General features: G+C 71.8%; 46 protein-coding genes (2 of these 46 only partly in view). 30 read left to right on the top strand and 16 right to left on the bottom strand.

All coding sequences use genetic code 11. The features are described from left to right. The 3 genes in view from IF28_RS0113645 to IF28_RS0113635 are tightly spaced (at most 31 nt apart) and all read left to right on the top strand, a layout consistent with a single transcriptional unit that may run on beyond the window. Nucleotides 1-771, top strand: partial view of a carbohydrate ABC transporter permease gene (locus IF28_RS0113645; protein ID WP_030218684.1) — the 3' portion only. It extends 183 nt beyond the left edge of the window; only the last 771 of its 954 coding nucleotides appear in the window; its start codon lies beyond the left edge, outside the window; it ends in the stop codon at nucleotides 769-771. A 5-nt stretch (nucleotides 772-776) separates the two neighbouring features. Further along, complete coding sequence (locus IF28_RS0113640) at nucleotides 777-1,604, top strand: carbohydrate ABC transporter permease (protein WP_030218681.1); 828 nt, start codon at nucleotides 777-779, stop codon at nucleotides 1,602-1,604. Nucleotides 1,605-1,635: 31 nt separating this feature from the next. After that, nucleotides 1,636-3,015 carry a GH1 family beta-glucosidase gene (locus IF28_RS0113635; protein ID WP_030218678.1) on the top strand — a complete coding sequence of 460 codons (1,380 nt, stop codon included), beginning with the start codon at nucleotides 1,636-1,638 and terminating at the stop codon, nucleotides 3,013-3,015. On the opposite strand, the gene IF28_RS0113630 is transcribed toward IF28_RS0113635, so the two are convergent. The 4 genes from IF28_RS0113630 to IF28_RS0113615 form a co-directional block, all read right to left on the bottom strand. Continuing rightward, nucleotides 3,012-4,160, bottom strand: a complete 1,149-nt coding sequence (locus IF28_RS0113630; protein ID WP_030218675.1) for a PP2C family protein-serine/threonine phosphatase — start codon at nucleotides 4,158-4,160, stop codon at nucleotides 3,012-3,014. The two genes, IF28_RS0113635 and IF28_RS0113630, sit on opposite strands and share 4 nt — an antisense overlap. Nucleotides 4,161-4,261: 101 nt before the next feature. Further along, complete coding sequence (locus tag IF28_RS0113625; protein WP_030218671.1) at nucleotides 4,262-5,014, bottom strand: IclR family transcriptional regulator; 753 nt, start codon at nucleotides 5,012-5,014, stop codon at nucleotides 4,262-4,264. A gap of 88 nt (nucleotides 5,015-5,102) precedes the next feature. Next, a complete protein-coding gene (locus IF28_RS0113620) occupies nucleotides 5,103-9,407 on the bottom strand; it encodes a GH92 family glycosyl hydrolase (protein ID WP_030218669.1) in 4,305 nt (1,434 codons plus the stop codon). Nucleotides 9,408-9,588: 181 nt separating this feature from the next. After that, nucleotides 9,589-11,013 (bottom strand): cellulose binding domain-containing protein, encoded by a 1,425-nt coding sequence (locus IF28_RS0113615; protein ID WP_030218666.1) that lies wholly within the window; start codon nucleotides 11,011-11,013, stop codon nucleotides 9,589-9,591. Nucleotides 11,014-11,292: 279 nt separating this feature from the next. On the opposite strand from IF28_RS0113615, the gene IF28_RS0113610 reads away from it, so the two are divergent. Next, on the top strand, nucleotides 11,293-12,138 hold the full coding sequence (locus tag IF28_RS0113610) for a GntR family transcriptional regulator (RefSeq protein ID WP_030218662.1): 846 nt from the start codon (nucleotides 11,293-11,295) through the stop codon (nucleotides 12,136-12,138). A 108-nt stretch (nucleotides 12,139-12,246) separates the two neighbouring features. Further along, the gene (locus IF28_RS0113605; RefSeq protein ID WP_030218660.1) at nucleotides 12,247-13,452 is read left to right on the top strand and encodes a glycoside hydrolase family 64 protein; all 1,206 of its coding nucleotides are present in this window, start codon (nucleotides 12,247-12,249) and stop codon (nucleotides 13,450-13,452) included. Between the two features lie 60 nt (nucleotides 13,453-13,512). Here the strand turns inward: IF28_RS0113605 and IF28_RS0113600 are convergent, their stop codons facing one another. Continuing rightward, entirely contained in the window at nucleotides 13,513-16,128 is a 2,616-nt protein-coding gene (locus IF28_RS0113600; protein WP_030218659.1) for a SpoIIE family protein phosphatase, read from the bottom strand. A 121-nt stretch (nucleotides 16,129-16,249) separates the two neighbouring features. Between IF28_RS0113600 and IF28_RS0113595 the strand changes: the two genes are divergently transcribed. Genes IF28_RS0113595 through IF28_RS0113585 form a run of 3 tightly spaced genes read left to right on the top strand, consistent with a single transcriptional unit; the run spans nucleotide 16,250 to nucleotide 19,261 of the window. Continuing rightward, on the top strand, nucleotides 16,250-17,347 hold the full coding sequence (locus IF28_RS0113595; protein ID WP_030218657.1) for an AI-2E family transporter: 1,098 nt from the start codon (nucleotides 16,250-16,252) through the stop codon (nucleotides 17,345-17,347). Nucleotides 17,348-17,385: 38 nt separating this feature from the next. Further along, nucleotides 17,386-18,675, top strand: coding sequence for a cysteine desulfurase-like protein (locus IF28_RS0113590; RefSeq protein WP_030218655.1), 1,290 nt, complete (start codon nucleotides 17,386-17,388; stop codon nucleotides 18,673-18,675). Continuing rightward, nucleotides 18,668-19,261, top strand: a complete 594-nt coding sequence (locus IF28_RS0113585) for a DUF1990 family protein (RefSeq protein WP_051713740.1) — start codon at nucleotides 18,668-18,670, stop codon at nucleotides 19,259-19,261. The genes IF28_RS0113590 and IF28_RS0113585 overlap by 8 nt, the downstream gene beginning before the upstream one ends. Here IF28_RS0113585 and IF28_RS0113580 read toward each other — a convergent pair. Then, the gene (locus IF28_RS0113580; protein ID WP_030218650.1) at nucleotides 19,203-21,119 is read right to left on the bottom strand and encodes an AMP-dependent synthetase/ligase; all 1,917 of its coding nucleotides are present in this window, start codon (nucleotides 21,117-21,119) and stop codon (nucleotides 19,203-19,205) included. The genes IF28_RS0113585 and IF28_RS0113580 overlap by 59 nt on opposite strands. A gap of 74 nt (nucleotides 21,120-21,193) precedes the next feature. Then, a complete protein-coding gene (locus IF28_RS0113575) occupies nucleotides 21,194-22,762 on the bottom strand; it encodes a vWA domain-containing protein (protein ID WP_030218648.1) in 1,569 nt (522 codons plus the stop codon). A 344-nt stretch (nucleotides 22,763-23,106) separates the two neighbouring features. On the opposite strand from IF28_RS0113575, the gene IF28_RS0113570 reads away from it, so the two are divergent. The 4 genes from IF28_RS0113570 to IF28_RS0113555 all read left to right on the top strand — a co-directional run bounded on the left by IF28_RS0113570 (nucleotide 23,107) and on the right by IF28_RS0113555 (nucleotide 28,473). Further along, nucleotides 23,107-23,871 carry an ABC transporter ATP-binding protein gene (locus tag IF28_RS0113570; protein WP_030218647.1) on the top strand — a complete coding sequence of 255 codons (765 nt, stop codon included), beginning with the start codon at nucleotides 23,107-23,109 and terminating at the stop codon, nucleotides 23,869-23,871. Nucleotides 23,872-23,874: 3 nt separating this feature from the next. Beyond that, entirely contained in the window at nucleotides 23,875-26,397 is a 2,523-nt protein-coding gene (locus IF28_RS0113565) for an ABC transporter permease (RefSeq protein ID WP_030218645.1), read from the top strand. Between the two features lie 169 nt (nucleotides 26,398-26,566). Further along, nucleotides 26,567-27,826, top strand: coding sequence for a sensor histidine kinase (locus tag IF28_RS0113560; RefSeq protein ID WP_030218643.1), 1,260 nt, complete (start codon nucleotides 26,567-26,569; stop codon nucleotides 27,824-27,826). Then, complete coding sequence (locus tag IF28_RS0113555) at nucleotides 27,814-28,473, top strand: response regulator (RefSeq protein ID WP_030218640.1); 660 nt, start codon at nucleotides 27,814-27,816, stop codon at nucleotides 28,471-28,473. The genes IF28_RS0113560 and IF28_RS0113555 overlap by 13 nt, the downstream gene beginning before the upstream one ends. Before the next feature lie 42 nt (nucleotides 28,474-28,515). On the opposite strand, the gene IF28_RS0113550 is transcribed toward IF28_RS0113555, so the two are convergent. Further along, nucleotides 28,516-29,166 (bottom strand): FMN-dependent NADH-azoreductase, encoded by a 651-nt coding sequence (locus IF28_RS0113550; protein WP_030218638.1) that lies wholly within the window; start codon nucleotides 29,164-29,166, stop codon nucleotides 28,516-28,518. Between the two features lie 131 nt (nucleotides 29,167-29,297). Between IF28_RS0113550 and IF28_RS0113545 the strand changes: the two genes are divergently transcribed. Beyond that, nucleotides 29,298-29,669 carry a winged helix-turn-helix transcriptional regulator gene (locus IF28_RS0113545; protein ID WP_030218635.1) on the top strand — a complete coding sequence of 124 codons (372 nt, stop codon included), beginning with the start codon at nucleotides 29,298-29,300 and terminating at the stop codon, nucleotides 29,667-29,669. Between the two features lie 18 nt (nucleotides 29,670-29,687). Here IF28_RS0113545 and IF28_RS0113540 read toward each other — a convergent pair whose 3' ends face one another. Then, on the bottom strand, nucleotides 29,688-30,233 hold the full coding sequence (locus IF28_RS0113540) for a DoxX family protein (protein WP_030218634.1): 546 nt from the start codon (nucleotides 30,231-30,233) through the stop codon (nucleotides 29,688-29,690). A gap of 123 nt (nucleotides 30,234-30,356) precedes the next feature. Here IF28_RS0113540 and IF28_RS0113535 point away from each other — a divergent pair, with 123 nt between their 5' ends. Continuing rightward, complete coding sequence (locus IF28_RS0113535) at nucleotides 30,357-30,683, top strand: nuclear transport factor 2 family protein (protein WP_030218632.1); 327 nt, start codon at nucleotides 30,357-30,359, stop codon at nucleotides 30,681-30,683. Nucleotides 30,684-30,845: 162 nt separating this feature from the next. Here IF28_RS0113535 and IF28_RS0113530 read toward each other — a convergent pair whose 3' ends face one another. Then, nucleotides 30,846-31,238 carry a winged helix-turn-helix transcriptional regulator gene (locus IF28_RS0113530; RefSeq protein WP_030218630.1) on the bottom strand — a complete coding sequence of 131 codons (393 nt, stop codon included), beginning with the start codon at nucleotides 31,236-31,238 and terminating at the stop codon, nucleotides 30,846-30,848. 94 nt (nucleotides 31,239-31,332) lie between these two features. Between IF28_RS0113530 and IF28_RS0113525 the strand changes: the two genes are divergently transcribed. The 6 genes from IF28_RS0113525 (at nucleotide 31,333) to IF28_RS0113500 (ending at nucleotide 42,275) form a co-directional block, all read left to right on the top strand. Then, nucleotides 31,333-32,178: an SDR family oxidoreductase gene (locus IF28_RS0113525; RefSeq protein ID WP_030218629.1), complete on the top strand. Its 846-nt coding sequence runs from the start codon at nucleotides 31,333-31,335 to the stop codon at nucleotides 32,176-32,178. 294 nt (nucleotides 32,179-32,472) lie between these two features. Then, nucleotides 32,473-33,675: a S8 family peptidase gene (locus IF28_RS0113520; RefSeq protein WP_030218627.1), complete on the top strand. Its 1,203-nt coding sequence runs from the start codon at nucleotides 32,473-32,475 to the stop codon at nucleotides 33,673-33,675. Between the two features lie 161 nt (nucleotides 33,676-33,836). Continuing rightward, on the top strand, nucleotides 33,837-37,211 hold the full coding sequence (locus tag IF28_RS0113515) for a pyruvate carboxylase (protein ID WP_030218625.1): 3,375 nt from the start codon (nucleotides 33,837-33,839) through the stop codon (nucleotides 37,209-37,211). Nucleotides 37,212-37,471: 260 nt separating this feature from the next. Beyond that, nucleotides 37,472-38,284 carry an SAM-dependent methyltransferase gene (locus IF28_RS0113510; protein ID WP_030218623.1) on the top strand — a complete coding sequence of 271 codons (813 nt, stop codon included), beginning with the start codon at nucleotides 37,472-37,474 and terminating at the stop codon, nucleotides 38,282-38,284. Between the two features lie 45 nt (nucleotides 38,285-38,329). Then, complete coding sequence (locus IF28_RS0113505) at nucleotides 38,330-39,073, top strand: class I SAM-dependent methyltransferase (protein ID WP_030218621.1); 744 nt, start codon at nucleotides 38,330-38,332, stop codon at nucleotides 39,071-39,073. Nucleotides 39,074-39,263: 190 nt separating this feature from the next. Next, on the top strand, nucleotides 39,264-42,275 hold the full coding sequence (locus tag IF28_RS0113500) for a family 16 glycoside hydrolase (RefSeq protein ID WP_030218619.1): 3,012 nt from the start codon (nucleotides 39,264-39,266) through the stop codon (nucleotides 42,273-42,275). Here IF28_RS0113500 and IF28_RS0113495 read toward each other — a convergent pair. Next, the gene (locus tag IF28_RS0113495; RefSeq protein ID WP_078621125.1) at nucleotides 42,272-43,912 is read right to left on the bottom strand and encodes an MFS transporter; all 1,641 of its coding nucleotides are present in this window, start codon (nucleotides 43,910-43,912) and stop codon (nucleotides 42,272-42,274) included. The genes IF28_RS0113500 and IF28_RS0113495 overlap by 4 nt on opposite strands. Before the next feature lie 220 nt (nucleotides 43,913-44,132). After that, nucleotides 44,133-44,909, bottom strand: a complete 777-nt coding sequence (locus IF28_RS0113490; protein WP_030218613.1) for an IclR family transcriptional regulator — start codon at nucleotides 44,907-44,909, stop codon at nucleotides 44,133-44,135. A gap of 71 nt (nucleotides 44,910-44,980) precedes the next feature. Between IF28_RS0113490 and IF28_RS0113485 the strand changes: the two genes are divergently transcribed. The 8 genes from IF28_RS0113485 (at nucleotide 44,981) to IF28_RS0113450 (ending at nucleotide 52,126) form a co-directional block, all read left to right on the top strand. Next, the gene (locus IF28_RS0113485) at nucleotides 44,981-46,141 is read left to right on the top strand and encodes a cupin domain-containing protein (RefSeq protein WP_030218610.1); all 1,161 of its coding nucleotides are present in this window, start codon (nucleotides 44,981-44,983) and stop codon (nucleotides 46,139-46,141) included. A 1-nt stretch (nucleotide 46,142) separates the two neighbouring features. After that, nucleotides 46,143-46,970 carry a fumarylacetoacetate hydrolase family protein gene (locus IF28_RS0113480; protein WP_030218608.1) on the top strand — a complete coding sequence of 276 codons (828 nt, stop codon included), beginning with the start codon at nucleotides 46,143-46,145 and terminating at the stop codon, nucleotides 46,968-46,970. Beyond that, on the top strand, nucleotides 46,967-47,602 hold the full coding sequence (locus IF28_RS0113475) for a maleylpyruvate isomerase N-terminal domain-containing protein (protein WP_030218605.1): 636 nt from the start codon (nucleotides 46,967-46,969) through the stop codon (nucleotides 47,600-47,602). The genes IF28_RS0113480 and IF28_RS0113475 overlap by 4 nt, the downstream gene beginning before the upstream one ends. A gap of 28 nt (nucleotides 47,603-47,630) precedes the next feature. Beyond that, the gene (locus tag IF28_RS0113470; protein WP_030218600.1) at nucleotides 47,631-48,884 is read left to right on the top strand and encodes an FAD-dependent oxidoreductase; all 1,254 of its coding nucleotides are present in this window, start codon (nucleotides 47,631-47,633) and stop codon (nucleotides 48,882-48,884) included. Beyond that, on the top strand, nucleotides 48,881-50,074 hold the full coding sequence (locus IF28_RS0113465; protein ID WP_030218596.1) for a thiolase family protein: 1,194 nt from the start codon (nucleotides 48,881-48,883) through the stop codon (nucleotides 50,072-50,074). Before IF28_RS0113470 ends, IF28_RS0113465 begins: the two co-directional genes overlap by 4 nt. After that, nucleotides 50,071-50,763 (top strand): 3-oxoacid CoA-transferase subunit A, encoded by a 693-nt coding sequence (locus tag IF28_RS0113460; RefSeq protein WP_030218593.1) that lies wholly within the window; start codon nucleotides 50,071-50,073, stop codon nucleotides 50,761-50,763. The genes IF28_RS0113465 and IF28_RS0113460 overlap by 4 nt, the downstream gene beginning before the upstream one ends. Continuing rightward, the gene (locus tag IF28_RS0113455) at nucleotides 50,763-51,425 is read left to right on the top strand and encodes a 3-oxoacid CoA-transferase subunit B (protein ID WP_030218590.1); all 663 of its coding nucleotides are present in this window, start codon (nucleotides 50,763-50,765) and stop codon (nucleotides 51,423-51,425) included. Before IF28_RS0113460 ends, IF28_RS0113455 begins: the two co-directional genes overlap by 1 nt. Nucleotides 51,426-51,517: 92 nt before the next feature. Continuing rightward, entirely contained in the window at nucleotides 51,518-52,126 is a 609-nt protein-coding gene (locus IF28_RS0113450; protein ID WP_030218587.1) for a TetR/AcrR family transcriptional regulator, read from the top strand. Between the two features lie 10 nt (nucleotides 52,127-52,136). Here the strand turns inward: IF28_RS0113450 and IF28_RS0113445 are convergent, their stop codons facing one another. From IF28_RS0113445 to IF28_RS0113430, 4 genes are read right to left on the bottom strand one after another with little or no spacing between them, the layout of a single operon-like run. Then, entirely contained in the window at nucleotides 52,137-53,060 is a 924-nt protein-coding gene (locus tag IF28_RS0113445; RefSeq protein ID WP_030218585.1) for a LysR family transcriptional regulator, read from the bottom strand. Nucleotides 53,061-53,070: 10 nt separating this feature from the next. After that, on the bottom strand, nucleotides 53,071-54,210 hold the full coding sequence (locus tag IF28_RS0113440) for an NAD(P)/FAD-dependent oxidoreductase (RefSeq protein ID WP_030218581.1): 1,140 nt from the start codon (nucleotides 54,208-54,210) through the stop codon (nucleotides 53,071-53,073). Further along, entirely contained in the window at nucleotides 54,207-54,395 is a 189-nt protein-coding gene (locus IF28_RS0113435) for a ferredoxin (RefSeq protein WP_030218578.1), read from the bottom strand. Before IF28_RS0113435 ends, IF28_RS0113440 begins: the two co-directional genes overlap by 4 nt. Continuing rightward, complete coding sequence (locus IF28_RS0113430; protein WP_030218575.1) at nucleotides 54,392-55,564, bottom strand: cytochrome P450; 1,173 nt, start codon at nucleotides 55,562-55,564, stop codon at nucleotides 54,392-54,394. Before IF28_RS0113430 ends, IF28_RS0113435 begins: the two co-directional genes overlap by 4 nt. A 248-nt stretch (nucleotides 55,565-55,812) precedes the next feature. Between IF28_RS0113430 and IF28_RS0113425 the strand changes: the two genes are divergently transcribed. Together IF28_RS0113425 and IF28_RS0113420 are read left to right on the top strand one after the other, a co-directional pair. Further along, nucleotides 55,813-56,787: an aryldialkylphosphatase gene (locus tag IF28_RS0113425; protein WP_030218573.1), complete on the top strand. Its 975-nt coding sequence runs from the start codon at nucleotides 55,813-55,815 to the stop codon at nucleotides 56,785-56,787. Between the two features lie 49 nt (nucleotides 56,788-56,836). Beyond that, nucleotides 56,837-57,226 carry the start of a phosphotriesterase family protein gene (locus IF28_RS0113420; RefSeq protein WP_030218570.1) on the top strand. The gene runs 567 nt beyond the window's last position, so only the first 390 of its 957 coding nucleotides appear in the window; the start codon lies at nucleotides 56,837-56,839; its stop codon lies off the right edge, out of view.

Raw genomic sequence — 57,226 nt, 5'->3', positions numbered from 1 at the left:
CAGCACTACACGCCGAAGACGTTCTTCACCGGCGAGGCCCCCTTCAACGGTGCCGACAACTGGTCGTCCGTCTTCCAGGACGTCCTCTTCGGCCAGGCGCTGTGGCACACCCTCGTCTTCACCGCCGGCTCCCTGCTCGGCCAGTTCTGCGTCGGCCTCGCCCTCGCCGTCTTCTTCAACCGCAGGTTCCCCCTCGGCGGCGTCCTCAGGTCACTGATCCTGCTGCCCTGGCTGGTGCCCATGGTGGTGTCCGGCATCGTGTGGCGCCGCATCCTCGACCAGGACACCGGCGTACTCAACACCTTCCTCGACACCCTCGGCCTCGGCGGTCACACCCCCTGGCTGACCAGCCCCGACATGGCACTGCTCTCGGTGATCCTGGTCAACATCTGGATCGGCATCCCGTTCAACATGGTCATCCTGTACGGCGGCCTCCAGGAGATCCCCAGGGAGCTGTACGAGGCCGCCTCCCTGGACGGCGCCTCCGCCTGGCGGACCTTCCGGTCCATCACCCTGCCGATGCTCAAGCCCGTGATCACGGTCGTCCTGGTGCTGGGCTTCATGTCGACGGTCAAGATCCTCGACCTGATCCTCGCCCTCACCGACGGCGGGCCCGCCGACGCCACCCAGACCCTGGGCACCCTCACCTACCAGAACTCCTTCGTGGAACTGGACTTCGGCGCCGGCGCGGTCGTCGGCAACGTCCTCATTCTCATCTCCGCGGTGTTCGCGGTGTTCTACCTGCGGGCCAACCGCACCGAGGGGAAGTGACCGAGATGGCCGCTCACACTCCCACCGCGTCCCGGCGCCGCTGGGGCTCCACCGTCGCCGGTGTGCTGATCCTGGGCGTGATGCTGTTCCCGCTGTACTGGATGCTCAACACCGCGCTCCAGCCCGAGTCGGGCCTGCTCCAGGTCGACCCGGTGCCCTCCGGGGTGGACCTGTCCGGGTTCTCCAAGGCCCTCAGCGACCAGGGCGGTCATCTGCTGACCTCGCTGCTGGTCTCGTTCGGGGCCGTCGCCGTCTGCCTGGCGATCTCCGCACCGGCGGCCTACGGACTGGCCCGGTTCGGGCTGCGCGGCTCCCGCACCATCGTGTTCGGCACCCTGATCACCCAGATGGTGCCGGGCATCGTCATCGCCAACGCGCTCTACAACTCGTACGTCGACCTCGGCCTGGTGAACTCCTACTTCGGCCTGATGCTCGCGGACGCCTCCCTCGGCATCCCGTTCTCCATCGTCCTGATGCGCTCCTTCATGGTGTCCATCCCGGGCGAGGTCATCGAGGCCGCCGAGATCGACGGGGCCGGTCCGGTACGGGTGTTCCTGCGGGTGGTGCTGCCGATGAGCCGCAACTCGCTGATCACCTCCGGCCTGTTCGCGTTCCTGTTCTCGTGGAGCGACTTCATGTTCGCGCTCACCCTGAACACCACCGACGACGTCAAGCCGATCACGCTGGGCATCTACCAGTACATCGGCGCCCACGTCGGCGACTGGGGCTCCGTGATGGCCGCGTCCGTGCTCTCCGCCGTCCCGGCCGCGATCCTGCTCGTCCTCGCCCAGAAGTACATCGCCGCCGGCATCTCCGGCGGCTCCGTCAAGTGAACACCGCACGTCTCGATATGGACCGATACGCATGAGTGAGTTCCCCGGTTTCCCGCCCGGCTTCGTCTTCGGCGCCGCGACCGCCTCGTACCAGATCGAGGGCGCGGCGTACGAGGACGGCCGAGGCCCGTCGATCTGGGACACCTACAGCCACACGCCCGGACTGGTCGTGAACGGCGACACCGGCGACGTCGCCTGCGACCACTACCACCGCTACCCCGAGGACGTGGCACTGCTGCGCGACCTCGGCGTCGCCTCGTACCGCTTCTCCATCGCCTGGCCGCGCGTCGTGCCCGACGGCACGGGGCCGGTGAACCCCAAGGGTCTGGACTTCTACTCCCGGCTGGTCGACGAACTCCTCGCCGCCGGCATCGAGCCCGCCGCCACCCTCTACCACTGGGACCTCCCGCAGGCCCTCGAAGACCGCGGCGGCTGGCGGGTGCGCGAGACCGCCGAGCGGTTCGCCGAGTACACGGCCGTCGTCGCCGAGCACCTGGGCGACCGGGTGCCCCGCTGGATCACCCTCAACGAGCCGTGGTGCAGCGCCTTCCTCGGCTACTCCGTCGGCCGCCACGCGCCGGGCGCCCGCGAGGGCCGGGGCGCGCTGGCCGCAGCCCACCATCTCCTGGTCGGCCACGGACTGGCCGTCCGGGCACTCCGGTCCGCGGGCGTCCGCGAGGTCGGCATCACCCTCAACCTCGACCACCACCTGCCCGCCGCCGCCTCGGACGAGGACCGGCAGGCCGTCGTGCGCGCCGACACCCTGCACAACCTGGTGTGGACCGAGCCGATCCTCGCCGGGCGCTACCCGGACACCGAGGAGGACACCTGGGGCGAGCTGATCACCGCACAGGACTTCCGCCGCGACGGAGACCTGGAACTGATCTCGCAGCCGCTGGACTTCCTCGGCATCAACTACTACCGCCCGATCGTCGTCGCCGACGCCCCCTACCGCGAGAGCGACCCCGCGCTGCGCGTGGCGACCGACAACCGGTACGCCGAGGCGCCGATGCCCGGCGTCCGGCACACCGCGATGGGCTGGCCGGTCGCCCCGGACACCTTCACCGACCTCCTCGTGGAGCTGAAGGAGCAGTACGGCGACGCCCTGCCGCCCGTCCACATCACCGAGAACGGCTCGTCCGAGAACGACGAGGTGAGCCCGGACGGCGCCGTGCACGACACCGACCGGGTGACCTATCTGCGCGACCACCTCACCGCGCTGCGGGCCGCGATCGACGCCGGCGTGGACGTGCGCGGGTACTACGTGTGGTCGCTGCTCGACAACTTCGAGTGGGCCTTCGGCTACGACAAGCGCTTCGGCATCGTCCGCGTCGACTACGACACACAGAAACGCACCCCGAAGGACAGCTACCACTGGTACCGGCGCATGATCGCCGCCCAGCGGCTTTAGGCGGCATGCGGGGCGGGGACCGGATTGCGCAGCAGGAGGAGGGCCGCGTCGTCGTGCAGGCGGCCGCCCACGTGGTCGAGCAGGTCCTGGTGCAGGGCGGCGAGCGTGCGGGCCGGCTCGTCGCTCAGGTGCCGGGCCAGGCCGTCGGCCAGCGGATAGAAGGCACGGCCGGCGTCGCGGGCCTCCGTGACCCCGTCGGTGTAGAACAGCAGCTGGTCCCCCTCGGTGAAGGACACCACCTGGAGGCCGGGGGCCTCGCCCGACAGGTCCCCCAGCCCCAGCGGCGGCGCCGGGCGGACGGGGTCCACGGCCGTCACGTCGGTGCCGCGGATCAGCAGCGGGGGCGCGTGGCCGCAGTTGACCAGTTCCAGCCGGCCCGGCTCCGGGCAGCCGGCGACCACGGCGGTGACGAAGTCGTCGTCGCCGAGGTTGCGGGCCAGGCTCCGCTCGATACGGCGGACCACGTCCAGCAGATCCGGCTCGTCGTACGCGGCCTCACGGAAGACACCGAGCACCAGGGCGGCCGTCCCCACCGCCGGCAGCCCCTTGCCGCGTACATCGCCGACGATCACCCGGACCCCGTACGGCGTGGGGATGAGGGCGTAGAGGTCGCCGCCGATCCGGGCCTCCGCGGCGGCGGCGCTGTAGTGGACGGCCGCCTGGAACGGCCCGACGGTGTCCGGTACCGGCGTGAGCAGCGCGTGCTGCGCGGTCTCCGCGACCGAGCGTACGGCGGCGAGCACCCGCTCCCGGTGTCCGCGCAGGGCGCTGGCGAGCGCGCCGGCCAGGGCGACGGTCACCAGCGCGGCGAGGACGACGAACAGTGCCGACGCCGCCATCTCGTGGCGGACGCCGATACCCGCGCCGAGCAGCGCGGCGACGAGCCCGACCCCCAGGACACCGGACGGGCGGCTGGTGGCCGCCGCCAGCGCCGGCCCGGCGGCGAGCAGCGGCAGCCACACCTCGCCCGTCCCGCGGACGAGGTCGACGAACACGACGACGCAGACGACCAGTACGGAGAGGGCGGGGGTGCCGGCGGCCCAGTGGGCGACGGCCCGTGCCCGGGGCGACCAGGCGCGGCGGACCCCCCGCCTGTACTGCCGTACCGGCCAGTGGTCGCGTCCTTGCTGTCGGGCGTGACTCATGTGTCGTCCGGGGTCCTCACCTTTGCGCGGCATATGCGCGTCCGTAATGTCTGACTTATTCAGCAAAGATGATCGTCGTGGACGTCACAAGGCCGTGCTTTTCAGATAGTGAGCGACAGCCCCCGGGTCACCCGCCCGGCCGCCGGCAGCAGGCGCTCCCGCACCTCGTCGAGCCGGTGCGACCGGTCCTTCGGCATGGAGACGCCGAGCGAGCCCAGGGTGTCCCCGCTGTACACCGGCACCGCGACACAGACGATGCCCAGGGCGTACTCCTCCACGTCCGTGACGGCCGGGGCCAGCGTGCCGGTCTCCAGCCGGCGGATCAGCTCCGGGGCCGTGGTGATCGTCCGCGGGGTGAGATCGTGGAGCGGGTGCCGGGAGAGGTACTCCCTGCGGGCCTCCTCGTCGAGCTCCCGGAGCACCGACTTGCCGAGCGCGGTGGCGTGCCCGGCGTCCTCGAACCCCACCCACAGCTCGGCGCGCGGGCTGCGGGGGCCGTCCACGATCTCGGCGACACGGATCTCGCCGTCCTCGTAGAAGGTGAGGTAGGCGGCGCTGGACAGTTCGTCCCGCAGCGCGGCGAGAGCCGGCCGGACCCTGCTGAGCAGCGCCTGCCCGCTGCCCGCGGTGTGCAGGCCCTGGACCCGCTCGCCCAGGACGAAGCCGCCGTCGTCCAGCTTGCGCAGATAGCCGTCGTGCACCAGCGTGCGCAGCAGATGGTAGGCCGTGGCCAGGGGCAGACCCGTCTCCCGTGCCAGCTGTTTCGCCGGCGCGCCGTTGCGATGGGCGCTCGCCGCCTCCAGCAGCCGGAAGGCCCGCTGCACCGAGGTGATGAGCGTCGGGCTCGCACCCATGGGACCAGCCTGCGCCGCCCGCCCGCCACAGGCAAGCGAGACCCCCGTCCCGCGCGGGCGGAACGGGGGCCCGCCGTGCGGGCGGCGGTCAGCGACGGGCGGCCGGGGCCGGCGGCACGGGCACCCCGTCCTCGGTCACGTACTTCGTGCCGTCGTCGTACTTGGTGATGGTGAAGGAGTCCAGTACGTCGCCGGGCTCCTTGTCCGTGGTGGACCGGTCGTCCCACTTGGCGGCGACCACCGACTCGTAGCGGATCGTGTCCCCGGTGACCCTGATCCCCTGGAACGTGGAGGTGTGTCCCGCGCGCACCACCTGGGTCGCCCCGTTGCGGGTCCACACGTTGTCGTCCCCGGGAGCCTCCTCGTAGTACTTCGGCCCCGACACGGCGACCGTGTACACCGGGCCGGTGGTCACGCCGGGCGTGGCGGTGGCGTCGGAGTCGACGTATCCGCGGGCGTACACATGGTCGTGGCCCATCAGCACCAGGTCGATGTCGCCGCGCTGGAACACCGGCAGCCAGGCGTCACGCACCGCCTTCTCGTCGCGCCCCTCGGCCCCGGAGAACACCGGCTGGTGGAACACCGCGACCGCCCATCCGCCGGGATTGCTTTCGAGGACGTGGTCCAGCCAGCGGCCCTGCATGCCGAGCCAGAGCTTCTCCGGGTCCGGGCAGTTCTCGCCGCACTCCGGGAGGTCGTCCGGTGTCATCAGCGAACGGGCGTCACCCGTGCTCGCGTTGAGGGAGATGAACCGTACGCCCTGGTAGTCGGTGTAGTACGCCGTCTCGGCGAGCGCCCTCGCCATGTGCGCCTCGTACGCGGCACGTTGTCGCTCGGCGGGGGTGTCCCCGGCGGCCGGGGCGGCGCTCGGACCGTTGTCCGGGTACTCGAAGGTCGACTTCCACGTCTTGAGGAAGGTGTCCCCGGAGTACTCGTGGTTGCCGGGCGCGGCGATGACGTTGGTCGTCTGGCTGAAGCCGTCCATCGCCCCGAACCAGTCGCGCCACTCGCTGTCGTTGCCCGAGGAGTTGACCAGGTCACCGGCGTTGACGCTGCCTACGGCGTCGGGATAGCGCGCGTACGCCTGCTTCACCACCGGGGCCCACTTCGCCGACAGGTCGTTCTGCGCGTCGCCGAAGTAGAGGAAGGTGAACTCCTCACCGGCGGGCCGGGCGGTGGTGAACCGGTACACGGGACTGAACCGGTCACCGGTGCCCACCCGGTACTCGTACTCGGTGCCGGGGGAGAGGCGGTCGACGACCGCGGAGTGCGTGCGTGTCCGCTCACCGTCCGAGGTCAGCTCCTCGTTGGCGCGTGCGGCCACGGTCCGCCACTGCCCGGTGCCGGACTCGCGGACCCGCACCTCGCCGGAGGTGAACGCCGCCGCCGTACGCCAGGTGACCGCCTGGGACGTCCCGGGCTTCTCCGTCGGCGTCAGGACGATCCGCTCCGGGGCCGAACCGGGCACCTCCAGTTCCGGGTTGTCGGTGAGCGCCACGTCGAAGACATGCATGACGCCCCGGTCGGTGCCCTGCGGCAGGACGACGGCGGCCACCCGCTTCGCCGGGTCCAGCAGTTGCGGACGCGTGGCGAACACCTTGGTCTGCACGGTGTCGTTGCCGCCCGCCGCCCGGTTGCGTCCCGTGGTGGTCACCAACGGCTCGTTACCGAACTGGTAGTTCGTCCCCGGGGTCCAGTCGGTGAACCGCACCGGCACCGACTGCGTCGATCCGTCGGTGTACTCCACCACCGCCGTGCCCTGCGAGGGGCCGTTGGTGGCCAGGCCCAGGAAGGAGATCCCGGTCGCGGGCTTCCCGTCCATTCGGATGCGCTGGCCGTGCGGAATCCAGTTGTCGGGCTGACCCGGCCCGGTGTCCGGCCAGGTGAACTCGATTCCGGTGTCGCCCAGTTCGAGCCTCGCGCCCGGCGCCGCCCCGGCCTCGGCCAGCCGCTCCCGGGACAGGGAGTTGTCACTGAGGTCGAGGGAGCCGAGGTTCCCCCGGCCGTCGGGGGTGCTGCCGATGCTGTTCCGGGCGTCCGTGCCGTCCGTGTGCGACGGCGGCACGTCGCCCGCCCGCGTGCCCCATGTGCCGGGCCTCGCCGACATACGGAAACTCAGCTTGCCGCCCGTGCGGGTGAAGTCGGCGGGGAGCCAGGAGCGCGTGGTGGTACGGCCGTTCACCTTCAGCGAGCTCACGTACGGCGCCTCGCCGGCCCGCGGCGCGTCGAGGACGATCCGCCGCCGGCTGTCGGCGCTGTCCACCACGACCCGGTCGAACATCGGGCCGCTCACGACGAGATCGGCGGTGCCCGGAACGGCGGGGAACAGTCCGATGTTCGCCCACACGTACCAGCTGCTCAGCGAACCGAGGTCGTCGTTTCCGGGCAGCCCCGAGGGCGTGGTGTCGTACATCTCGTCCACGGCACGGCGCAGCACGTCCGCCGTACGGTGCGGCTGCCGCAGCCAGTTGTAGACGAACGGCATGGTGAAGCTGGGCTGGTTGCTCAGATACGCGCCCGAGGTGTTGTACACCCCGGCGTCGAGTTCACGGGTGTGGTCGTCGAGGGCCCTGGTGGTGGCCTCGGTACCGCCCCGCTTCTCGATGAGCGCGCCCACGTTGTGCGGGACCATCCAGCCGTACTGGTAGCCGGTGGCCTGCTCGAACTGGTCACCCCGTTGCCCGAGATCGAAGCCCCGGTCGAAGCCCGTACGGTCCCGCGGGCGGATGTGGTCACCGGCGTCGTCGAACACGTTCTGCCAGTTCTGCGCCCGCACCATGTAGCGGTCGTACGTCTCCTCGTCACCGAGACGCCGGGCGAGCTGCGCGATACCGAAGTCGTCCACGGCGTACTCGAGCGTCTTCGACGTCGCCGAGTCCCCCTTGCGGTTCTCGATGAAGCCCACCGTGGCGTACTGGTAGGCGTGCCGCCTCAGTGTGGAGTCGGCGGGCAGGTCCTGCGTCGACTTCATCGACTCCAGTGCGGCCCGGCGGTCGTAGTCCGTGCCGCCGAACGCGTCGATGGAGGCGACCACGGACTGCAGCGAGTCACCGCTCATCTTCTGCTGCGTCTGGTTCAGATGCGGCCAGTTGGGCCAGCTGCCGGTCTGCCGCACCATGTCGGTGATCGACTGGTTGATGTCGCTGCCGACCTCCGGGAACAGCAGCGCCACCAGCTGCGCCTGACTGCGGTACGTGTCCCAGCCCGCGTAGGTGACGTAATGGTGGCGGCCCTTGGCGACCCGGCGGACCTCACCGTCGTAGCCCCGGTACTCGCCGCTCACGTCGTCGAAGACGTTCGGGTGCAGCAGCGCGTGGTAGAGCGCGGTGTAGAACTTCACCCGTTCGTCCCGGCTGCCGCCGTCCGCGTCCACCGTGCCGAGCGCGTTGCGCCATACGCGGGCCGCCTGCGCGCGGACATCGTCGAAGCTCTGGCCGCGGGTCTCGGTCGCCGCGTTGCGTGCCGCGCCCGCGACGCTCACATAGCTGAGGCCGGTCTTCGCGGTGACCTCGGCGCCCCGTTCGAAGACGAGGTAGGCGCCCGCCCCGTGCTTGGTGCCGCCACCGGACGCCCCGGCCGAACCCGGCCGTACGTCGGAGCCCTGCCAGGTGCCGTGAGCCTTCACCGGCCGGTCGAACGTGGTCGAGAAGTAGGCGCGGTAGCGCCCGCCCTCGTCGCACACCGAGGCCGTCTCCACCCAGCCGCTGACCGTGTCGCCGTCGACCTCCACCTCGCTGCCGAAGACCCGGTTGTTCGAACCGGCCACATCGAACAGCAGCGTCGAGCCGCCGTCCGAGGGGAAGTCGAAGCGGCTCACGGCGGTGCGGGTGGTGGCGGTCAGCTCCGTCTCCACGCCGTTTGCGAGGTCCACCGAGTAGTAGCCGGGGTCGGCCTTCTCGTCGGCGTGGTCGAAGCCGACGTGGTAGTCGGTGACCTTCTCCGCCGGGCTGGACGGCAGGGCGCCGCCGCTGAGTTCGCCGGTGTAGGGCAGGACGGGGAAGTCGAAGCCGCTGAACCGGCCCTCGCAGCCGGTCCCGGAGAGCCGGGTCATGCCGAAGCCCCGGATCCTGTCCGCCGTGTACTCGTACCCGCCCTTCTGGTCCCCGTCCGAGGAGCGGTACGTGGTGGGGGAGGACTGCACCATGCCGAAGGGCACCGTGGCGCCCGGATAGGTGTTGCCGTACGCGCTGTTCCCCTTGTTCTGGGACGTGTCGAGGCGGGTGCCGATGAACGGGTCCACGGCGTCGAAGGCGGCGATGTCGCGGCCCTTCGCGGCGGCGCTCGTCACGGGCGTGAGTCCGGCGACCAGGGTGCCGAGGATCAGCGCGGCGGTGAGCAGTCTGCGCCGGCCCGGCGGAGGCGTCGGCGGACGGGGGGTGGTGGCGTTGCGCATGTCGGGGGCATCCCTGCTTCCGATGGGCGTGACAACGTTGTCCGGACATGGCCCGTGTGCGGGCCGCGCCCTACAGTTCAGCCCCTCGGGCTCGCCGGCGGAAGACCCCGGGAAAGATCGCGTGAACGCGGGGAGAAGTCCGGCCGCCGGAGCCCCGTGACAGGGCCCCGGCGGCAGTGGATCAGGACGCGGGCACCTCGTCCACGAAGGACGTGCCGGCCGACCTGTAGCCGTTGATCCTCGCGGTCACCTGGGCCGGGGTGAGCACCTGGTCCTTGACGTGCAGCACGTAGTCGACCTGCTGGTCGTAGGCGCGGGGTGTGGTCGACGTCAGGCCGTCGAGGTCGATCAGCCACTGGTTGAAGTTGATCGACATCGGACGCTCCGGCAGATACGCGGCGTCGTGCGTGCCGAAGTGCCGGCCGTCGACGTAGTAGGTGATGGCGCTGTCGTCGATCGTCACCACCAGGTCGTGCCAGCCGGCGAAGCTCTGCCGGCTCTCGCTGTGCTGGTTGACGGCCTGCCAGGGATCGGGGTTGTAGGTCTCCCAGGAGGTCGTGTACAGGATGTTGGCGGGCTCGCCCCAGCCCCCGTTGGGCAGGTACTCGAAGTCGTACTCGGCGTAGTCGTCGGCCATCGGGGCCTTGAGGTCGTTGATGGTGAAGAAGGTCTGGACGACGCGGTCGCCGTCGGGACCGTACTTCGGGGCGTCGGAGAACCGCACCCGGGCGGCGTAGGTGCCGTTCCTGAACTTCATGGACTTGGTGAGGACTTCGGTGTGGGTGGTGGAGGCGCCGGTGCCGGCGGTGGAGGTCTCCAGATTCATCACCGAGTTGCCGCCCGAGGAGCTGAACGTCACCTTGGACGGGTCCCAGGCCGCGCCCGGCACACCGGGGCCGCCGGAGTTGGACCGCACGTTCCAGCCGTGCGCGGAGATCGCCGGGTCGGTGTGCGAGGTGTAGGCGAAGTCGTCGAACAGGGTCTGACCGCCGCCCGGCGGGTCGGTCGGGTCCGTGGGATCGGTGGGGTCGTCACCCTCCGGCGCCGTGCCCCACACCGTGGCACCGGCGAGCCGGGCGGTGACCTTGTTCCAGTCGGCGTACGAGGTGCGGGTGCCGTCGAAGGAGTAGTCGTCGCTCTGTTTGAGCGTCTGCCAGCTGGACTGATGGAAGCGCAGCTGCATGTCCCCGGTGTCGGCGCCGGGTGCCAGCGAACCGGCGGACGCGGTGAACCCGATCTCCAGATAGCGGTCGGCGGTCGCGGTGGGGTGCGCGAGCGTGCCGAACGTGCCGGTGATGGCGGAACAGCCCCTGACCGCCCAGGAACAGGCGAAGCGGTACGTGGCGTTCGGGGCGTCCGCCTTGAAGTAGTAGCGGACCTTCACCTGGCTCAACTGCACCGACGTGGAACCGGTGTTGCGGACCTTGAGCCAGGGCTCGCTCTGGTCGGCGGTGGCACCGCTCGCGCTGGTGCGGTACTGCACGCTGACATCGCCGTCGGCGGCGACGGCGGTGGCGGGGAGGCCGGCCAGGGCGGCGCTGCCCAGCAGGGCGGTCAGCGCGAGTGCCGCGCGAGTGCGGCGGCCGGTGGGAGGACGAGTACGCATCCGTGTCCTTTCGCGGTGGGGGTGGCGCACGGTGGATCGTCGGTGCGGTGAGCCGCGAGGGCTCGGGGTGGCGGCCGGGCCCGTCGTCGGGTTGACCAGTTGCCGCCGGGGCCTTACCAGTCGACGTGGGGAGAAGGTGGCATAGACCAATGTGGGCGTCAACCCTCCTCGCGGATGTTCCGCGATGAACTCCCGTGTGCGGTGAACCAGTTAGGGTCTGGGGCATACCAGTGATCCGACGGCCCGCCGCATCGTCCCCGACCACGAACGGGAGTCCGTATGGAGATCGATCGCGCGGCCTCGGGTGCCGTGCTCAAACGTGAACGGGTCCGTGACGCGATCCTCGAACTCATCGAGGAGCGGCGCCCGGGCGACGCCATCCCCTCGGAACGCAGTCTGTGCGCCCGGCTCCACGTGTCCCGGCCCACCTTGCGCGCCGCGGTGGACGAACTCGTGCTCGCGGGACTGCTGGTGCGCGAGCACGGGCGCGGTATGTTCGTCGCCGCCGAGAAGATCACCCAGGAACTGGTCTCCGAACGGAGCTCCTTCGCCGTGCCCCCGGCCGCCGGTGTCTGGACCAGCAGGGTCCTGGAGTCCCGGACCCTGCCGGCCGGCGCCCGGGTCGGCCGCAGGCTGCGCGTGTCACCGGCCGCGCGCATCCGCTACGTGGCCCGCCTCCGGCTGGTCGACGGCTCGCCCATGGCGATCGAGCATCTGCACATCCCCGCCGGCCTGGTACCGGACCTGACCGGCGCCGAACTCGAACAGGGCGATCTGTACGAGCACTTCCGCGACCGGCACGGAGTGCGGGTCAGTGAGGCGGTGCAGTCCATCGAGCCCACCGTCGTGACCCGCGCGGAGGCGGAGCTGCTCGACGTGCCCGAACTGTCCCCGGCCCTGCTGTTCGAGCGCCTCACCACCGACACCGGCGACCGGCCCGTCGAGTACGTCCGCTCCCTCTACCGGGGCGACCGCTACCGCATCGTCTCCCGGCTCGCGCTCGGCCCGGCCCCGGTACGGCCGAAACCGCCCGAAGGCCATCACCCGGGCATTCCGCCGGGCGACCTCACCTCCGGTGCCCCCGTCACCTTCTCCACCCGGGGTGTCGTACAGAACGGAGGCTGACGGCCGTACCGGAACCGGGGACTCCCAACCGTTGACAGGTCCAGACCAGGGCGAGATTCTGAGAGCGCTCTCAGAACGATTCCCCCCACAGTCGAACGGAGAGGGAGCATGCTGCGCACACTCAAACGCCGGTTCACGGCGGCCGGGTTGAGCATCGCCACGGTCCTCGGCGGCTCACTGCTCGCCGCCGGAGTGCCGTCCACCGCTCACGCGGCGGTCCCGGACACCATCCCCCTCAAGATCACCAACAACTCGGGCCGCGGCGAGCAGGTGTACGTCTACAACCTCGGCACCCAGCTGTCGACCGGCAGACAGGGCTGGGCCGACGCGAGCGGCACCTTCCACCCCTGGCCCGCCGGCGGCAACCCGCCCACCCCCGCACCCGACGCCTCGATCACGGGCCCGGCCGCCGGACAGTCCACGACCATCCGCGTCCCCAAGTTCTCCGGCCGCATCTACTTCTCCTACGGCCAGAAACTGGTGTTCAAGCTGACCACCGGCGGACTGGTGCAGCCCGCCGTGCAGAACCCCTCGGACCCCAACCGGAACATCCTCTTCAACTGGTCCGAGTACACGCTCAACGACTCCGGCCTGTGGCTCAACAGCACCCAGGTCGACATGTTCTCCGCGCCCTACTCCGTGGGCGTGCGGCGAGCCGACGGCGGCACCACGAGCACCGGCAGGCTCAAGGCGGGCGGCTACAACGCCGTCCTCAACACGCTCAGGGGACGGTCCGGGGGCTGGGGCAACCTGATCCAGACCCGCTCCGACGGCACCGTGCTCCGCGCGCTGTCCCCGTTGTACGGACTGGAGACGGGTGCCCTGCCGGCGTCGGTCATGGACGACTACATCAACCGGGTCTGGCAGAAGTACTCCGGTTCCACCCTCACGGTCACGCCCTTCACCGACCAGCCGGGCGTCAAGTACTTCGGCCGGGTCTCGGGTGACGTCATGAACTTCACCAACGGCTCCGGCGCCGTCGTCACCAGCTTCCAGAAGCCGGACGCCTCCTCCGTCTTCGGCTGCCACCGAAAGCTCGACGCCCCGAACGACCAGGTGCGCGGCCCCATCTCACGCACCCTGTGCGCGGGCTTCAACCGCTCCACGCTCCTGACCAACCCCAACCAGCCGGACTCCGGCTCCGGCGGCTTCTACCAGGACTCCGTCACCAACCACTACGCGCGCGCCATCCACGCGCAGATGGCCGACGGCAAGGCGTACGCCTTCGCCTTCGACGACGTCGGCAACCACGAGTCGCTCGTCCACGACGGCAACCCGAGCGAGGCGTCCCTGACCCTCGACTCCTTCAACTGAGCGCACGGTGGCGGCGCGCGGAACCGTACGCGCCGCCACCGCACCACCCGCGGACGCCGGTCAGCGCCGCGGCACCGGCCGCAGCGCCAGTACGGCGATGTCGTCGTCGCCGTCGGCGCCCAGCCCGATGAGCAGCTCGTCGCAGAGCGTGTCGAGCGGCTCCCGGGCCAGCGCGCCGGCATGCCGGCGCAGCCGCTCCAGGGCGACGTCCAGATGCTCTCCCCGGCGCTCGATCAGCCCGTCCGTGTACAGCAGCACCGTCGAGTGTGCCGGGACCGCGTCCCGGCCCCGCGGACGGGTGGGGGCGGGGTCCACTCCCAGCATCAGCCCCGCGCCGCCCTCCAGATAGCGGGTGTCGCCGTCCGCCCCGATGAGCAGCGGCGGCGGATGTCCGGCCGACGAGTGCACCAGCTCCCAGGGGCCGTCCTCGGGGCCCTTCAGCAGTGCGTAGACACAGGTCGCGGTGGACTCGCGGTACAGACTGTGGTTCGCCAGGTCCAGTCGGCGCAGTACCGTCTCGGGCGGCTCCTGGCGGTCCACGGCGATGCCCCGCAGCATGCTGCGCAGCTGGCTCATGGCGATGGCCGCGTCCAGGTTGTGCCCGCTGACGTCACCGATGACCAGTGCGGTGTCCCCGTCGGGCAGGACGAAGGCGTCGTACCAGTCGCCGCCGACCTGCGCGGTCGCCGAGGACGCCGCGTACCGGGCGGCCAGCCGCAGATGCCCGATCTCGGGCAGCCTGGGCAGCAGCGAACGCTGCAGACGTTCGGCGATGTTGCGGGTCTCCTGGTGGAGGCGGAGGTTGTCCACGCCCAGCGCGAGGCTGCTCACCAGATCGTGGACCAGTGGCAGATCCCCTTCTCCGAACGGCGTGCCCCGTCCGCGGCGCGCCACCGTCAGGGCACCGATGATCTGCCGGCGGGCCCGCAGCGGGGCGACGACCGCGCTGTCCGCGCCCATCGTCCGCAACAGCCCCAGGTAGTGGGCGTCCAGGGCGCTGGCGAGCGGGCCGGCCGACGGCGGCTCGGCGAGCAGCAGGGGACCCGCCCCGCGCAGCGCGCGGGCCAGCGGGCCACGGGCGGCGTCGGACACCGGCGGAAGCCGGCCCTCGTACTCCTCGGGCCGGCGGCCCTGGGAGGGGCGATGGGTGATGGACACCCGCTCCACCTGCGCGTTCTCCGTGAACAGGTCCACCGCGCACCAGTCCGCGAGCCGTTCGGTGAGGATCCGGCCCACCTGCTCCAGACCCTCGCGCAGACCGGGGGCGTTGCTCAGCGCGGCCGCGGTGTCGGCCAGCAGCGAGAGCCGCTCCAGCGCGGACCGGTCCGCGTCCCGTTCCGGGTCACCCGTGGCCCGCGCGGGCGGCCGCTGCGGTTCCCGCTGTCGCAGGGACCGGGGGCGGCCGGACGGGAGCGTGGCCGAGCCGTGCACCGAGGCGCGGGGGGAGAGCTGGGCGACGAAGACGGTGCGGCCGTCGGCCGTCTCCTGCTGCTGGATGAACAGCCGGACCGGAATGAGCCGGCCGTCGTGATGCAGCGCGGGCAGCGGCACCGACCGGCCCAGGATCCGGGGCTGCCCACTGAGCAGCAGCGATGTGAACGCGATGACATGACGTCTGCGCAGATGGTCCGGAACCAGTGTGGTGAGGGGCCGTCCGACGAGGTCGTCCACGTGCCAGCCGAGCATGTCCGCGGCCGGCCCGTTCGCCGCGATGATCCGGTTCCGCTCGTCGGCGGCGATCGTCGGGACCCGGCTCGCCAGCACCTGCCCGGCGTCCCACGCCACCAGTTCCGACGGGCTGGTCCCCTGGTCCCCGGGGACCACCGTCCACGCCGTCGGGGGCGAACCGGCGAACTGCCCCACGATCTGGTCGAAGAGCCACTGGTGGAAGAGGCGCTGCCGGGGCAGGGCCGGCAGGGTCAGCAGCAGCTCCTCACGGGCGCCCTCCTCCGCCCGGTCGAGCACCGTGCGCAGCGTCCGCACGGCCGGCCCGGAGTCCGGCGGCAGCGACAGCGGCAGCGAGCGCAGGGCCTGCTCGGAGGGGCACAGCCGCAGCGCCGCCGTCACCGAGGCGGTCAGCAGATGACTCATGTCCAGGGCCACGGCGAGGTCCTCCGGGCCGACCCCGGGAACATGGCCGGCGCCGACCGCGAGAGCCAGCTCGTGCAGCAGGGTGTGCCGGTGCTGCTGAGCCGCCGCGTACAGGGCCGCCGGCACGTCGAGCAGTGTCACCGTCGCCCCGTCGGGAGCCACTACGGGGTCCCAGTCGGCCGGGCGGCGGGGCGGCCCTCCGGGCGCCAGCTCGAACCACACCGTCTTGTCCGCGTCCCCGGTCTCGACGCCCCGCCGGGACGACAGCTTCGCGACCAGTGACAGGCCCTGTCCCGTACCGGCGTACGGCGGGTAGGCGTGCGGCACGAGTCCGCGCTCCGGACGGCGGTCGCTCACCCGCACATGGACCGTGCCGTCGTCGACCCGGGCCGCCACCTCGACCTCGGTACGGGCGTGCAGCACCCCATTGGTCACCAGCTCACTGACCAGCAGCTGAGCCGTGTCGATCAGGTCCGGCGCGGCATCACCGAGGGCGGCCCGCACGAACCGCCGGGCCTGCGCCGCACTCTCCGGAGCCCGAGGGAACCGACGCGAGGATGCCCCGCGGGCATCGAGATCGCCCATGACCTCAGTCTGCCCTCACCGGGCCCGGACGGCCCGGCCGACACGGTCGCGCCGGACAGGACATCGCACCGACCCGGTCCCGGACGATCACCGGAACCGGCGGGCCCCATAAGGTGCCTCCATGTCTGCCACGTTGAACGCGGGGAGAACCCGCGCCGCGCTGCGCACGTCGGCGCGCGTCTCCGGTGAGCTGCTGCTGGTCCTGGTGGCCGCGGCGGTGGTGCTGTGGGCCCTCGGCCGTATGTGGTCGGTGGTCTGGCCGCTGATAGTCGGCCTGCTCCTCACCACGCTCACCTGGCCGCCCACCCGCTATCTGCGCCGGCGCGGTCTGCCGCCCGCGCTCGCCGCGGCCCTGGTGACCGTACTGTTCCTGCTGTTGGCAGCGGGCACCGTGGCGCTGATCGCGGTGCCGGTGGCGTCGGAGTCGGGCGAACTGGCCGACGGCGTGGTCGAGGGCGTCGACAGGCTGCGCGAATGGGCCGCCGGGCCGCCCCTGAACATCGACGACGCCCAGATCGCCGGCGCCTTCGACAGCGCGACCGCCCGCATCCAGGACAGCGCCGGCGCCATCGCCTCCACCGCCGTCACCGGTGTGAGCACCGTGGTCAGCGGGATCGTCACGGCCGTACTGGCACTGTTCCTGATGTTCTTCTTCCTCAAGGACGGCCCGCGCTTCCTGCCCTGGCTCGGCCGCCAGCTCCCCGGCCGGCTGGCCACCGACGTGCCGGCCGTGGCCGCGCGCTGCTGGAACGTGCTCGGCGCCTTCGTACGCTCGCAGGCCCTCGTCGGTCTCCTCGACGCCGTGTTCATCGGACTGGGGCTGTGGCTCCTCGACGTACCCCTGGTGCTGCCGCTCGCGGTCCTCACCTTCGTGTCCGCGTTCGTGCCCATCGTGGGCGCCCTGTTCGCCGGCTTCGTCGCGGTGCTGATCGCGCTGGTGTCCAACGGCCTGACGGACGCGCTGATCGTGCTCGCCATCATCGTCGCGGTGCAGCAGCTCGAGGGCAATGTCTTCCAGCCCATGATCCAGAGCCGGGGGCTCGGACTCCACGCGGCGGTCGTCCTGCTGGCGGTGACCCTCGGCGGCAGCCTGTCCGGCATCGTCGGCAGCCTGCTCGCCGTACCGGTCGCCGCCCTGATCGCGGTCGTCTGGAACTACCTGCGCGAGCAGCTCACCGACCCGCCGGGCGAACCGCGCCCCGAGGCCACACCCGCCTGACCGGTACGCCCGCCCACCGCACCCACGAGGAGGCCCTCATGACGTACGACGTCACCGCACTGCGCGCCCGGATTCCCGCGCTGTCCGCGGGCACCGCGCACTTCGACGGCCCCGGCGGCACCCAGATGCCGCTGCCCGTCATCGAGGCGATCGCCGCCGCACTCTCCCGGCCGCTCTCCATCCGGGGCGACGGACTGCCCGGCGAGCGCAACGCCGAGGCCCTCGTCGTCGGGGCCCGGCAGGCCATGGCGGACCTGCTGGCCGCCGACCCGGCCGGCGTCGTCTTCGGCCGCAGCGCCACCCAGCTCACCTACGACCTCTCCCGCACCCTCGCCGCGACCTGGTCACCCGGCGACGAGGTGGTGGTCACCCGGCTCGACCACGACGCCAACATCCGTCCCTGGGTGCAGGCGGCCGAGCGGGCCGGCTGCACCGTCCGCCGGGCCGACTTCGACCCGGCCACCGGTGAGCTGACCGCCGACCACATCCGCGCCGTGCTCTCCGACCGGACCCGGCTGGTGGCCGTCACCGCGGCCTCCAACCTGCTCGGCACGATCCCCCCGATCGAGGAGATCGCCCGCCTCACCCACGAGGCGGGCGCGCTCCTCCACGTCGACGGCGTGCACTACGCGGCACACGCCTCGGTCGACATCGGCGCGCTCGGCGCGGACTTCTTCGTCTGCTCCCCGTACAAGTTCCTCGGCCCCCACCTCGGCGTCCTGGCCGCAGCCCCCGACCTCCTGGCCACCCTCCACCCGGACAAACTCCTCCCGTCCACGGACCAAACCCCGGAACGCTTCGAACTGGGCACGCTCCCCTACGAGTTCCTGGCAGGCGCGACGGCAGCAGTGAACTTCCTGGCGACGATTCAGCCCCTCCGGCGTTCGCGGAGCGGGGGTCCGGGGGCGGAGCCCCCGGGGGACGGGAACGGGGAGGGGCGGCGAGGGCGAGAAAACCGCCGCGAACAACTCGTCGCGGCATTCGAGGCGATCGACCGACACGAGTCCACCCTCCGCACCCGCCTCGAGACAGAGCTGACGGCCCTCCCCGGCGTCACCCTCCACTCCCGAGCCCTCCACCGCACCCCCACCCTCCTTCTCACCCTCGACGGCCACAGCACCACGGACGCCTACCGCCACCTGGCCGACCGCAACATCCACGCCCCCAGCGGCAGCTTCTACGCGCTGGAGGCCTCCCGTCACCTCGGCCTCGGCGACACCGGCGGCCTCCGCATCGGCCTCGCCCCCTACACCGACGACGAGGACGTGGACCGCCTCCTCACAGGGCTGTCCGACTTCCTGAAGCGGAGACCGCACGCGCATGGATGAGAACGCCGGCCTCACCTACGCCCCCCGCGGCGCCACCGCCCCGCAGAACCCGGACTGGACCGCGTCCCCGCAGGGCTTCCGCCGGTTCGAGACAAGCGTGACGATCGGACGGGGAGAGGACGCCTGGAACTCCGCCAGGAAGGCGGTGCTGCGGTGGGAGGTCAAACGCCGCAGCGGCTTCACCGTCGCCCCGGCCGACGGAGGCGTGATCGACGCCCGCGAGCGCGGGCGCTACACGGTCACGGCGGGCCGAGGCCGGTGCGTCGTCCGTGAACCGGTCGAGGTCGTCGCCGTGGTCGAGACCGGGAACCGGTGCGGTTTCGCCTACGGCACCCGCCGGGGCCACCCCGTCAGCGGGGAGGAGGCCTTCATCGTGCACCGGGAGGACGACGGCCGGGTCCTGCTCACCCTGCGCTCCCTGACCCGGGCGGCGCCGGCCGGCCCCTGGCGCCCGCTCTTCCCCGTTCTCCTGCTGGCCCAGCTCCACGTCCGCCGCCGCTACCTCCGTGCCCTGCGGAACCCCGGGGTCAGGAGTACAGCGCCTCGATCTCCTTCGCGTACGCCTCCTGCGCCGCCCGCCGTTTGACCTTGAGCGACGGTGTCAGCAGGCCGTTCTCCTCGGTGAACTCGCCCTCGATCAGGGTGAAGGCACGGATGGACTCCGCGCGGGACACGGCCTCGTTGGCGTAGTCGACGGCCCTCTGGACATCGGCGCGCATCCGGGGGTCGCGCACGATCTCGGACACCGGCGTGCCGGCGGGCATCTTGCGCACCGCCAGCCAGTGGGCGACCGTCTCCGGATCGAGGGTGATCAGCGCGGCCACGAACGGCCGGTTGTCGCCGACGACCAGGCACTGCCCCACCGGCGGGCGGCTGCGCAGCCGGTCCTCCAGGACGGCGGGGGAGACGTTCTTGCCGCCGGAGGTGACGAGGATGTCCTTCTTGCGGCCGGTGATGGTCAGATAGCCGTCCTCGTCGAGGGATCCGAGGTCACCGGTGGCGAACCAGCCGTCGTCGAGCACCTCGCCGGTGGCGTCCGGGTCGTTCCAGTAGGAGCCGAAGACGATGCCGCCGCTGATCCGCACCTCGCCGTCGCCGGCGATCCGGACCGCCGTACCGGGGACCGGGAGACCGACCGTCCCCGGGCGGGGGCTCAGCGGCGGGACGAGGGTCGCGGCGGCGGTGGTCTCGGTCAGGCCGTACCCCTCGTAGATCATGATCCCGGCCGCGTAGAAGAAGAGGTTGAGGTCGCGCTCCAGCGGGGAGCCGCCGCTGATGGCGTACCGCGCCCGCCCGCCGAGTTCCTTGCGTACCCGCCGGTACACCAGCAGGTCGTACAGCGCCCAGGCCGCGTACAGACCGGGGCCCGGGCCCTTGCCGCGGCCCAGGGACCTGTCGAGGTGCGCCTCGCCGAAGCGGACCGCGACGCGGTGGGCCCGCTCGAAGGAGGCGCCCCGGCCGATCTTCTCGGCGGTGGCCCGGCCGGTGTCGTGGATCTTCTCGAAGAGATAGGGGACGCCGACGAGGAAGGTGGGGCGGAACGCCTTGAGCGCGGGCCGCAGTTCGGCGGGCTTGATGCTCGGGCAGTGGCCGATCTCGATACGGGCGAGCAGACAGGCGATCTGGATGGTGCGGCCGAGAATGTGGGCGAGCGGGAGGAAGAGCAGGGTCGAGGCGACCTGGTCGGTGACCTCCTCGAAGACCGGGTGCAGCAGTTCGACCGTGTTCGCGGCCTCGGCGTGCAGGTTGGCGTGGGTGAGGACGCAGCCCTTGGGGCGCCCGGTGGTGCCGGAGGTGTAGCAGAGGGTCGCCACGGTCTTCGGGGTCAGTGCCGTACGGCGCGCGGTGACCTCCTCGTCGGGTACGTCCCGGCCGAGCGCGGTGAGTTCGAAGAGGGCGTCCGCGTCCAGTTCCCACACGCGCGGCGGCCGGGGGTGGGCTGCGGTGCCGGTGGTGACGGTGGCGGTGTTCTGCGCGGTCTCCGTGACGATGTACCGGGCGCCGGAGTCACGGACGATCCACTCCACCTGTTCCGCCGAAGAGGTGGCGTAGACCGGCACGGTGACGCCGCCGGCCGACCAGATCGCGAAGTCCAGCACCGTCCACTCGTAGCGCGTACGGGACATCACGGCGACCCGGTCGCCCGGCTCGAGGCCGGCGGCGATCAGCCCCTTGGCCACGGCGGTGACCTCCCGGGCGAAGGCCGCCGCCGTCACCGGACGCCAGACGCCGCCCTCCTCGCGCCGCAGCACCACCGCGTCCGGGGCCTCGGCCGCGTTGGTGAACGGGATGTCGGCGGTACTGCCGGTGACCGTCCGCGCGGCGAGAGCCGCCGTACGGGCCTCACGCACGACGCCGTGTTCGTCCAGGACCGTCCCGACCCGGGTCCGGCCCGCCGGATCCGCGCGTCGCCTCGCCCGTTTCAGATCCCTGTGTACGCCCATGACGGCTCCCGGTCGCGACTGATGCTGTCGTACCCACTTACTTACTCGGGAGTCAACTTACCCGTGCGTAGGAATCAGTCAATGGTCCGCGACCGGTCCAGACGGTCCGCCTCGCGGATCGCCCCGGCCAGCCCACGGATGTCCTCGTCCTCCGTCCGGTCCGCCAAGTCGTCAGCCCGTGCGGAGAGTTCACCGAGCGCGGGGGCGCCCGGCAGCGCGCTGTGACGGTGGTCGTACGAGCGCAGGGCGTCGGCGAAGTAGGCGGCGGTCGCGGTCACCGTCAGACCGCGCGGCGCGCTCCACACGGAGTCGGCCAGGCCGCCCGTCTCCAGGTCGCCCGTCTCCTCGTGCGGAGCGCGGCTGTCGGGGTCCAGCCAGCGCACGGTGGCCGTCGCCAGATGACCTCCGGCACCGGAGCGGGTGCGCACCGCGTACAGGGCGGTCACGGTGTGGCCGGGGCCGACCTCGCCGCCGTCGACCCGGTCGTCCCTGAAGTCCTCGTCGGCCACCCGCCGGTTGTCGTAGCCGACGAGCCGGAACTCGGCCACCGTCTCCGGATCGAAGGCCACCTGCGCCTTGGCGTCACGGGCCGTCAGCTCGATGTTGCGCGGCAGCTGTTCGCAGAACACCTCACGGGCGTCCTCCTCGTCGGACACGTACACCGTGTGGCCGTCGCCCCGGTCGGCGAGCTGCTCCATGAGCGCGTCGCCGTAGTCACTGCCGACACCGACCCCGAACAGGGTCACACCGTGCTCGCGGCGGGCCTGTGCGATCCGTTCGAGAATCGTGTCGGCCTCCGTCGCACCGGTGTTGGCGAGCGCGTCCGAGACCAGCACGACCCGGTTGGTGGCGCCCTCGCGCAGTCCCTCGACGGCGGTCTCGTACCCGGTGTCCACACCGGCCTCGAGGTTGGTGGAGTCCGTCGGCTCCAGGCTGTCGATGGCGTCGTGGATCTCGCCGCGGCCGCCGTCCAGCCGGGTCATCGGCAGGACGGTCTCGGCCTCGTCGCTGAAGGTGACGATGGCCACCGAGTCGTCGTCGCGCAGTCGGTCCGTCATGGTGGCGAGGGAGTCCCGCGCGAGGTCGAGACGGCCCGGTTCCGCCATCGAGCCCGAGATGTCGACGACGAACGTCAGGGCGGCGGGCGGGCGTTCACCGTCCGGTTCGGCGGCCCGGGTCGCCAGACCCACCCGGACCAGCGACCAGTCCTCGTCCTCGGTGCGGGCGCCGTCCACGGTGACCGTGAAACCGTCGCCGCCGGGACGCTCGTAGTCCTGCCGGAAGCTGTTGACGAACTCCTCGGGACGCACGGTCGACGGGGCGGGCAGCCGGCCCTCGGAGAGGGTGCGGCGGGCATAGCCGTACGAGGCGGTGTCGACGTCCAGCGCGAACGTCGACAGATGGTCGGGTTCGGGGGCGACCTCACGGGATTCCTGCTCGCCCTCGCGCCGATCACCCTCGTACCGCCCTCCCGAGCCGCGGTCGGGGGCGGGCGGCGCACCGTCCGCCCCCCGGTCGTAGGAGGAGTCGCTCACCTTGGAGTCGCCGTCGACGCCCCCGCCGCATCCGGTGAGCAGCAGACCGCTCGCCGCCGTGAGGGCGAGCACCGCTCCGCCCAGCCGTCGTGTCCCGTACCGCTTCATCGTCCGTGTCCCCTCGCCTGGTCGACGCCGACCTCAGTGACTGTGACGGAGCGGGGGGCGGGAACGTGCGGTACGAAGCGTTGCGGGTGAGTCTCGAAGAGGGCACGGGAAGGGCCCGCCGAGACCGGTAGGTGATCTTCCGTTGACCTGCGGCCGCGCGCGTCCGCCGGCGAACCCGTGCGGGACCAGGGCGAACGGCGCGTGGCCGGCCGTGATGTACCGCCACCGGCGCGGGTAGTGCCTGCACCACCATGATCGGGGCCCTGGCTGGATGGGCCGCGGGCCGCGCCCTTCGTACCGTCGGGGTGGAACAGCAACGAGATCCGCCCGGAAGGCGCCCCACCATGTCACTGACCCCGGCCGACGTCGCCGTCGGCCTCGACCATGTACACAGGACCTACGGCGGTGACCCGCCGGTCGTGGCGCTGGACGATGTGAGCGCCGTGTTCATGCGCGGCACGGCGACCGCCGTGATGGGGCCCTCCGGTTCCGGCAAGAGCACCCTGCTGCACTGTGCGGCCGGACTGGACCGGCCGGACTCGGGGACGATACGGCTCGGAGGCACCGATCTGTCGTCGATGCCGGAGAAGCGGCTGACCGAACTGCGGCGCAGCCGCGTCGGGTTCGTCTTCCAGGCGTTCAACCTGGTGGGCGCGCTCAACGTGGAGCAGAACATCCTGCTGCCCTCCCGGCTGTCCGGCCGTCGGCCGGAACCGGACTGGGTGGCCGAGGTGATCGCACGGGTCGGACTCGGCGACCGGCTCCGGCACCGGCCCGCCCAGCTCTCCGGCGGCCAGCAGCAGCGCGTCGCCATCGCCCGGGCACTCGTCACCCGGCCCGAGGTGATCTTCTGCGACGAACCCACCGGGGCCCTGGACACCCGGACCGCCGCCGACGTCCTCGCCCTGCTGCGGTCCGCGGTCGACCAGTTCGGGCAGACCGTCGTCATGGTGACCCACGACCCCGTCGCCGCGTCGTACGCCGACCGTGTGCTGGTCCTCGCCGACGGGCGGATCGTACGGGACATGGCACAGCCCGGCGCCGAGCGGATCGCCGAGCACCTGGCACTGCTGGGCCGCCGGCATCCCGTCGCGAGCCGGGAGGGCTGAACCGTGCTCCGACTGGCCGCGCAGATGGTGCGCTTCCGCAAGGCCGGCTTCGCCGCCACGTTCGTCGCGCTCGCCGCCGGTGTCGCCGTTCTGATGACCTGCGCCCTCCTCGTGGAGTCCGGCCGGCACTACCACGGCGAGCCGGGACGCTTCGGTGCCACGGCCGCCGTTGTCGCCGATCGCGAACTGCGGGTGGCCGGACCGACGGTGTTCGGTGAGACCGAGTACACCACCGTGACGCTTCCCGAACGCGGAGCCGTCGACGCCGCGTTGGCTTCGAAGCTCGCCGAAGTGCCGGGTGTGGAACGGGCGGTGGGGGACCGCCTGATTGCGGTCACCCCGACGAGCGCCCCGGACCTGCCCGCCGCGGGGCATGGCTGGGCGAGCGCCGCTCTCGCCCCCTACCGGCTCGTGTCGGGCGAACCCCCGCGCGCGGATGGGGAGATCGCCGTCGACGCCCGGTTCGCCGACCACATGGGGCTCGCGCCCGGCGACCGCACGGACCTCATCACCGGAGGCGAGAGCCGGCCGTACCGGGTGTGCGGTGTCGTCGAGGCGGACGGCGCGACGGGGGAGCGGGCCGAGGTGTTCTTCACCGACGCGCGAGCGGCCCGGCTCGACCCCCACGCCGGCCGCTTCGACGCCATCGGCGTCCTCACCGAACCGGATGCCGACCGCTCCGCCGTCGTCGACGCGGTACGCCGGATGGCGGACGGTGCGGACTCCACCACGTACACCGGTGACGAGCGCGGGCTGGCCGCACAGCCCGAGGCCGCCGCCGCACGGGCGTTCACCCTCCAGGCCGGCGGCGCGTTCGCCGGGTACGCGGCGATGATCGTCGTCTTCGTCGTCGCCGGGACCGTCGGTCTGTCCGTACGGCACCGGCGGCGCGACCTCGCCCTGCTGCGGGCCGTCGCGGCCACTCCGGGCCAGCTGCGGGGGATGCTCCTCGCGGAAGTGGGCCTGCTCGCGTCGGCCGCCGCCGCGGTGGGCGTTCCGGTGGGGCTGTTCGCCACGGGACACATCCGCGACGAGCTGGTGTCCCGGGAGTTCGTGCCCGACGGGTTCGTCGTCCGGGGAGGGGTGTTGTCCGCGGCGGCCGTGCTGGGCGCCGTCGCCGTCGTCGCTCTCCTCTCCGTGTGGATCGCCTCCCTGCGCGTCACCCGGATCCGGCCCACCGAGGCGCTCGGGGAGGCCGCCGTCGAGCCCGGGCTCGGCAGCAGGGCGCGTGCCGTCACGGGTCTGGTGTGCCTCGCCTCGGCCGTGTCCCTCATCGGCCTCACCGGGGCCACCGACGGCCAGACCGCGATGGGCGCCGCCGTCGGCATGCTCTACCTCTTCGTGCTCGGGATCGCGCTGCTGGCGCCGTGGATCAACCAGGGCGCGGCCCGGCTGCTCGCGCCCGTGCTGCGGGGGGTCTGGGGCGACAGCGGGTACCTCGCCGCCGCGAATCTGCGGGCCAACGCACGCGGCATGGTCGCCGTCCTCACCGCGCTGGTCCTTTCCGTCGGTTTCGGCGGCACCGTCTGGTTCCTCCAGGACAACCTCCAGCGGCAGACCGTCGTCCAGAGCCGTGACGGCATCCTCGCCCAGCACGCCCTGACCGGCGCCGCGGGGCTGCCCGCCTCCGCCACGGCCGAGGCCCGCCGCATCCCCGGCGTGCTCGCCGCGACCGGGGTGCGCCGTACCTCCGTCGTCGTACCGGGCGAACTCGAGGCGCAGGCCGTGGTCGCGCAGGGCATCGACCCTGTGGGGGTGGAGCGGACGATGGACCTCGGGGTCCGGTCGGGCAGCCTCGTCGCACTGCGGCCGGACACGGTGGCCGTGTCCACCGCGCAGGCGGACGCCGCCGGGTGGCGGCTCGGGGACGAGGCAGAGCTGTGGCTCGGCGACGGCACGCCTGTCACTCTGCGGGTGGTCGCGCTGTATTCACGCGGGTGGGGTTTCGGGGATGTCACCCTGCACACCGGGACGTTGGCCGGTCACACGGTCACCGGACTCGACGATCAGGTGCTGATCCGTACCGCGCCGGGCGCGGACGGAGCCCTCGCGGATCTCGCGCGGCGGTATCCGGCCGCCGCCGTGGTGGACACCGAGACGCTCACCGGTGACATCGCGCGGGATCTGGCCGTCAGCGGCTGGCTCAACAGGCTGCTCGTCGCCGTCCTGGCCGGGTACGCGGTCCTGGCCGCCGCGAACACGCTCGTGATGGCGGCCCTGGCGCGGCGGCGGGAGCTGTCCCTGCTGCGGCTGGCCGGTGTCACCCGCCGTCAGGTGAGACGCATGGTGCACGCGGAACAGGCCGGTCTGCTGGGGGTGTCCCTGGCGATCGGCACCGCGATCGCGGCGGTCACCCTGACGACGATCGTCAACGCCGTCTCGGGCGCACGCGTCCCGTACGTCCCGGCCGCGGGCTGGGCGACGATCATCGCCGCCACGGCGGCCCTGTCGCTGACCGCCACGATCCTCCCCACGAACCACCTCCTGCGCACCCCGCCGGTCAAGGACATGTCGATCCGCGAGTGAACGCGCGCCGGCTCCGATGCCTGCGGCGCCACTGTCCGTCCGGTGGGGGCTCGGGCAGCGCCCATGGCCCTCCGCGATCCGCGGGCAGTCGTGCCGCTGGGGCGGCCCGGGTGGACGCGGGCGCGGGCCCGGGTGGCCTATTCTCCCCGCCTGGGAGGAGGTACGGACGATGATGACCCAAGACGAGACGTCCGGCAGTCGCGCGGGCACCGTTTCCGCTCGGGCCCGAGCCGCCCTGGACGCCCTGGAACACCTCCTCGCCGGCATGGGCACCGCCCTGCTCGCCCTGCTCGCCGCACTGTGGCTGGCCCTGACCACCGTCGCCTGCCTGGCCGGCGTAGGCCTCTTGCTGCTTCCCTCCGCCCTGCACGCGACCAGAGCCGTCGCCGACCGCGAGCGAACCCGTCTCTCCCGCTGGGGCCCGCAACTCATCAGCCCCCCGGATCCCCCGCCCGGACTGCGCGCCGCCCTCACCGACCGCGCCGTACGCCGCGAGATCCGCTGGGTCTGGGCCCACGCCCTGCTCGGTCTCCTCCTGGGCCTGATCGGCGCCACCCTCCCCCTCAACGCGGCACACGACATCACCTTCCCCCTGTACTGGCGTTTCCTCCCGGAGAGCGAGGCCACCGCCGCCCTGGGCTGGTGGACCGTACGCGACTGGCCCGGCGCCCTCGCCGTCACCCTGTTCGGCGTGCTCACCGTCGCCGCCATCGTGTTCTGCGCCCCCGCCCTCGCGCGGCTCCAGGCATGGCCCGGACGACGTCTGCTCGCCGCCGACCCGGGAACCGACCTCGTCCTGCGGGTCGCCGAACTCACCGCCACCCGCGCCGCCGCGCTCGACGCCCACGCCACCGAACTCCGTCGCGTCGAACGCGCGCTGCACGACGGCACACAGAACCGGATCGTCGCCGTCACCGTGCTGCTCGGCGCCGCCCGGCGCGCCCTCACCCGGAATCCCGGCGAGGCGGACGCCGTACTCGAGCGTGCCCAGGAGGCCGCCGAACAGGCCCTGGCCGAACTGCGGGCGGTCGTCCGCAGCATCCTTCCGCCGGTCCTCGCCGACCGCAGCCTGCCCGACGCCCTCACCGCCCTGGCCGCCGACTGTCCGGTGCCCTGCGGCATCGACACCGACGTGCCCGGCCGCTGCCCGGCGTCGGTGGAGGCGACGGCGTACTTCGTGGTCGCCGAGGCCCTCAGCAACATCGCCAAGCACAGCGGCGCCCGGGAGGCCGGTGTCGTCGTACGCCGCCTCGACGACCGGCTGTACGTGGAGATCCACGACGACGGCCACGGCGGAGCCGACGAACGGAACGGATCCGGGCTCACCGGCATCCGCCGCCGCACCGAGGCGCACGACGGAACACTGGAACTGGCCAGCCCGCCCGGCGGCCCCACCACCCTGAAGGTGACCCTGCCATGCGGATCGTGATCGCCGAGGACGACGCCCTGCTGCGCGAGGGGCTCGCCCTGCTGCTGCGCGCCGAGTCCCTGGACGTGGTGGCCACGGCCGAGGACGCCGACGCCTTCCTGGACGCCGTGGACGCGGAAGATCCGGACGTCGCCATCGTCGACGTCCGGATGCCGCCCACCCACACCGACGAGGGGATCACCGCCGCCGTGGAGGCCCGCCGGCGCCGGCCCGGCCTCGCCGTCCTGGTCCTGTCCGCCTACGTGGAGCAGGCGTTCGCCACCGAGTTGCTCGCCCAGGGCAGCGCCCGGCTCGGCTATCTGCTGAAGGAACGGGTCGGCCGGGTCGAGGAGTTCCTCGACGCCCTGCACCGGGTGGCGCGGGGCGGTACCGCCATCGATCCCGAGGTCGTCGCCCAGCTGCTCACCCGCAGCCGACCGGACGCCCGGCTGGGACGGCTCAGCCCGCGCGAACGGGACGTGCTGGCGCTGATGGCCGAGGGGCTGGGAAACGGGGCCATCGCCGAACGGCTCGTCGTCAGCGACGGTGCCGTCCACAAGCACATCCGCAGCATCTTCGCCAAGCTCGACCTGGCGCCCACCGACCGCACCGACCGCCGGGTCGCCGCGGTGCTGCACTACCTGGAGGACGCCCGGCACCGTGCCTGACCCGGCCCCGGGCGCGGCCGGGCGCGGCCGGGCGCGGCCGGGTTACGCCGCCAGCCGCTCGGCGAGGGTCTTGGCCTTGACGGTCGCGTCCTGGTGCGCGCGCTCGCGGGAGCTCTCGAAGAGCGGGACCAGCTCGGCCATCGCCGGAACCTGCGGGGCCATGGTCAGCTCCGGGACGATGAAGTCGGCCTCGAGACCGAGCATGTCCCCCAGCACCGCGCTCAGATAGTTCTGCACGTACTCGTAGCCCTCGCGCGGGGTGCCGGGCGCGTAGGAGCCGCCCCGGCTGGCGACCACGGTGACCGGGGTGCCCTTGACGGAGGGGCTGTCACCCGCGGTGCGGCCCACCAGGATCACGTTGTCCAGCCACGCCTTGAGCGTCGAGGGGATCGTGAAGTTGTACATCGGGGCGCCGATCAGCACGGCGTCCGCCGCCTCCAGCTCCTCGATCAGCTTCAGGCGCTCGGCGAAGACCGCGGCCTGTTCGGGAGTGTGGGCGGAAGGGTCCGCGAAGCCCGCCGTGTGGGCGTCGGCGGTGAGGTGCGGAACGGGGTCCGTGGCGAGGTCGCGGTAGATCACCGTGCCCTCGGGGTGCTGCTCCTCCCAGGCCTTGCGGAAGGTCTCCGCCACGGCGCGGGACGCGGAACCGGCCGCCGGGAAGACGGAGGAGTCGATGTGCAGAAGGGTGGCCATCTGGGGCTTTCTCCCATGGGTGAAGGGGCGGAGACGCCATCGCGCCGCCGCTAAGAATTCGTACTCGACTATGAATAACACAGGTGCTTACTTTTTTTCATCCCCTTGCACGGGGGTAGTACCCTGAGGGCATGGCGGTCGAGCAGGTGCACGAGGCAGAGGCATGCAAGCGCGTGGACGGTGGCATCACGCGTGTCTTCCAGCTGCTGGGAAAGCGCTGGACGGGGCCGATCGTGGCCGTGCTGGTGGAGCAGCCGGCGTACTTCGCCGATCTGCGCCGGGCCGTCCCGGGCATCAGTGAGCGCATGCTCTCCGACCGGCTCACCGAACTGGGCGCCGCCGGGCTCCTGGTCCGTGAGGTCGACGAGGGACCGCCGCTGCGCGTCTCCTACCGGCTGACCGAGTCGGGCGCGGCGCTGGGACCGGCACTCCAGGAACTCGGCAGGTGGGCCGAGACACACCTGCCCGACGGCGAGGCCTGCAAGGGCCAGACGGGCTGCTGAGCCCGACGGCGCGCCGCGCTACTCCTCGAACAACGCCTCCTGCTCGCCCTCCCTGGCCTTCCGCAGCCGCCTGACCCGCTCGCCGACCGCCATGGTCGTGGCCGCCGCGGCCGCCGCGAAGGCCACCGGGACCATCCAGCTCCGGTTGACCGCGTGGCCGAAGGCGTGGTCCAGGGAGAGCCGGCCGGGACCGGTGACGGCGAGCCCGGCGGCCGTCAGGCCGAGAGACGCGGCGTACTCGAAGCCGCCCTCCTGGTTGAAGAAGCCGTTGGGCGCGTGCACGGCGGACGCGCCCGCCATCGCACCGGCCGCCGCCGCGCCCGCCGCCGGGGTGGCGAGACCGAGCGCGAGCAGCACACCCCCGCCGGCCTCGGCGAGGCCCGCCGCCGTGGCACTGGCCCGGCCGGGCACATAGCCGAGGGACTCCATGAACTGGCCCGTGCCCTCGATGCCGCCACCGCCGAACCAGCCGAACAGCTTCTGCGCACCGTGCGCCGCGAGCACCCCGCCCGTCCCCAGGCGGAGCAGCAGCAGTCCCAGATCACGTCGGTCGTCACAGGTCACGTCGTCTCCCGGAGCGATGGCTTCGCCCCACCGTCCCACCCCCGGCACGGGCCCGGCGCGCCACCGGTTGCCGTTCGGGTGACGCGGGTGGCGCGGCCCGGCGGCCGGTACGACGCTGCAGACATGACGATTCAGAGCACCCGCCTCAGCGACCCCGCCGTCCGCGCCTTCGTCCTGGCCGTGAACAACCACGACCGGGAGGGCTTCCTGGCGCTTCTCACGCCGGACGCCACCATGGCGGACGACGGCTCCGAGCGTGACCTCGCCGACTGGATCGACCGGGAGATCTTCTCCTCCCACGGCCATATGGAGGTCGACAACGAGTCCGCCGCCGGCCGCCGCCTCCTCGCCCGCTACTCCAACGACACCTGGGGCGAGATGCGCACCCGCTGGAATTTCACCGTCGACGACGACGGCCGCATCTCCCACTTCGAAACGGGCCAGGCCTGAGCCGGCCGCCCCTCAGGTGTAGTGATCGCGAGCGTTGGCAACGCCGGTGGGGCTTGATCAGACAAAGGCCTCCGGTGTGGTGGAGGTGCCGAGTCTTCACCGCGCGGAGGTCCTCCTGTCCCACCGTGATGGCCGCGTGAACAACCCTGCGCGTCCGTACGCCTAGCGGGCGGGGTCCGTGTCGTAGACGTGCCGGGCCCGCTCGACCTTGCCCAGGTTGTCCGTCGCCCACTCGGAGAGGTGCGCGAAGAGCGGCGCGAGGCTGAGGCCCAGCTCGCTGATCTCGTACTCCACCCGGGGCGGTACCTCCGGGTGGTAGGTGCGCACGACCAGGCCGTCGCGCTCCAACTGCCGCAGCCGCTGCGTCAGCACCTTCGGGGTGACCCCGCCGATTCGCCGCTGCAGCTCGACGAAACGCTGCCGGCCGTAGGTGTGCAGCGACCACAGGATCGGGGTGGTCCACCGGCTGAACACGATGTCCACGACTGGGCTGATGGGGCACGCCGCTTCGGGGTGGGTCCCGGCGCCCGCCGTCCGTGTCCCGTTCCCTGCCATACGCACCCCTCCGGGATAGCCACTATCTCCTAGGTACCTACTATATCCAGGCTGTTAGCGTCCCCACCACACCGAATCAACAGGGGAGTTGTTCATGTTCGTGGTGACCGGAGCAACCGGGAACGCAGGCCGGGAACTCGTCCGTATCCTCGCGGCGGACGGTGAGCGGGTGACCGCCACCTCCAGGTCGATCTCGGCCGCCGACGTGCCGGAGGGGGTGCGCCACCGGCGTGCGGACCTCACCGACACCGACAGTCTGCGCGCGGTCTTCGACGGCGCCGGCGCGCTCTTCCTGCAGAACGGGGGAGCCAGTGCGCATCTGCTCGAGCCGCACGGCGTCCTCGATGCCGCCAAGGCCGCCGGTATCGCACGCGTCGTCCTGCTGTCCTCCCAGGGAGTCGTCACCCGGCCGCGATCGGCCTCGCACGGCCAGGTGGCACGGACCATCGAGGACGCCGTACGGCAGTCGGGCCTGGACTGGACGATCCTGCGCCCCGGCGGCTTCCACTCCAACGCCCTCGCCTGGGCCGAGCCGGTGCGCACCCGGCGGACGGTCGTCGCACCGTTCGGCGACGTGGGCCTGCCCACGATCGACCCGGCCGACATCGCCGCCGTCGCCGCCGTCACCCTGCGCGGCGCCGAGCACGGCGGCCACGCGTATGAGTTGACCGGCCCGGCCCGCACCACGCCCCGGCAGCGGGCCGAGGCCATCGGCCAGGCGCTGGGTGAACCCGTCCGCTTCATGGAGCAGACCCGCGACGAAGCCCGTGCGCAGATGCGGCAGTTCATGCCGGAGGAGGTGGTCGACACCACGCTCGACATCCTGGGAGCGCCCACCCCGGAGGAACTCCGGGCCGGCCTCGCCGTCGAGGACATCACCGGCCGGCCGCCGCGCACCTTCGCGGACTGGGCGCGGCGCCACGCCGCCCTCTTCCGCTAGGGCCCGGGGGGCGAGGGGCGGCAAACTCCCTCCCCGGTGAGGGTCGGGTGAGGGGATGGTCACCAATCCCGCCCAGCCGGCGGTTGGCGCTTCAAGCACCCCGTTCAGCTCGGCTTTTGCCCGTCGGTTGGCTCCGGCATGGGCGGACGTTGTGGAGATCCGCCGCCGCTGCGGACCGGACCCGGTGCACCACCCATTGATCTGACCGCGACAAGTGGCCACTCTTCTCGTCAGCCTCCCCGCGACCCCGCGCCGGAGGTCAACCCCCCACACCTGACGAGGAGATCCCTCTTCATGACACATCAGATGCGTACCGTCGCACTGAAGGTCACCGCCGCCGCGTGCGCGGTCTCGGCCGCCATGCTCGGAGCGTCGTCCGCCCACGCCGCCGAGCCCGCACAAGGCACCGTCCTCGGCCTGAACGCCGAAGGCGCCGTCGCCGGCAGCTACATCGTCCTGCTCGACGAGAAGACGCGGACGGCGTCCGCCGACAAGAAGGACCTGGCCGAGGAGTACGGCGGCACACTCAGCCGTTCCTACGACGCGGCCCTCGACGGCTTCGCCGCCACCGGCCTCTCCGCGGCCGAGGCGAAGCGCCTCGCCGCGGACCCGGCCGTCGGCGCCGTCGTCGCCAACCGCACCTTCCACACCACCGCCACCCAGGACGACCCCCCGTCCTGGGGCCTCGACCGCGTCGACCAGGAGGACACCGCCGGCGACGGCAAGTACACCTACCCGGACCAGGCCGGCGAGGGCGTCACCGCCTACGTCATCGACACCGGCGTACGCGTCACGCACCAGGACTTCGAGGGCCGGGCGAGCCACGGCTACGACGCCGTCGACGACGACGACACCGCGGACGACGGCAACGGCCACGGCACGCACGTCGCCGCCACCATCGCCGGCGCGGCGCACGGCATCGCCAAGAAGGCCGATGTCGTGGCCGTCAGAGTCCTGGACGACAACGGCTCCGGCACCACCGAGCAGGTCATCGCCGGCATCGACTGGGTCACCGAGAACCACAAGGGACCCTCCGTCGCCAACATGAGCCTGGGCGGCGGCGCCGACCCGGCCCTCGACGCGGCGGTCCAGAAGGCCATCGCCTCCGGGGTCACCTTCGCCGTCGCGGCCGGCAACGAGTCCGCCGACGCCGGACAGGGCTCACCGGCCCGCGTACCGGAGGCCATCACCGTCGCCTCCAGCACCAAGGACGACGCCCAGTCCGACTTCTCCAACTTCGGCACGGCCGTGGACCTGTACGCGCCCGGCTCCGACATCACCTCGGCCTGGAACGACAGCGACACGGGCACCAGGACCATATCCGGCACCTCCATGGCCTCCCCCCACGTGGCCGGCGCGGCCGCCGTGTACCTGGCCGGCCACCCCGATGCCGGTCCGGCGGCCGTGGCGACGGCACTGACCGGCGCGGCCACCGCCGACAGGATCGGCAACCCGGGCAGCGGCACCCCGAACAAGCTGCTGAGGGTCACCGAGTAGGACGCGGCCGGCACGCATGAGGGGCCACAGAGAGGAAACGTTCCTCCTGTGGCCCCTCACCACATGGCCGGGCCGACGGTGAGTGGCCCGGCTCACATGGCGTACCGGACCTGCCACCGACACGATGGTCTTTCGTCACCGGCAGGCTGAAGGGATCGAGAATGTTCCGCAAGGTGCTGGTCGCCAACCGCGGCGAGATCGCGATCAGGGCGTTCCGCGCGGGCTACGAACTGGGCGCCCGAACCGTCGCCGTCTTCCCGCACGAGGACCGCAACTCCCTCCACCGCCTGAAGGCCGACGAGGCGTACGAGATCGGCGAGGCGGGACATCCGGTGCGGGCCTACCTCTCCGTCGAGGAGATCGTCCGCGCCGCCCGCCGCGCCGGTGCCGACGCCGTCTACCCGGGCTACGGATTCCTGTCCGAGAACCCCGAGCTGGCCCGGGCGTGCGAGGAGGCCGGCATCACCTTCGTCGGACCCGGCGCCGACATCCTGGAGCTGACCGGCAACAAGGCGCGCGCCGTGGCCGCCGCCCGCGAGGCGGGCGTACCGGTGCTCGGCTCCTCGGCGCCCTCCACGGACGTCGACGAACTCGTGGCAGCCGCCGACGGCGTCGGCTTCCCCGTGTTCGTCAAGGCCGTCGCGGGCGGCGGCGGGCGCGGCATGCGCCGCGTCGAGGAGCCCGCCCAGCTCAGGGAGGCCATCGAGGCGGCGTCCCGGGAGGCGGCCTCCGCGTTCGGTGACCCCACCGTGTTCCTCGAGAAGGCCGTCGTCGAACCCCGCCACATCGAGGTGCAGATCCTCGCCGACGGACAGGGCGACGTCATTCACCTGTTCGAGCGGGACTGCTCGGTGCAGCGCCGCCACCAGAAGGTGATCGAACTCGCGCCCGCACCCAACCTCGACCCCGGACTGCGCGACCGCATCTGCGCCGACGCCGTGAACTTCGCCCGCCGGATCGGCTACCGCAACGCCGGCACGGTGGAGTTCCTCCTCGACCGGGACGGCAACCACGTCTTCATCGAGATGAACCCGCGCATCCAGGTCGAGCACACGGTCACCGAGGAGGTCACCGACGTCGACCTGGTGCAGGCACAGCTGCGCATCGCGTCCGGCGAGACCCTTGCCGACCTCGGCCTCTCCCAGGAGACGATCACCCTGCGCGGCGCCGCGCTCCAGTGCCGTATCACCACCGAGGACCCCGCCAACGGCTTCCGCCCGGACACCGGCCGGATCAGCGCCTACCGCTCGCCCGGCGGCTCCGGCATCCGCCTCGACGGCGGAACCACCCACGCCGGTACGGAGATCAGCGCCCACTTCGACTCCATGCTGGTGAAACTCACCTGCCGGGGCCGGGACTTCGGCGCCGCGGTCGGCCGGGCCCGGCGCGCGGTGGCCGAGTTCCGCATCCGCGGCGTCGCCACCAACATCCCCTTCCTGCAAGCGGTCCTGGACGACCCGGACTTCCAGGCCGGACACGTCACCACCTCGTTCATCGAGCGGCGCCCGGAACTGCTCACCGCCCGGCACTCCGCCGACCGCGGCACCAAGCTGCTCACCTACCTCGCCGACGTCACGGTGAACAAGCCGCACGGCGAACGGCCCCAGCTGATCGACCCGTTGACCAAGCTGCCCGCACCGCCCGACGGGGAACCGCCGGCCGGTTCCCGGCAGCGGCTCGCCGAGCTCGGTCCGGCCGGCTTCGCCGACTGGCTGCGCGCCTCGCCGACCATCGGCGTCACCGACACCACGTTCCGCGACGCGCACCAGTCGCTGCTCGCCACCCGGGTCCGCACCAAGGACCTCCTCGCCGTCGCCCCGGTCGTGGCGCGCACGCTGCCCGAGCTGCTCTCCCTGGAGTGCTGGGGCGGCGCCACGTACGACGTCGCGCTGCGCTTCCTCGCCGAGGACCCGTGGGAGCGCCTGGCGGCCCTGAGGGAGGCCGTGCCCAACATCTGCCTCCAGATGCTGCTGCGCGGCCGCAACACCGTCGGCTACACCCCGTACCCCACCGAGGTGACCGACGCCTTCGTCCAGGAGGCGGCGGCGACCGGGATCGACATCTTCCGCATCTTCGACGCCCTCAACGACGTCTCCCAGATGCGGCCCGCCATCGACGCCGTACGCGAGACCGGTACCGCCGTCGCCGAGGTGGCCCTGTGCTACACCGCCGACCTGTCCGACCCGGCCGAGCGGCTCTACACCCTGGACTACTACCTGCGCCTGGCCGAGCAGATCGTCGAGGCCGGCGCCCACGTCCTGGCCGTCAAGGACATGGCGGGCCTGCTGCGGGCGCCCGCGGCGGCGACGCTGGTGTCGGCGCTGCGCCGGGAGTTCGACCTGCCGGTCCACCTGCACACCCACGACACCGCGGGCGGCCAGCTGGCCACCTACCTCGCCGCGGTCCAGGCCGGCGCTGACGCGGTCGACGGGGCCGTCGCCTCCATGGCGGGCACCACCTCACAGCCGTCCCTGTCGGCGATCGTCGCCGCGACCGACCACTCCGAGCGCCCCACCGGCCTCGACCTCCAGGCCGTCGGCGACCTGGAGCCGTACTGGGAGAGCGTCCGCAAGGTCTACGCCCCCTTCGAGGCGGGCCTCGCCTCGCCGACCGGACGCGTCTACCACCACGAGATCCCCGGCGGACAGCTCTCCAACCTGCGGACCCAGGCCATCGCCCTCGGTCTCGGCGACCGCTTCGAGGACATCGAGGCGATGTACGCCGCCGCCGACCGGATGCTCGGGCATCTGGTGAAGGTGACCCCCTCGTCGAAGGTGGTCGGCGACCTCGCGCTGCACCTGGTGGGCGCGGGCGTGGCCCCGGAGGACTTCGAGCGGGAGCCGGACCGGTTCGACATCCCCGACTCCGTGATCGGCTTCCTGCGCGGCGAGCTGGGCACACCCCCCGGGGGCTGGCCCGAGCCCTTCCGCGGCAAGGCCCTGCGGGGGCGCGCCGAGCCCAAGCCCGTGCAGGAGCTGAGCGCCGAGGACCGGGCCGGACTGGCGAAGGACCGCCGGCCGACGCTCAACCGGCTGCTCTTCCCCGGTCCCACAAGGGAGTTCGACACACACCGCCAGTCCTTCGGTGACACCAGCGTCCTGGACAGCAAGGACTTCTTCTACGGGCTGCGGCCGGGCACCGAGTACGGCGTCGACCTCGACCCCGGTGTGCGGCTGCTCATCGAGCTGCAGGCGGTGGGGGAGGCGGACGAGCGGGGCATGCGGACGGTGATGTCCTCGCTGAACGGTCAGCTGCGGCCGATCCAGGTCCGTGACCGGTCGGCGGCGTCGGACGTGCCGGTCACGGAGAAGGCGGACCGCGGGAACGCCGGGCATGTCGCGGCGCCTTTCGCGGGCGTGGTGACGCTCGCTGTCGCCGAGGGGGACGAGGTGGCGGCGGGGGCGACGGTGGCGACGATCGAGGCGATGAAGATGGAGGCGGCGATCACGGCGCCGAAGTCCGGCACGGTCGCGCGACTCGCGATCAACAGGATCCAGCAGGTGGAGGGCGGCGACCTGCTGGTGGAACTCGCCTGAGAGTTCCGACCGGAGCGTTTCCCGCCCCACCGCCCCTCCCTTCCCGTCCCTGGGCGCTCCGAAGGGGCGCGGGGAACTGCGCGAACAACCCCCACCGGCCCGCGGGTCCGGGGTCGAAGGGGCAGCGCCCCTTGTGGACGGGAAGGGAAGGGGCGGCGGGGGCGGACACCTGTCCCCAGAACAAGCCTGCGCCGACGACCTGTGGGACCGTAGATTATGCGTTGGCCAGAACAGCCCACGATTGACTACGGACGGTAAAAATGACCGACCCTGCCGCGGCGCCCGGATCAGCGCAGCAGAAGATCGACACCTCGGTGCCGCACTCCGCCCGGATCTGGAACTACTGGCTGGGAGGGAAGGACAACTACCCCGTCGACGAGGAGGCCGGCGACGCCTACACCGCCGTCTTCCCCGGCATCGTCACCATCGCCCGCAGCAGCCGCGCCTTCCTGCGCCGCAACATCACCTTCCTGGCGGGCGAGGCCGGCATACGGCAGTTCCTTGACGTCGGCACCGGCCTGCCGACCGCCGACAACACCCACCAGGTCGCCCAGCGCCTCGCCCCCGACTCCCGGATCGTCTACGTCGACAACGACCCGATGGTCCTCGCCCACGCCCGCGCCCTGCTCTACTCCACCCCGGAGGGCGCGACCGCGTACATCGACGCCGACATCCTCGACCCGGACCGCATCCTCGAGGTCGCCGCGGAGACGCTGGACTTCAAGCGGCCCACGGCCCTGATCCTCAGCAACATCCTGGGACACATCTCCGACTACGACCAGGCGCGTTCCATCGCCACCCGGCTGATGGCCGCCCTGCCGTCCGGCAGCTATCTGTCCGTCAACGACGGCTCACGTGGCGTCGACCCCGTCTTCGAGCGGGCCCAGGACGCCTACAACGAAAGCGGCGCCGTCCCCTACAACCTGCGCACCGTCGACCAGATCACCGCGTACTTCGAGGGCCTGGAACTGCTCGAGCCCGGTGTCGTCCCGGTCCCGCTGTGGCGCCCGGACGGTGACACGTCCACCCCGGAGGTCATCGCCGAACACGGGGGACTCGCCCGCAAGCCGTAGGTTATTCGGTGGACAACGCCCGTGCGGGCGGCCAGCGTTGGCTCAATGGACCAAGAGGAGATCTGGGACGCCGACGCCGCACGGAGCTATGACACCCCCGGCACCGGAATGTTCGCCCCCGAGGTACTGGGACCGACCGTGGACCGCCTCGCCCTGCTCGCCCGGGGCGGGGCGGCGCTCGAGTTCGCCATCGGCACGGGCAGAGTGGCCGTCCCGCTCGCCGGACGCGGAGTCCCCGTCACCGGGATCGAGTTGTCCCGGCCGATGGTCGGGCAACTGCGCACCAAGGCCGACGAGACCACCATCCCCGTGATCATGGGTGACATGGCGACCACCGCCGCACCGGGGGAGTACACCCTCGTCTATCTCGTCTTCAACACCATCGCCAATCTGCTCACCCAGGCCGAGCAGGTCGCGTGCTTCCGCAACGCGGCCCGTCATCTCGGCCCCGGCGGGCGGTTCGTGATCGAACTGTGGGTGCCCGAACTGCGCAGGCTGCCACCGGGAGCGCCGGCCACGGTCGGCCTGTCCGAGCCCGGATACATCCTCCTCGACACCTACGACACCCTCGAACAGCACGTCGTCTCGCACCACTTCTACTTCGACGGCACCAAGCAGGCCGAACTCTTCCGTACCCCGCACCGCTACATCTGGCCGGCCGAACTCGACCTCATGGCCCAACTGGCCGGATTCGAGCTGGAATCCAGGCATGCCGACTGGGACGGTGCGGAGTTCACCGCCGAGTCGCCCTCCCACGTCTCGGTCTACCGCCTCCCGGTCTCGCCGTAACCGCACCGCCGTCCCGACGCCGCCTCATTACATCGATGAAGACTGCCCACCGGAAGGACTTTGAACTCATCGAGTACAAAGTCTGGACGTGTTGAGCAGAAGTCTCCTAGCGTGTCGCCGCAACCGTTGGCGTTTCGCCCATTCGGCACCGGAGTTATCCGGCCCTCCGGTCGACTCAGCAGGAGGAAGCATGGACGCACGGCTGTACCGGCGCGCCCGAAGATCTCTGACAGGACTGGTCGTCGGCGCGTTCGTCGCGGGCGGACTCTGGGGAGCCCCCCTGGCCACGGCCCGGCCGGCCTCCGCGGCCCAGGCGGACGTGCCGCCGCAGGAACCCGGTGTCACCCTGCGCGTCTTCGACGTCCAGGTCCCGCTCGAGAAGATCTGCACACTCAAGCCCGGACAGACCCCCAACGTCGACAAGCTGATGCCGGCCGTCGACTGGAGCACGACCGACGACTTCGGCGGCTTCAACGACAACTTCGTCACCCAGGTCACCGGCAACGTCCATGCGCCCGCGAACGGTTCGTACACCTTCCGGCTGTCCAGCGACGACGGCTCACGGCTGCTGATCGACGGCCAGGTGGTCATCGACCACGACGGGCTGCACGGTGCCGAGCCCAAGGACGGCACGGTCCAACTCACCGAGGGCATGCACTCGTTGCGCATCGACCACTTCGAGCGCGGCGGCGATCAGGTGCTCAACCTCGCCTGGCGGCCCCCGGGCGCCGAGGGGTTCGCGACGGTGCCGAACTCGGCGCTGAGCACCGACGCCGGCGTGGTCCGGGTCACCGCCCCGGGCCGCAAGGAGTGCGAGGGTTTTCGTGACTCGCCGGGCGACGGCCTCCCGCTGAACTCGGTCCGCCCCGACCTCACGCTCACCGACCTGCGCCCCGAGGGCTTCGAACCGCAGGTCACGGGCATGGACTGGCTGCCCGACGGCCGGCTGGTGGTGAGCACCTGGGGCGGCACCGACAACACCGCCGGCGAGGTCTACGTCATGGACGAGGTCACCGGCAGCACGGGCCCCGACAAGGTGAGGGCCACGAAGATCGCCGAGGGCCTCAAGGAACCGATGGGCCTCAAGGTCGTCGACGGCACCATCTTCGTCTCCCAGAAGCACGAGCTGACGGAGCTGGGCGACAGCGACGGCGACGGCGTCATGGACGAGTTCAGGACCATCGCCACCTGGCCGTACGGCGGCAACTTCCACGAGTTCGCCTTCGGACTGCTGTACAGCAAGGGCTACTTCTATCTGAACCTGTCCGTCGCCATCAACTACGGCGGCGCCACCACGGATCCGCAGCCCGCACCCGGCCGCGGCGCGACCATCAAGGTCAACAAGAAGACCGGCAAGGTGAGTTACCTCGCCGGCGGCCTGCGCACCCCGAACGGCATCGGCTGGGGCCCCGAGGGTGACATCTTCGCCACCGACAACCAGGGCGGCTGGCTCCCCTCGTCGAAGCTGGTCCACATCAAGCAGGACCGCTTCTTCAACCACTACACCAACCCCGCCGGCCCCTTCGACTCCGAGCCGGTGACCCAGCCGGTGCTCTGGCTCCCGCAGAACGAGATCGCCAACTCGCCCAGCACCCCCCTCTACCTGACCAAGGGCCGCTTCAAGGGGCAGATGCTGTTCGGTGACGTCACCTACGGCGGTCTGCAGCGCGCCTACCTGGAGAAGGTCAAGGGCCAGTACCAGGGCGCCGTCTTCCGCTACACCCAGGGCCTCGAAGCCGGCGTCAACCGGATCACCATGGGCCCCGACGGCGCCATCTACGCCGGCGGTCTGGGCGCGGACGGCAACTGGGGCCAGGAGGGCAAGCTCCGGTACGGCCTCCAGAAGCTGACGCCGAACGGCGGCGACACCTTCGACATCCAGGCCATGCGGGTGAAGAAGGGCGGCTTCGAGCTGGAGTACACCCAGCCGCTGTCCGAGGAGACCGCTGACAACCTTGTCAGCCACTACGAGGCCCAGCAGTGGCGTTACACACCGACCCAGGACTACGGCGGCCCCAAGATCGCCGAGGAGACCCTGAAGGTGACGTCGGCCAAGCTGTCGCGGGACCGCAAGAAGGTGACCCTGGCCGTCGAGGGCCTCAAGCCCGGCCGTGTCGTCCACCTCCGTTCCCCGCGCCCGTTCAGCTCGGCGTCCGGCGAGACCCTGTGGAGCACCGAAGCCTGGTACACGCTCAACGCCATGCCGGGCAAGCAGCCCGAACAGGGCCCGCTGTACGAGGCCGAGGAGGCGGCCCTCACCGGTGCGGCCGGCATCAACACCGATCACAGGGCCTACTCCGGCAGCGGCTTCGTCGCCCGGTACGGCACCCGGGGCGCCACGACGACCTTCGACGTCAAGGTGCGCAGGAGCGGGACGTACGACGTCGGGCTGCGCTACTCCAACGGCCCGAACCCCTTCCAGGGCACCAAGTCCCTCTCCCTCTACGTCAACGGCGAGAAGGTGAAGCAGGCCGAGTTCCGCAGCACCGGCGACTGGGACACGTGGTCGACACAGACGGAGGCACTGCGGCTGCGCGCCGGGCACAACAGCATCGCCTACCGGTACGACGAGGGCGACACCGGGCACGTCAACCTCGACCTCCTCAGCGTCGACCGGCACGGCGGCGCGGTCGAGCTGTTCGACGGTGACGGTACGGACCGGTGGCAGCACACCGACGGCCGGCCGGTGGAGTGGCCGGTCACCGACGGCGCCATGGAGGTCTGCTGCGGGGACATCCGTACCAAGAACAGCTACGACGACTTCAGACTGCACGTCGAGTACTGGCTGCCCCAGCTGCCGCCGGACGTCACCGGCCAGGACCGCGCCAACAGCGGCGTCTACCTCCAGGACCGCTACGAGCTCCAGATCCTCGACTCGTACGGCGACACCACGCCCGACACCAACGAGGCGGGAGCGATCTATCTCAAGAAGGCCCCTGACGTGAACGCCGCCAGGGCACCCGAGACGTGGCAGTCGTACGACATCGTCTTCCACGCGGCACGCTACGACGCCGAGGGCGAGAAGACGGCCGACGCCCGCGTCACCGTGGTGTGGAACGGCAAGAAGGTCCACGACGACGTGAGCATCAACAGCCCGACGGGCGGCGGAGCCGCCGAGGGCCCCGCAGCCGGAGCCATCCGGCTGCAGGACCACGGCAACAAGGTCCGCTACCGCAACATCCGTATCGAACCGCTGCGTTAGCCGGCGGTGACCGGATCGGGAGTCCTGCCGTCCGAGGAGGACGGCAGGACTCCCGATCCCTCGTCCTCCGTCGTGCCCGAGCCGCGGAGACCGATCATGCCGAACGCCGTCAGCACGGCGGCGACGACGGCCGCCGCACCGCACACCAGGTACGCGGTGCTGAAGCCGCTGCCCAGTGCCTCCAGCGCGACGCCGTGCGCGGCGGAGCCCGGGGCGCCGGGCGGCAGGCTGTTCACGGCGATCGGGCCGCCGGCGGAGGCGATCTCGCGTGCCGCGGCCGTCTGGCCGCCGTTCAGACCCGCGCCGGGCAGGTTCGCCATGAACGCCGAGCCGGCGCCGCTGAGGGCGACCGCGCTGACCACGACGGGACCGAGCGCGAAACCGAGGTCGCGGAGCATGTTGGTGGTGGCGCTCGCCATGCCCGCCAGATGCCGCGGCACGCTGTTCAGCGCCACGGCCGTCACGGAGCTGACGGTCAGGGCGAATCCGGTGCCGATCAGCAGGGAAGGCGCGATGAAGGCACCGAGTCCGGTGTCGGTGACGTCCATCCGGGAGAACAGCAGACAGCCGATCGCCATCAGGACGAATCCCGAGGTCAGCAGCCACGTCGCGGCGACCCGGTGCAAAAGGCGCGAGACGACCGGGATCAGCAGGAAGGCGGGCCCCTGGAGCAGCAGGAAGGGAACCGCGACGCGGATCGGGTCCTGGTGCTGTACCGGACCCAGCCACATGCTCGTGGCGAAGCAGGCGCCCAGGAAGGCGAGCATGCCGATGACCGCGACGACGGACGACACGGTGAAGGCCCGGTTGCGGAACAGCTTCAGGTCGAAGATGGGGGACTCGGCGCCCAGTTCCACCAGGACGAACGCGGCGAGGAAGCACGCGCCGATGCCGAAGGCGAGGATCACGGGCAGCGTGGTCCAGCCCGACTCGGGGCCCTCGACCGCGCCGTACAGGACCAGGACGAGGCCGATGGCGAAGGTGATCTGACCGGGCACGTCGAGTCTGCGGCCCTCGGGCGCCTTCGACTCCGTGGCCAGCGACGCGGTCAGCACCATACTGGCCAGGGCGAGTGCGACGAGCACCCAGAACGAACCGCGCCACGAGCCGACCTTGGCGAACATGCCGCCGAGCAGGGGGGACACGGCGGCACCGGCGGACAGGAAGCCGCTCCAGAGCGCCACCGCGTGGGCCCGTTCCCGCACGGTGCGGGTGACGGCACTGATCGCGGTGAGCGAGCCGGGGAACATGGCGCCGGCGCCGAGGCCGTTGAGGGCGGCGCCGACCCACAGCACCCTGACATCGGGCGCGAGCGCGGCCACGGTGCTGCCCGCGGCGATCAGTGCCGTACCGGCCACGACCAGCCTGCGTCGTCCGAAGAGGTCCCCGAGAACACCGAAGGTGAACTCGAAGCAGACCACGGCGATCATGAACGCGGCGGTGATCCAGGTGAGTTGGGAGCCGTGGGTGTTCAGGTCCTGCTGGAGGAGGCCGTTCAGCGAGGCCGGCAGCGCGTTGGCGACCTGGGCCACGAAGACCGCGCCGCAGGCGGCCGCGAGTGTCCCCGCGTAGCCCGGTTTGCGGGCGGTCCCCGCGGCTGGGCCCTGGGACGTCGGGGCCCCGTTGTTGAGCGTCATGGGTGGTTTCTCCCTGGCTGGGAAAGCGGACGGCCCGGATACGGGCGTCCTGAGAGCGTCGAGGCGCTCGGCTCCGCGGACGCGGTGGGGGAGGGGACACGTCGCGAGTCCGGCGTGGTGCCGTGGAGAATGACATCTCGCTTTACGTCGCGTCAATGAAATCTGCACAACTTAAGATGAGTGATCTATATGTACGACGAATGGCCGCCGGGGCCGCCGCTCAGGGCTGCTCCGAGAGGTCCGCCTCCAGGGCGCGTGCCGCGGCCTCCAGCGTGGAGACCAGCGGCTGGAGACGGTGCGGGTCGTAGCGCACACCCGGCATGGACACCGACAGGCCCGCCACGGCGGTGCCGTCCCGGTCGCGGACCGGTACCCCGACGGCCACCAGGCCGCGTTCGGAGCGCTCCTGGTTGACGGCGAACCCGTTGCGCCGCAGACGCGCCAGTTCGGTCCGCAGCCGGGCGGGGTCGGGGCGCTCGCCGGGGCGGTCCCGGTAGCGCTCGGGGGCGTACACCTCGTCCAGTTCCTCATCGGAGAGGTCGGCCAGCAGCAGCAGTCCCGCCGTGACGCGGTGGGCCGGGAACACCATGCCCTCGCGGGAACCGACCCGCAGCGCCCGCCGGCACTCGACGCTGGCGATGAACCGGGCCGTGTCCCCCGTGCGCACGATCAGGTTCGTGGTCTCGTCCAGCAGATCGACGACCCGGCGCAGATGGGGCAGGGCCGCCGCCCGCAGCCGCGACACCAGGGACTGCGAGTGCGCGGCGAGCTCCAGCACCGGCCCCGCCCGGTAGACCCGGTCCTCGCCCTGAACGGCGAAGTCGCGGTAGACGAGCATCGCCAGGATCCGGTGGGCGGTCGACCGGGCGACACCGAGCCGTTCCGCCAGCTGCGAGACGGTCGCGCCACCCTCCATCTGCAGGATCGCTGCGGCCCGCAGCGCGTGGTCCACGCTGGCGATGAGGTAGGGCGGCGGTGTCTTGAGCTGTTTGTCCATGACGCGACCTCCGGATTCTGCTCTCCAGAATCTACATGTTCTTCAGGGTGACACCATGCACGCTGAGCCACATGACTCAGTCGTCCATCGCCCAAGACACCACGACGGGTTCCCCGGTGCGTTTGCGGGCCGTGTCCGCCGAGGGGCAACCCGAGGTCACGCCGGCCCTCGAAGAGCTCTACCGGGGCTTCGAGCAGGAGCTGCTGGTCCCGCTGTGGACCGAGATCGGCGATCTGATGCCGGCCCGTCCGCGCTCCCGCGCCGTGCCGCACCTGTGGCGCTGGCAGAAGCTGCGGGAACTGGCGGACCGGGCCGGCGGCCTGGTCCCGGTCGGCCGGGGCGGCGAGCGCCGCGCCATCGCGCTGGCCAATCCCTCCCTCGGCGGCCGCCCCTTCGCCACCCCCACCCTGTGGGCGGCCATCCAGTACCTCATGCCCGGCGAGGACGCCCCCGAGCACCGCCACACCCAGCACGCCTTCCGCTTCGTCGTCGAGGGCTCGGGCGTGTGGACGGTCGTCGGCGGCGACCCGGTGCCGATGAACCGCGGCGACTTCCTCCCGCAGGCCGGCTGGAACTGGCACGCACACCACAACGCCACCGCCGAGCCGATGGCCTGGATCGACGGACTGGACATCCCCTTCCAGTACGTCACCGAGGCACAGTTCTTCGAGTTCGGCCGCGACGAGATCACCGACGCCGAGCGCATCACCCCGGAGCGCTCCCGCTCCGAGCGCCTGTGGGGCCACCCGGGCCTGCGCCCGCTGGCGGCCGTGCCCGCCACGCCGGGCAGCCCGCTGCTCTCGTACAAGTGGGAGTACACCGACGCGGCCCTGCGCGACCAGCTGCTGCTGGAGAAGGAGGGCTTCGGCGGCACCGTCGAGCCCGGCCACGCCGCGGTGCGCTACTCCAACCCGCACGACGGCTCCGACGTGCTGCCGACCCTCCGCGCCGAGTTCCACCGGGTCGCCCGGGGCGCCGAGACCGCGCCGGTGCGCGAGACCGGCTCGTCCGTCTACCAGGTGTTCGACGGATCGGGCGTCGTGACCGTCGGTGACACGTCCTGGACGGTGACCCGTGGCGACCTGTTCGCCGTCCCCTCCTGGGAGCCGTTCTCCGCCCGGTCCGAGGCCGGTACGACCGACTCCGACGAGGGCGCGCTCGACCTCTTCCGCTTCTCCGACGCGCCCGTCTTCGAGGCGCTCAAGCTCGACCGCACCCAGAAGGACGCCTGACATGAAGCTCGCCACCATCCGCACCGCCGACGGCACCCGCGCGGTCCGCCTCGACGGCGGCCTCCTCGTCGACCTCGGGTACGCCGACCTGGGCGAACTGTTCGCCGAGGCGGACTGGCAGGACCGGGCCGCCGCCGCCTCCGGCCCCGCCTACCCGGTCGAGGACGCGGACTTCGCCCCGGTCGTGCCGAACCCGTCCAAGGTCGTCTGCGTCGGCCACAACTACACCAACCACATCAAGGAGATGGGCCGGGACCTGCCCTCCCACCCGACCCTCTTCCCGAAGTTCGCCGACACCCTGCTGGGCGCGAACGACGACATCGTCAAGCCTGCCGAGACCGACGCGCTCGACTGGGAGGTCGAACTGGCCGTCGTCATCGGCAGGCAGGTGCGCCGCGCCGACGAGCAGCAGGCCGCCGACGCCATCGCCGGCTTCACCGTCATGAACGACATCTCGGTACGCGACTGGCAGTTCCGCACCATCGAGTGGACCCAGGGCAAGATCTGGGAGGCCACCACCCCGGTCGGACCCTACGTCGTCACCCCCGACGAGGTCGGCGGCGTCCGCCCCGCCCTCGAGGTGCGGACGGTCGTCGACGGGCAGGTCATGCAGCGGGACGACACCGGCACACTGCTGTTCGACCCGGTCTTCCTGGTCCAGTACATCTCCACCGTCATCACCCTGCGCCCGGGCGACATCATCGCCACCGGCACCCCGGCCGGGGTGGGCAACGCCCGCGAGCCCAAGGTTTTCCTGCTCCCCGGCCAGTCCGTGGTCACCGAGATCACCGGCCTGGGCACCTGCGCCAACAAGGTGGTCGGGGCATGACCGACGGCACGCGGACCCTCTCCGACGCACGCGCATGGGCCCGTACCGGCACCGAGCTGATGCTCGACGCCGTGGCCGGCCTCGACGAGTCCGGCCTCTCGGCCCCCGGCGCGCTGCCGGACTGGACCCGGAAACACCTCGTGGCGCACGTCGCCGCCAACGCCGACGCCCTGTGCAACCTGGTGCACTGGGCGGCCACCGGCGAGGAGCGGCCGATGTACGCCTCCGCCGAGGAACGCGCCGCCGGTATCGCCAAGGGCCCCACCCTCTCGGCCGGCGAACTCCGCTCCTGGCTCACCGGCTCCGCGCACAGGCTCGCGGCGGGACTGGACGGGCTCACCGACGAGCAGTGGCACCGCGAGGTCGTCACCGCCCAGGGCCGTACCGTCCCCGCCACCGAACTCCCGTGGATGCGCGCCCGCGAGGTGTGCGTCCACGCCGTCGACCTCGGCACCGGCGTCGTCACCTTCGCCGACCTCCCGATGGACTTCCTGACCGCCCTGGTCGCCGAGATCAGCGCCAAGCGCGGGCTGGCCGAGCTGCCCGACGGTCCGCTGCCCGAGGTCGCCGCCTGGCTGGCCGGCCGCCCCCACTCGCTCGCCGACGCTCCCGAGCTCGGCCCGTGGCTGTAGAGAGGTGAGTCCCGTGTCCCATCCTGATGTGATCGTGGCCGGCGGCGGCATCGGCGGCCTGGGCGTGGCGTTCTCCCTGACCCGCCGGGGCCAGAACGTCCGCCTGCTGGAGAGCGCCCCCGCCTTCGGCGAGGTCGGCGCCGGCATCCAGCTCGCCCCCAACTGCACCCGCATCCTCGACGACTACGGCCTCCTGGAGGAGGCCAAGAGCCTCGGTGTCGTCCCGGATGCGATGGTCATGCGCGACGCCGTCGACGGCGGCGAGCTGACCCGGCTCGACCTGCGCGACCTCGAGCGGCGCTACGGCTACCCGTACCTGGTCATCCACCGCAGCGACCTGCACGGCCTGCTGCTGCGTGCCTGCGAGCGCGCCGGCGTCGAGCTGGTCAACGACGCGCACGTGACGTCGTACGAGAACACCGACGGCGGCGCCCGCGTGACCGTCGCCTCCGGCGCGACCCACGAGGCCGGCGTGGTGATCGCGGCCGACGGCCTGCACTCGTCCGCCCGCGGGCTGTTCGTCGACGACCGGCCCGTCTCCTCCGCCTACGTCGCCTACCGCGGCACCGTCCCCGCCGAGCAGCCGCGGGTGAGGTCCGTCGACCTGAGCGAGGTCGTCGTGTACATCGGCCCCGGCTGCCACTTCGTCCACTACGGGCTGCGCGGCGGCGAGATGCTCAACCAGGTCGCCGTCTTCGAGTCGCCCAGGGCGCTGGCCGGCGAGGACGACTGGGGCACACCCGACGAGCTCGACGCCGCCTTCGCCCGGACCGGCGAGTTCGTCCGGGACGGGCTGCCCTTCATGTGGCGGGAGAAGTGGTGGCGGATGTTCGACCGCGACCCGATCATGACGTGGGTGCACGGCCGGATCGCGCTGCTCGGCGACTCCGCGCACCCGCCGCTCCAGTACATCGCGCAGGGCGCGATCATGGCCCTCGAGGACGGCTGGGTGCTGGGCGAGCACGTGGCCCGCAACCGTGCCGGGGACGGCACCGTCGACTGGAGCGCGGCGCTCGCCGCGTACGAGGCGGTCCGCCCCGAGCACTGCCGTCGCGTGCTGACCACGTCCCGCAAGTGGGGCGAGCTGTGGCACCTGGACGGTCTCGCCCGCGAGCAGCGCAACGTGCTGCTGCGCGCCCGCGACACCTACGACTACTCCTTCACCGACTGGCTGTACGGCCCGACGGCCCTCACTCCCGACCAGGAGCCGGAGATGTTCACGCCGATCCCGCTGGACTCGGCGCCCGTCGGGGAAGCACTGCCGGCGGGTGAGGCCGCATGAGCGAGGCCTTCCTCTACGCGGCGGCCCGTACCCCGTTCGGCCGGTTCAACGGCGCTCTCGCCGGAGTCCGCCCCGACGACCTCGCCGCCACCGCGCTGACCGGGCTGCTGGCCAAGGCGCCCGGCCTCGACCTCGCCGCGATCGGCGACGTGGTGTGGGGCAACGCCAACGGCGCCGGCGAGGACAACCGCAACGTCGGCCGGATGGCCGTACTGCTGGCCGGACTGCCGGTGAGCGTGCCCGCCACCACCGTCAACCGGCTGTGCGGCTCCAGCCTGGACGCGGCGATCATCGCCTCGCGCACCCTGGAGTCCGGCGACGCGGACATCGTCGTCGCCGGCGGCGCCGAGTCCATGACGCGAGCCCCCTGGGTGCTGCCCAAGCCGGACCGCGCCTTCCCCGCCCGCGACGTCACGGCCGTCTCCACCACCCTCGGCTGGCGCCTGGTCAACCCCGCCATGCCGAAGGAGTGGACGGTCTCGCTGGGGGAGAGCAACGAACTCCTCCAGGAGAGGTTCTCGATCTCCCGGGAACGGCAGGACGCGTTCGCCGCGCGCTCCCACAAGCTCGCCGACGCCGCCTGGGACGACGGCTTCTACGACGACCTGGTCCTGCCCACGGAGGGCCTTACGCGCGACGAGGGCATCCGCCCCGGCACCGACCCCGGGAAACTGGCGGCCCTCACACCGTCGTTCCGCCCGGACGGGACGATCACGGCCGGCAACGCCTCCCCGCTGAGCGACGGGGCGTCGGCCGTCCTGCTGGGCACCGGGGCGGCGGCCGGGCGGATCGGCCTGGAGCCCGTCGCCCGGATCGCCGGGCGCGGTGTGCACGCGGTCGAGCCGCAGCTGTTCGGTTTCGCCCCCGTGGAGGCGGCCGAAAAGGCGCTGCGCCGGGCCGGGATCGGCTGGGGCGACGTCGGCGCGGTCGAGCTGAACGAGGCGTTCGCGGTGCAGTCGCTCGCCTGCGTGGACGCCTGGGGCGTCGACCAGGAGATCGTCAACACCCGCGGCGGCGCCATCGCCCTCGGGCACCCGCTGGGCGCCTCCGGCGGCCGGCTGCTCGGCACCCTGGCGAAGGTGCTGCGCGAGCGGCGGCAGCGCTGGGGCGTCGCCGCCATCTGCATCGGCGTGGGCCAGGCCCTCGCGGTAGTCCTGGAGAACGTGACGGACGAGGTGAGCCGGGGATGACCACGACCATCGCCGCCACGACCGACGAGGCCGTCACGGGCATCGAGGACGGCTCGACGGTGCTGGTGGGCGGATTCGGTCTGGCCGGCATGCCGTTCGACCTCGTCGACGCCCTCATCCGGCAGGGCGCCACGGACCTCACCGTGGTGTCCAACAACGCCGGCAACGGAGACGTGGGCCTGGCCGCGCTGCTCAAGGCCGGCCGGGTGCGCAAGGTCATCTGCTCCTTCCCCCGGCAGAGCGACTCCTACGTCTTCGACGACCTGTACCGAGCGGGCCGCGTCGATCTCGAGGTGGTCCCGCAGGGCACCCTCGCCGAGCGGATGCGGGCCGCCGGAGCGGGCATCGGCGCCTTCTACAGCCCCGTCGGCGTCGGCACCCCGCTGGCCGAGGGCAAGGAGACACGGGAGATCGACGGCCGCGTCCACGTCCTGGAGTACCCGATCAGGGGCGACGTCGCCCTGATCTCCGCCCACCGCGCCGACACCATGGGCAACCTGGTCTACCGCAAGACCGCCCGGAACTTCGGCCCCGTCATGGCCACCGCCGCCACCACCGTCGTGGCCCAGGTCACCGACATCGTGCCCGCCGGGAAGATCGACCCGGAGACCGTGGTCACCCCCGGCATCCACATCGACCGCCTGGTACGGGCCGAGGCCCGCCGGCTCACCGTGCAAGGAGCCCGCTGATGACCACGACCGTGCCGGAGCGGACGGACCGGGGCCCGCTCACCACCGACGAACTCGCGGCCCGCATCGCCCGCGACATCCCGGCCGGCTCGTACGTCAACCTCGGCATCGGACAGCCGACCCGGATCGCCGAACACCTCTCGCCGGACGCGGGGATCGTGCTGCACACCGAGAACGGCATGCTCGGCATGGGCCCGGCCGCGACCGGTGACGAGGTCGACACCGACCTCACCAACGCCGGCAAGGTCCCGGTCACCGAACTGCCCGGAGCGGCGTACTTCCACCACGCCGACTCCTTCGCGATGATGCGCGGCGGCCACCTGGACGTGTGCGTCCTCGGGGCGTTCCAGGTCTCCCACCACGGTGACCTCGCCAACTGGCACACCGGCGACCCCGACGCCATCCCCGCGGTGGGCGGCGCGATGGACCTCGCCGTCGGAGCGCGCCGGGTCCTGGTGATGATGAAGCTGTTCACCCGGGACGGCGCCCCCAAGCTCGTCCCCGCGTGCACGTACCCGCTCACCGGGCCCGGCTGCGTGCACCGCGTCTACACCGATTACGGCGTCTTCGCCGTCGGTCCGGACGGCGTGCGGGTGCTGGAGACGTACGGCATCACGGTGGCGGAACTGGAGGAGCGGCTCTCTGTCGGGGTGCTCACATGACGCTGTACGGGCCGTAAGGATCCCGGGCTTCGCGTTGAGTCGAAGTCCGGTGGGTGCGTTCGCCGTACGGTGACGGCGTTAGGATCTCCGGCATGGCGAACCTTCGTGAGGCACAGAAGCAGATGACCCGCCGTCTGCTGCTGGAGTCGGGACTCGAACTGTTCAAGGCGAAGGGGTACGCCGCCACCACGGTCGACGACATCGCGACCGCCGCGGGCACCACACGCGTGACCTTCTACGCGTACTTCCCCTCCCGCAGCGAACTGATGAAGGCGCTCATCGACGAGCAGCTCAACGAGGCGCTGCAGCGCGTCCGGTCGCCCGAACACGGATCCACGGCACGTGACCTCGTCGCCACCGTCGCCGAGGGCACGCCCGAGGCGATCATGGCGTGGCTGCGGCGCACCTCGGACAACTGGCCCGCGATCCGGCCGATCATCCGGATCGGCCGCGATGCCTCGGTGATCGACCCGGACCTCCCCGACCTGGTCGAACGCTGGCTCGAGGAAGCCATCAGCGACATCGAGGACGGGCTCACCGCGGCCGGGCGCCTCGAACCCCACCAGCGCCACTTCCGGGGCGTGCTCGCCATGTCCCAGCTCGACTACGTCGCCCAGCACTGGGACCACGCCGACTGGAGACTCGACCGCGAGCAGATGCTCGAAGAGCTCGGCGCCAGCTGGGTGCGGCTGCTGACCTGACCGGCCGGCGTCAGACGGGCTTCGCCGCGTCGAACAGCAGCGCCCGGAGCCACTCGACGAAGTACTGGTCGCTCAGCCGGGGATTCCACACCATGTCGATCCCGAGGCCGGGCAGCGGGAACGGGAACTCCTCGATCCGCAGCTCGGCGAGCGTCCGCATGGTGGCGGCGACCCGGTGGCGCATCAGCGCGACGCCCCCTCCGCGTGCGACCAGGAACGGCACCAGCAGATAGTCGGAACTGAACTGACCGACCCGGTAGGGGATGCCCTTGTCCTCCAGCAGCGCATAGGGGAAGACCCGCCGTTCGGTGTCGACGACGACGTGCGGCCGGGTGGTCAGGAGGTCGAGCGCGCTCGCCTCCGGCGGCGCGTCCGCCGAGGCCACCACCACGCAGCGGTCGTCGTACAGCCGCTCGCGCGGGTGCGGCGAGAAGTGCCCCTCGGAGATCAGCACCACGTCGACGCCCTGGTCCGAGAAGGTGGCCTCGGTCGGCACCGCGATGGTGCGCAGCCGCAGGGTGGTGTGCGGGGCGCGCTCCGCGACCAGCCGCATCAGCCGGGGCCCGATGACGAACGCGGTGCTGTTGGTCATGGCGACCGTGATGACCCGCTGGTCCGTGGCGGGGTCGAAGGAGGGGAAGTTCACCACGCGTGCCGTCTGCCGAAGGGCGCTGCGCAGCGGCCCGAGCAACTCCAGCGCGCGGGGGGTGAGCGTGACGCCCGTTCCGTGCCGGACGACGAGCTCGTCCCCCAGCATCCGCCGCATCCTCGTCAGGGCGTGGCTCATCGCCGGCTGGGAGAGACCGACCCGCTCGGCGGCCCGGGTCACCGAACGTTCCTCCAGCAGGGCGAGAAGGGGCACCAGCAGGTTCAGGTTGACCGACGCCAGCCGGTCGAGATCCGAACCCGTGGTGCCCTCCGCCTCTGCGCCCATGCGGCGAACCCTACGTGGCCGCCCGGGTCATCCGGCGCAGCCGTGGGACGGGGATGCGGTGGTTGAGCGCCACGGCCCGGGCGGTGCCGTCCCGGTCCTGCCAGCGCATCAGCGCCGGACCGCCGCCCGGCTCCCCGTCGACGTACTCCGGTGCGCCCTGGACGGGAAGGTGCCCCACCGCCTTCAGTCTCAGCCCGAACTGCTCGGTCCAGAAGTACGGGCGGAAGTCGAGCGGGGGTGCCTCCTCACCGAGCACCAGAGCCCTCGCGGCGGCCTTCGCCTGCTCGATCGCGCTGCTCCACAGGGGGACACGGCGCACGCCCTGGGGGGTGGGGAACGCCGCGAGGTCACCGACGGCCGCCACATCGGGGCGCACGAGGCCCCGGCTGTCGACCGGAACGGCCCCCCTCGCGGTGAGGCCCGAGCCGGCGAGCCACTCCGTGTTGGGAATGTCGCCGGCGGCGGTGATGATCACCTCCGCCTCCAGGACCGGGCCCTCCGAGAGGACGACCCGGGCGTTCCCGCCGTGCCCCTCGATCCGCGCGGCCCCGGTCTCGACGACGGTGACGCCCTGCTCCCGCGCCGCCCCGACGAAGACACCGGCGAGGTACGGGCCGAGCTGGAGGACCAGCGGCACGCCCTGGGAGACGACCGTGACCTCGCAGCCCGCGGCCAGACAGCCCGAGGCGATCTCCATGCCGAGCGGGCCGCCGCCGATCACGACGACCGACGGCCTGCCGGCCAGCCGGGCGCGCAACGACAGCGCGTCGTCGAGTCCGCGCAGGGTGAGCTCCTCGGGCAGGCCGGACAGCCGTCTCGCCCGGGAGCCGGTGGCCAGCACGACACGGTCGTACGCCAGCGCCGTACCGTCGTCGAGCGTCACCCGCCGGCGGTCCGGGTCGAGCCCGGTCGCCCGCACACCGAGCAGCTCCGTCGCCCCGTGGCCGGCCGGCGGCAGCTCGTGCGCGGTCATGTCGTCGCCGTCGAGCAGCAGCGCCTTGGACAGGGCCGGGCGGCTGTACGCGGCGTGCGGTTCGTCGCCGACGACGGTCAGCTCACCGTCGAAGCCGGCCTCACGGAGCGTGTCCGCGGCGGTGAGGCCGGCGATCCCGTTGCCGACGACGACCACGCGCTCCGGGGGGCCGCTCATTCGACCCTCAGTGCCGCGACCGGGCACACACGGGCGGCGGCGGCCGCCAGGGATGCGTCGGCGCCGTCGACCTCCTCCTTGTCCAGCACCAGTTCGCCCTCGTCGTCGAGGTGCATGAGCTGCGGTGCGGCCTCCTCGCACAGGCCGTGGCCCTCGCAGCGGGGGCGGTCGAGAACGATCCTCACGCGGGGATCACCTCCAGGACGGGGAGCGCTTCGATGCTCCGGGTGGTGTTGCCGGGAACGCGGACCTCGGGTCCGGCGACGAGACGTTCGACGCGCCGGGAGAGCGCCTCGATCACGGCGTGCGCCTCCAGGCGGGCGAGTCCCTGGCCGGCACAGCCGTGCGGCCCGTACCCGAACCCCAGGTGGTCGACCGGGTTGCGCTCGACGAGGAAGGTGTCCGGGTCGTCGTAGTGCCGCGGGTCGCGGTTGCCGGCGCCGAGCAGCACGGCGACCTGGGCGCCCGCCGGGATGACGGTCCCGCCGACCTCGACGTCCTTCGTGGCGAGCCGGCCCCAGGTGTTGATGGGCGCCCAGTAGCGCAGCACCTCGTTGAACGCCGCGGGCACCAGCGTGGGGTCGGCGCGGACCAGGGCGAGCTGGTCCGGGTGCTCGGCGAAGAGGGCGACGATGTTGCCGATCGCCGCGATGGTGCTGTCGACACCGGCGCCGAGGTACTGGTGGATGATGTGGCCGGCCGTGTCCGGGGGAATGGCGCCGCGTGCCTCGGCTTCGAAGATGCCGCGGCCCACGGAGCCCTCGGCCAGGTCCTCGGCCTTGACCTGGGAGCACCAGGTGTACAGCTCGCCGGCGATGGGGAAGTTCTCGGCCGTGCGCTGGTTCATCGGGCCGAGGACCTGCATGGCGGCCTGGCCCCAGCGCAGCATGTTGGCGCGCACATGGCCCGTGAAGCCGATCAGGTCCGCGACGACCGCCAGCGGGAAGGCCCGGGCGAGGGCGTCGATGGCCTCGAAGGAGCCCTTCTCGACCAGCTCGGCGACGAGGGCGTCCGCCTTCGTGTCGATCCCGGCCTTGAGACCGCGCAGCGCGCGCGGCGAGAGGTTCTCGGTGAGCGCGGCGCGCAGCTGGGTGTGCGCGGGAGGGTCGGAGGCGAGGGAGGTGCCGGTGAGTGCCTCGTTGGCCATCGGATTGAACGCGATCGAGGCCGACGAGAACGACTCCCAGTCCGCGAGGGCGTCACGGACGACGTCGTACCGCGTCAGCGCGTAGACGTCGTTCCGGGGGAGATGGACGACAGGGCCACATTCCCGCAGCTCGGCGTGGGCGGGGTACGGATCGAGGACGACGTCGTCGGCGAAGAGGTCGACGTCGGAGGTGGGAGGGGTGCTCATGCCCCTCAGTGAAGTCGTCGACCCCACATCGAACAAGTGAATGCTTTACATGACCCTTCATGCACGGCGTGCATGTTCCGCATCCGCGTCCGCGCCGGTGAAGGGGGTCCGAGACCCTGTACGCAACCCATGGTGAATTGTTTTTTCGTGGCGTTCGTTTCATTGACGGCCTGTAAAGCGAATGCGTACTGTGATCGCACCCACAGGGTGTGTTCCGCGCATCCCACACCGGAAGACGTGAGGCAGGCATGAGCGTCAAGAGCAACACCGTGAACACCGTCCTGGGACCGGTGCCGGCCGACGAGCTGGGTGTCGTCTCGGTCCATGAGGCGCTGCTGTCGGTGGTGCCGGGAGCCGAACACGCCTACGACGTCCGCATCGACCGCGCCGAGATCTTCGAGGTCCTCGCCGCGAAGCTGGGGGACTTCCGCGCCCACGGCGGCGGCACGATCGTCGACAGCACCGGCATGTTCCACGGCCGCGACGTCCGGCTGTACGAGACCCTCGCCCGTACGACCGGCGTGCACATCGTCGCGTCCACCGGCCAGGGCCCGGAGGAACTGCTCGGCGGCTACTTCCTCACCCCGCAGACCAACCCGCCCACGCCGTGGCCGGCGGAGAGGTTCGCCGACCTGTTCACCAGGGAGGTCACCGAGGGCATGGTGGTCCCGCGGGTCGAGCGCCGCGGCGCGGCGGGCCTGGTGGCCACCACCGCGACCCGCGACGGCATGACCGCGACCGACGAGAGCCTGTTCCGGGGTGCGGCCCGGACCGCTCTGAGCACCGGCGTCGCGGTCTCCGTCCGCTACGGCAAGGACGCCCTCCACGACCTCGACATCGTCCTCGACGAGCGACTCCCCGCCGACCGCGTCGTCGTGGGCGGACTCGACCGCGCGGACGCCGTCGCCTCCGGCGCGCCCCTGGAGGTGGCCCGCCGCGGCGCCTACGTGGCCCTCGACCACGTGGGCACCGAGGACGGCACCCACCTCACCGACGCCGGGCGGGCCGACCTGGTCGCCGCCCTCGTCGAGGCCGGCTTCGCCGACCGGATCCTGCTGTCGGCCGGCGCGACCGGCGTGGCGAAGGGCCACACCGGCAACGACCTGCCGTACAGCCACGTCCTGACCAGCTTCGTCCCGCTTCTGAAGACACAGGGTCTCAAGCCCGAGGACGCGCGGCGGATTCTCGTGGAGAACCCGCGCGACCTGCTGTCGGTGCGCTGAGCGCGCCGGCGCCGACAACCGTCAAGTCTCCTACTCGAAGGTGAGCGTTGTGTCGAGAGTGAACACGGTCCTGGGGCCGGTCCCGGCCGAGGAGCTGGGACTCGTGGCCGTCCACGAGCACATCGGATACGGCATGCCCGGCTCCGAACTGGACACCAAGTGGTGGAAGACGCCCGAGCAGCGGTACCAGGAGACCGTCCCGAAACTGCGCGCGTTCCACGAGTACGGCGGCGGCACCTTCGTCGACGCGACGGGCATCTGCAACGGCCGCGACGTCGACCACTACAAGTCGCTGTCCGCGAAGACCGGCGTCCACATCGTCGCCTGCACCGGCTTCGTCGGCGGTGACACCGCTCTGCCGCACTTCGCGAACGCCGACGTGGACTACCTGATGCGGCAGTTCGTCCACGAGATCACCGTCGGTATCGGGGGCACCGGC

Source organism: Streptomyces sp. NRRL WC-3626 (genome assembly GCF_000718785.1).
In the GTDB taxonomy this organism is placed as follows: domain Bacteria; phylum Actinomycetota; class Actinomycetes; order Streptomycetales; family Streptomycetaceae; genus Streptomyces; species Streptomyces edwardsiae.
This window is presented reverse-complemented; position numbering and strand designations above follow the sequence as displayed.

Excerpts from the sequence above, each read along its gene's own strand:
- IF28_RS0113640 (WP_030218681.1), top strand. The coding sequence starts at position 777 with ATGGCCGCTCACACTCCCACCGCGTCCCGGCGCCGCTGGGGCTCCACC.
- IF28_RS0113635 (WP_030218678.1), top strand. The coding sequence starts at position 1,636 with ATGAGTGAGTTCCCCGGTTTCCCGCCCGGCTTCGTCTTCGGCGCCGCG.
- IF28_RS0113630 (WP_030218675.1), bottom strand. The coding sequence starts at position 4,160 with ATGAGTCACGCCCGACAGCAAGGACGCGACCACTGGCCGGTACGGCAG.
- IF28_RS0113625 (WP_030218671.1), bottom strand. The coding sequence starts at position 5,014 with ATGGGTGCGAGCCCGACGCTCATCACCTCGGTGCAGCGGGCCTTCCGG.
- IF28_RS0113620 (WP_030218669.1), bottom strand. The coding sequence starts at position 9,407 with ATGCGCAACGCCACCACCCCCCGTCCGCCGACGCCTCCGCCGGGCCGG.
- IF28_RS0113615 (WP_030218666.1), bottom strand. The coding sequence starts at position 11,013 with ATGCGTACTCGTCCTCCCACCGGCCGCCGCACTCGCGCGGCACTCGCG.
- IF28_RS0113610 (WP_030218662.1), top strand. The coding sequence starts at position 11,293 with ATGGAGATCGATCGCGCGGCCTCGGGTGCCGTGCTCAAACGTGAACGG.
- IF28_RS0113605 (WP_030218660.1), top strand. The coding sequence starts at position 12,247 with ATGCTGCGCACACTCAAACGCCGGTTCACGGCGGCCGGGTTGAGCATC.
- IF28_RS0113600 (WP_030218659.1), bottom strand. The coding sequence starts at position 16,128 with ATGGGCGATCTCGATGCCCGCGGGGCATCCTCGCGTCGGTTCCCTCGG.
- IF28_RS0113595 (WP_030218657.1), top strand. The coding sequence starts at position 16,250 with ATGTCTGCCACGTTGAACGCGGGGAGAACCCGCGCCGCGCTGCGCACG.
- IF28_RS0113590 (WP_030218655.1), top strand. The coding sequence starts at position 17,386 with ATGACGTACGACGTCACCGCACTGCGCGCCCGGATTCCCGCGCTGTCC.
- IF28_RS0113585 (WP_051713740.1), top strand. The coding sequence starts at position 18,668 with ATGGATGAGAACGCCGGCCTCACCTACGCCCCCCGCGGCGCCACCGCC.
- IF28_RS0113580 (WP_030218650.1), bottom strand. The coding sequence starts at position 21,119 with ATGGGCGTACACAGGGATCTGAAACGGGCGAGGCGACGCGCGGATCCG.
- IF28_RS0113575 (WP_030218648.1), bottom strand. The coding sequence starts at position 22,762 with ATGAAGCGGTACGGGACACGACGGCTGGGCGGAGCGGTGCTCGCCCTC.
- IF28_RS0113570 (WP_030218647.1), top strand. The coding sequence starts at position 23,107 with ATGTCACTGACCCCGGCCGACGTCGCCGTCGGCCTCGACCATGTACAC.
- IF28_RS0113560 (WP_030218643.1), top strand. The coding sequence starts at position 26,567 with ATGATGACCCAAGACGAGACGTCCGGCAGTCGCGCGGGCACCGTTTCC.
- IF28_RS0113555 (WP_030218640.1), top strand. The coding sequence starts at position 27,814 with ATGCGGATCGTGATCGCCGAGGACGACGCCCTGCTGCGCGAGGGGCTC.
- IF28_RS0113550 (WP_030218638.1), bottom strand. The coding sequence starts at position 29,166 with ATGGCCACCCTTCTGCACATCGACTCCTCCGTCTTCCCGGCGGCCGGT.
- IF28_RS0113545 (WP_030218635.1), top strand. The coding sequence starts at position 29,298 with ATGGCGGTCGAGCAGGTGCACGAGGCAGAGGCATGCAAGCGCGTGGAC.
- IF28_RS0113535 (WP_030218632.1), top strand. The coding sequence starts at position 30,357 with ATGACGATTCAGAGCACCCGCCTCAGCGACCCCGCCGTCCGCGCCTTC.
- IF28_RS0113530 (WP_030218630.1), bottom strand. The coding sequence starts at position 31,238 with ATGGCAGGGAACGGGACACGGACGGCGGGCGCCGGGACCCACCCCGAA.
- IF28_RS0113525 (WP_030218629.1), top strand. The coding sequence starts at position 31,333 with ATGTTCGTGGTGACCGGAGCAACCGGGAACGCAGGCCGGGAACTCGTC.
- IF28_RS0113520 (WP_030218627.1), top strand. The coding sequence starts at position 32,473 with ATGACACATCAGATGCGTACCGTCGCACTGAAGGTCACCGCCGCCGCG.
- IF28_RS0113515 (WP_030218625.1), top strand. The coding sequence starts at position 33,837 with ATGTTCCGCAAGGTGCTGGTCGCCAACCGCGGCGAGATCGCGATCAGG.
- IF28_RS0113510 (WP_030218623.1), top strand. The coding sequence starts at position 37,472 with ATGACCGACCCTGCCGCGGCGCCCGGATCAGCGCAGCAGAAGATCGAC.
- IF28_RS0113505 (WP_030218621.1), top strand. The coding sequence starts at position 38,330 with ATGGACCAAGAGGAGATCTGGGACGCCGACGCCGCACGGAGCTATGAC.
- IF28_RS0113500 (WP_030218619.1), top strand. The coding sequence starts at position 39,264 with ATGGACGCACGGCTGTACCGGCGCGCCCGAAGATCTCTGACAGGACTG.
- IF28_RS0113495 (WP_078621125.1), bottom strand. The coding sequence starts at position 43,912 with ATGACGCTCAACAACGGGGCCCCGACGTCCCAGGGCCCAGCCGCGGGG.
- IF28_RS0113490 (WP_030218613.1), bottom strand. The coding sequence starts at position 44,909 with ATGGACAAACAGCTCAAGACACCGCCGCCCTACCTCATCGCCAGCGTG.
- IF28_RS0113485 (WP_030218610.1), top strand. The coding sequence starts at position 44,981 with ATGACTCAGTCGTCCATCGCCCAAGACACCACGACGGGTTCCCCGGTG.
- IF28_RS0113480 (WP_030218608.1), top strand. The coding sequence starts at position 46,143 with ATGAAGCTCGCCACCATCCGCACCGCCGACGGCACCCGCGCGGTCCGC.
- IF28_RS0113475 (WP_030218605.1), top strand. The coding sequence starts at position 46,967 with ATGACCGACGGCACGCGGACCCTCTCCGACGCACGCGCATGGGCCCGT.
- IF28_RS0113465 (WP_030218596.1), top strand. The coding sequence starts at position 48,881 with ATGAGCGAGGCCTTCCTCTACGCGGCGGCCCGTACCCCGTTCGGCCGG.
- IF28_RS0113460 (WP_030218593.1), top strand. The coding sequence starts at position 50,071 with ATGACCACGACCATCGCCGCCACGACCGACGAGGCCGTCACGGGCATC.
- IF28_RS0113455 (WP_030218590.1), top strand. The coding sequence starts at position 50,763 with ATGACCACGACCGTGCCGGAGCGGACGGACCGGGGCCCGCTCACCACC.
- IF28_RS0113450 (WP_030218587.1), top strand. The coding sequence starts at position 51,518 with ATGGCGAACCTTCGTGAGGCACAGAAGCAGATGACCCGCCGTCTGCTG.
- IF28_RS0113445 (WP_030218585.1), bottom strand. The coding sequence starts at position 53,060 with ATGGGCGCAGAGGCGGAGGGCACCACGGGTTCGGATCTCGACCGGCTG.
- IF28_RS0113440 (WP_030218581.1), bottom strand. The coding sequence starts at position 54,210 with ATGAGCGGCCCCCCGGAGCGCGTGGTCGTCGTCGGCAACGGGATCGCC.
- IF28_RS0113430 (WP_030218575.1), bottom strand. The coding sequence starts at position 55,564 with ATGAGCACCCCTCCCACCTCCGACGTCGACCTCTTCGCCGACGACGTC.
- IF28_RS0113425 (WP_030218573.1), top strand. The coding sequence starts at position 55,813 with ATGAGCGTCAAGAGCAACACCGTGAACACCGTCCTGGGACCGGTGCCG.